The organism is Gordonia caeni, assembly GCF_039537105.1.
Lineage (GTDB): Bacteria > Actinomycetota > Actinomycetes > Mycobacteriales > Mycobacteriaceae > Gordonia > Gordonia caeni.
Window position 1 is genome coordinate 1 of the sequence record NZ_BAAAZW010000010.1, and the last position, 57,290, is coordinate 57,290.

Consider the following 57,290-nt stretch of genomic DNA (forward strand, 5'->3'; position numbering starts at 1 on the left):
GGGTGCCGCGCCGTCAAGAACGGGACCTCAAAACGAAACAGCCCGGATTCTCCCTTTGCTCTCGCCTATCGGCGGCTCTTCGTGCGGGGTGCCCCGTACCGATGCAGTGATCCCGGCCCCCGTGACGGGGACCGGGATCGGTCGGTCGGTCGGTACGGTCAGCTGACCTCGTCGAGCTGTTCGGGGGTCTTGCCGGTGGCCTGGAAGACCACCCGGCGGGCGATGGAGACGGCGTGATCGGCGAAGCGCTCGTAGTAGCGGCCCAGGAGGGTCACGTCGACGGCGGCGGCGACGCCGTGCTGCCATTCGCGGTCCATCATCACGGTGAACAGGTGGCGGTGCAGGTCGTCCATGGCGTCGTCGTCGTCCATCAGGGCGAGGGCATCCTGATAGCTCTGGCTCTCGAGCACGTTGTGCGCGCTCTGGGCCAGCTCCACCGCCAGGCGGCCCATCTCGACGAAGTAGCCGGCGACCTCTTCGGGGAGCACCTGGAACGGGTGGCGGCGACGGGCCACCTTGGCCACGTGCAGGGCCAGCGCCCCCATGCGGTCGACCTCGGCGACCAACTGGAAACCGCCGACCACGCTGCGCAGATCGCCGGCCACCGGCGCTTGCAGAGCGAGCAGCTCGAAGGCCATCTCCTCGGCCCGGGCCGATCGCTCGGTGAGCTGGTCGTGGTCGCTGATCACCTGCTCCGCGAGCTCCAGGTCGGCTTCGAGGAGGGCCTGCGTGGCCTGCTCCATCTCGTCGCCGACAATGTCACACATCTCGCCGAGCAGCGCATTGAGCGCGGCCATCTGCTCTTGATAGGCATCCCGCATGCGGCCAATCGTACGTGCGCCCCTCGCGGCCGGGCTGACCTGCGGGTGACGGCGGAATGAACACTGCCTGACGCCACCGCGACCAGTGGAGTGGCCCCGGTCAGGTGCAGGTGGTGTCGCCGGCGTTGGTGACCGACAGATCGTTCGGGAGGTCGCTCGAGTTGTCGACCTTCGGAAGCTGGCCGACCGACACCGTGCTGCCCGGATCGGGCGGCGAGGAGATGCTCGAGGTGCCTGCGAAGTCCGAGCCGAGGATGATCTCCACACCCGCCTTGACCGTCCGGTCCTCTTGGATTCGGGCGCCGGGGAACATCGCGGCGAGGGTGGCGGCCGAGTCCTTCTCACCCGCGCCGTAGCGCACGACGGTGTCGCTGCGCTTGTTGGAGGCGTCGGCCACGCCCGGGACGTTGAAGCCGGACGAGATCAGGGTGTTCATCACCGCGGTGGCCACCCCGGACTCGCCGGAGCCGTTGAGCACCCGGACCGAGACGTTGGTGGGGTACTGCGCGGTGGCCTCGGTCTTGCCGGTGCTGGCGGGCGCCTTCGCCGCCGACGTCGCCGGAGCCTCGGCGGTCGAGGACTCACCGGACTTCTCCGGCGAGGTCTCCTTCTTCTCACCGGGCAGCGGCTTGTCGTCGATGATGGCGTCGAAGATCGCGTCGATGTCGTCGGTGCGCGGGATCTCGTTGTTCTCGCCGTCTTCGGTGGTTCCCGACGTGGGGATGGTCAGGAAGGTGACCCGTCCGGCTTCCACACCCTGCATCGAGTCGGCGAGCTGGATCAGCGAATCGGTGTCGACTCGGTCGACGGTCGAATACGTGATGAAGGTCTTGACGATCTTGTTCAGCTTGTTCGGATTCGACAGCACGTCGCTGGACAGCGTGGACCGCAGCAGCGAGGACATGAACAACTGCTGGCGTTTGATCCGGCCGTAGTCACCGTTGCCTTCGGCGGAGATGTTGCGGGCCCGCACATAGTTCAGGGCGCGGCGCCCGGTGAGCTTCTTGGTGCCGGCCTTGCGCAGGATGTAGCCGAGTTCGTAGTCGTACAGCGGCACGGTGGAACACACGTTGACGCCGCCGATCTCGTTGACCACCTTCTCGAAGCCCTCGAAGTCCATCGCGATGAAGTGGTTGATGTTCAGGCCGCTCATCTGCGTCAGCGTCTTCACCAGGCAGGTGGGGCCGCCTTCGGCGTACACGCTGTTGATCTTCACCCCGGTGGCGGCGGGGAGGTCGGTGCCGTAGTCGCCGGTCTCGGGATCCCAGTCCTGGCATTCGGGGCGGTCGACCTGCAGGTCGCGCGGCCACGACACGGCGACCACGCGGCTGCGGTCGGCGGGGATGTTCACCAGCAGGATCGTGTCGGCGCGGATGCCCTCGATGGTGGTGGTGTCGCCGCCGCCGAGCTTGGCGTTCTTGCCGGAGCGCGAGTCGGTGCCGACGATCAGGTACGTCTCGTCGCCGTACTGAGCGTTCTTGTCGCGGATGTTCGGGTCGTTGCCGTCGACAGCGGCGACGTTGTTCCAGCTTCCGTTCCAGCCGCGCTTGAGGTTCCACATGTAGCCGGTGCCGACCAGGGTGAGCACGCACGCCAGGGCCACCAGTACGCGGCCGGTGCTCCGGACGGCGGCCTTCCGGCCCTTGCCGGGGGTCCGTGCGGTCCGGCTCTGCCGCCGGCGCTTGGCGCGGGCACGCTTGAAGGCATCGGTCAGATCCGGGGTGGGCTCCAGGGGACGGCGCGGCCGTCGCGGCGCGGCCGCGGCGGCCTCGGGCTCACCGGCCTCGGCGGGGCCCTCGGGCGCCTGCCCGGCCGCGGAATCGCCTGCGGGGACGGCGGGTTCGGCGGTCGGCTCGGCCGGGCCGCGCGCCGGCAGCGGCGGCGGTGACGGAACTTGACCGCGGGACTCGCGCTGGGCGCGTTCGGCGGTGGCCGCCTCGGACAGGTCGACCGGCGGGGGAGTGTCGGCGACCGGAGGCAGGGCCTGGGTGACGTCGGCAGGCGGCTGCTCGGGGGGACGCTGAGCGCGGGGCCCGGGCGCCGGCGGCCGCTGGCCGGGCGGCGGGCCCGGTCGAGGCGGCGGAGGCGACTGCGCCGGGGCTGATGGCGACGGGGGAGATTGCGGCGGGGCTGATTGCGGCGGCGTGGGCTGATTCTCGACGCCCATCTGCTCCATCAGCTCGCGGACCGTCAGCCGGTCGCGGCCGGGGACCCGGCGTTCCCGGCGGACGGGTTCGCGCAGACCTTCGCGCCGTTCGGTGGACTCCGGATCGCCGAAGCGCGCACGGAAGTCGTACGACTGCGACGTGCGACCGGCACGGCGTGATCGCCGTGCGGGCCCCGAGGGGCCGTCCGGCTGCTGCGAGCCGGGTTCGTCGTCTGAGGTCACTGCCGTTCCTTAGCTTCGGGCTGGGCACATACTAATGGCCATAACTGAGAAGTTCCTGCGGGGCGTGGGCGTCTCAGCCGCCCGAGTGCATGATCTCGGCGCCCTCGGGGACGATGTCCTCCTCGGGGTCGTCGAGCCAGCCCTCCGGCAGCACCACGTGGCCGGGCGAGCCCTGGCGCCCGCGCGGACCGTGTCCGTCGCTCGGGAACGGGGCGTCGGGGTCGAGGCCGTCGATCAGTTCCTGCAGGTCGTCGAGGGTCGAGACGAGGGCGAGCCGGGAGCGCAGGTCGCTGCCGGCGGGGAAGCCGCGCAGATACCACGCGATGTGCTTGCGGATCTCCCGCATGCCCTTGTCCTCGCCGTGGTGTGCGCTCAGCAGCTCGCCGTGGCGGTACATGATCTGCCCCACCTCGCCCAGGTTCGGGGCCGGGGGCAGGGGCTCACCGCGCAGCCGCGCCGACAGTTCGGCGAACAGCCACGGGCGGCCGAGGCAGCCGCGACCGATCACCACCCCGTCGCAGCCGGTCTGCTCCATCATGCGTACGGCGTCCTCGGCTTCGAAGATGTCGCCGTTGCCCAGGACCGGGACGGTGGTGACGTGTTCTTTGAGGCGCGCGATCTGATCCCAGTGCGCGGTGCCCGAGTAGCGCTGCGAGGCGGTCCGGGCGTGCAGGGCGACCGCCGCGGCGCCCTCCTCGGCGGCGATCCGCCCGGCGTCCAGGTGGGTGTGGTGGTCGTCGTCGATGCCGATGCGGAACTTGACGGTCACCGGGATGTCGGTGCCTTCGGTGGCCCGTACGGCCGCGGCGACGATGTTGCGGAACAGCCGCCGCTTGTAGGGGATGGCCGAGCCGCCGCCGCGTTTGGTCACCTTGGGGACCGGACAGCCGAAGTTCATGTCGATGTGATCGGCCAGATCCTCGTCGACGATCATCTTGGCCGCCCGGTAGGTGTACTCCGGATCCACGGTGTAGAGCTGCATCGACCGCGGCGTCTCGCTGGGATCGAAGGTGGTCATGTGCATGGTGACCGGGTGGCGTTCCACCAGGGCGCGGGCGGTCACCATCTCGCAGACGTACAGGCCCGAGACCGTGCCGGTGCGGGCCTGCTCCAGCTCGCGGCACAGCACGCGGAAGGCGACGTTGGTGACGCCGGCCATCGGTGCCAGCACCACCGGGCTGCCAAGCTTCATGGCGCCGATCGAGAGTGCGGCCGGCCCGCCGGCGGGATGCGTGACACCGGCGCCCTCGGTGTACGAGGGCGCCGGTGTCAGCGTGTCGATAGTCAGTGCGTCGGCTCCGGCTCAGGAGGCTCGCTTGGCCGCCTTGGCGGCTTCGCGGGCCAGGGAGCGGTCGCGCATCTCCTCGAAGCGGGTGGCGTCCTTCTCCAGCTGCTCCAGGAACGCGGCGAGCTCCTCGCGGGTCTTTTCGCCCTCCGGGCCGAAGTCGGTGCGGCCGAAGACGTCCCACTTGCGCAGGACCGGCATCACGACCTCTTCGAGGTGCTGGCGCAGGTCGTAGATGCCGTGCTTGGCCATCAGCACGCCGTGCCGACGGAAGTTCGGCATGCCGGCGCCCGGCATCTGGAAGTTGGTGACGATGTCGGTGACCGCCCGCAGTGTCTGGTCCGGAGCGAGGTCCATGCCGGCGCCGCAGATGTTGCGGTAGAAGATCATGTGCAGGTTCTCGTCGGCGGCGACGCGCTGCAGCATCCGGTCGGCGATCGGGTCGTTACACGCCTTGCCGGTGTTGCGGTGGCTGACACGGGTGGCCAGCTCCTGGAAGGTCACGTAGGCGACCGAGTGCAGGATGCCCAGGTCCTCGCCGTGCTTCTGCATCTCCTCGACGCGGTCGGCGCCGGCGGCCAGCTCGGGGGCGTAGCCGTTGGTCATGTGGATCATGCGCGCCTCTTCGAGGGCGACCGGGTCCACGCCGCGGGTCACCACCAGGTAGTCGCGCATCACGATGCCGTGGCGGTTCTCCTCGGCGGTCCAGCGGCCGACCCAGTGACCCCAGGCGGAGTCCATGGAGAAGTTGTCGGCGATCTCCCGGTGGTACGAGGGCAGGTTGTCCTCGGTCAGCAGGTTGGTGATCATCGCCGCCTTGGCGACATCGCTGAGCTCGGACCGCTCGGGGTCGTAGTCCTGACCGCCCAGGGCGGCGAAGTCCTCGCCGTCGGACCACGGGACGTAGTCGTGGGGGTTCCAGTCGCGCGCCACCTTGAGGTGCCGGTTGACGTTCTCTTCGGCCGTAGGCTCCAGCTCCCGCAGAAGCTCGAGTTGCGTGAGTTCACGTGCCATCGGTGATTCCTCTTGATCGGGGGACATCCCTGCCGGTGACGCGGATCGCCGTCAGGTCTTGCTCGTTCCAGGCTACGTCAACAGTTAGGTCGTCCCAAGTCTCTCAGCCAGGATGCGCGGCGATTCTCCGCTGTCGCCGCTGCCCGGACTGTCGCTCGCACCGACCGCAGATGTTACGCATCCGTAGGTTTGGTGCGCGGCGCGAACATCGCACCGTAGGTCTCCATCCAGTCGCGGGCCGGCTCGTCGAGCGTGCCGCACGCTGCGGCGCGCTCGCACCAGGCATAGGTCATCTGCCCGAACTCCATCGGGTTGTATACGTCCTCCTCGGCGCTCCAGAGGCCGTCGCCGGCGTAGGTGAGGATGGTGATGTTGGTGGCGTTGAACACAGTTCCGTCGCCCGGGTCGCGCATCGGATTGTCGACCTCGCAGATCACCCGTGCGGTCTCCGGGTCGCAGACATGCCACAGCGCCGGATACTCGGTCATGTGACTGCCCGGGAAGGAGGTCATCGTCTTGGTGACCCACGCCCGGATCGCCTCCCGTCCGGTGAACGTGCCGTAGGCGTGCTCGATGTAGTGGGCGTCCTCGGTGAACTGGTCGGCCCACCGGTCCCAGTCGCGGCTCACGGCCACCTCGGCGACGGTCTGCTGGAAGGCCGCGAAGGCCTCGGCGAGTTCGACAGAACTGAAACGTGTTCTCATACTGGACGAGGGTAGGGCGTTCGGCTTCTCAGCGGGCCGGTACGACACCCCCGGCGCGGGACTAGTGTTTATCTGTCGGGCTCGTGCGCGAGCGACGAAGACGAACGGGGAGAACTGAATGGAACGGCTCAGCGGCCTGGATGCTTCCTTCCTTTACCTGGAGACACCGTCGCAGGTGATGAGCGTGGCGGCGATCATGCAGGTCGATCCGGCGACCATTCCGGGGGGCTACACCTTCGAGAAGATGCGCGCCGAGATGGCCCGCCGCGTCAAGGGGCTGCCGATCTTCCGTCGCAAGGTGGCCAACTCGCTGGCCAACATCGACCACCCGGTGTGGGTGGAGGACGAGGACTTCGACATCGAGCGGCACGTGCATCGCATCGCGATTCCGTCGCCCGGCCGCCTGCAGGAGGTGGCGCAGATGTGCGCCCACCTGGTCGGTCAGGAGCTCGACCGCAAGAAGCCGCTCTGGGACCTGTGGGTGCTCGAGGGCATGGAGGAGGGCCGCCTGGCGCTGCTGATGCGGATGCATCACGCCTCGGTGGACGGTGCCACCGTCGCCGACATCCTGGGACAGCTGGCCACCGCGGACCCCGAGCCGCCGGAACTGGACCCCGAGGCGGTGGCCACCACCGCGGGGTCGGCCCCGCGCGCTGAGATCGCCATCGGCGGCGCGCTCAACTACTTCATCCAGCGGCCGATCGCGGCCATGAAGCTGATCCCGAAGACGCTGCCGGTGCCGGTGGAGTGGATCAAACGGGTGCGCTCGGGAGACGGCATGCCCGCCCCCTTCGAGGCGCCCCGGACCCGATTCAACGCACCGCTGACGCCGCGGCGCTCACTCGCGCTGACCCAGCTGCCGCTCGACGACATCAAGCGGATCAAGGACCACTACGGCGTCAAGATCAACGACGTGGTGCTGGCGGTGACCGGTGGTGCGCTGCGCACCTACCTGGCCGACCGCGGCGAACTGCCCGACGATCCGCTGGTCGGCCTGGTGCCGGTGTCGGTGCGCGGCGCCGAGGAGAAGGACCTGGTGGTCACCGGGACCAACAAGGTGACCGGCATGTTCACCCGGCTGCCCACCACCGTCGCCGACCCGGTCGAGCGCATCCGGGTGGCCCGGATCTTCGCCAACCAGGCCAAGGCGCACCACGAGGGCGTCGACCCGAACATGCTGCGGGCCTTCGCCGAGTTCGCTCCGGGCAACACGCTGGGCGCTCTGATGCGGCTGTACGCCGACCGTCGCCTGTCGGTGCTGCATCCGCCGGTGTTCAACACGGTGATCTCCAACGTGGCCGGCCCGCCGTTCGACATGTACTTTCTGGGCGCCAAGGTGGAGGCGGTCTATCCGCTGGCGCCGATCTTCCACGGCCTGGGTCTCAACATCACCGTCTTCTCGGTCGCCGGCAAGCTCAACGTCGGCTTCCTCACCTGCGCCGACCTGACCCCGGACATCTGGGATCTGTGCGAGGCCTTCGAAAGGCAGGTCGGCGAGCTCCTGGCCGTCGTGGACTCGGACGAACAGAGCGCCGAGGTGGCCGAGGCCATGGATGCGGCTGTGCGCGATGCGGCCGAAGCCGCGGTGATCGAGGAGATCCCGGTGATCGTGGACGTCATCGACGCGGACGACGATCCCGCCGACGGCTGACGTCCCGGCCGGGACCGGGGGCCGGACCGGAATGTGGCCGGCGCTAGTCCAGTGCCTGCAGCCACACCGTCGACGGGGCGTCGGACGGAGCCCGCCAGTCGCCGCGCGGCGACAGGGAGCCGCCCGAGCCGATCTTCGGCCCGTTCGGCATGGCGGTGCGCTTGAACTGGTTGGCCATGAAGCGCTTGAGGAAGATCTCGAGCCAGTGCCGGATGGTGGCGTCGTCGTACCGGTGGCGTTCGCCCTCGGTCATCATCGACGGCCACGGGCCGCGCTCGCGGTCGCCCCACGCCTGCCCGGCCAGGTAGGCGATCTTTGCCGGGCGGTAGCCGAAGCGGGTCAGGTAGTACAGGAAGAAGTCGTGCAGCTCGTACGGGCCCACCGTGTCTTCGGTGCTCTGCACCGTCCCGTCGGCGCCGGCGGGCACCAGCTCCGGGGTGATCACGTCGGCCAGGATCTCGCGCAGCGCCGCGACGGTCTCGGCGGAGAATGCCGCACCGGTGGTGTCCGTGGTGGAGGCGGCGTCGATCATCCACCGGATCTGGTGCTGGATCAGCGACTTGGGCACCGAGCCGTTCACGTTGTAATGCGACATCTGGTCGCCGACGCCGTAGGTGCACCAGCCGAGCGCGAGCTCGGACAGGTCGCCGGTGCCCAGCACGATCCCGCCGAGCAGGTTCGCGAAGCGGAACAGGTGGGAGGTGCGTTCGCCGGCCTGCACGTTCTCGAAGGTGACGTCGTAGACCGGCTCGCCGTCGGCGAACGGATGCCCCAGATCGGCCAGCATCTGCCGGCACGACGGCCGGATGTCGAGTTCGGTGCCGGTGACGCCCAGGCTGTCCATCAGCACGTGGCTGCGGGCCAGCGTCGCCTCGCCGGTGGCGAAGCCCGGCATGGTGTAGGCGTGGATGTCGGTGCGCGGCAGCCCGAGTCGGTCGAAGGTCTCCACCGCCACTAGCAGCGCCAGGGTGGAGTCCAGGCCCCCGGACACCCCGATGACGATCTTGCTCAGCCCGGTGGCGCGCAGCCGCTGCGCCAGCCCCTGCACCTGGATGTTCATCACCTCGCGGCAGCGCCGCTCCCGGTCGGCGTCCGAGGACGGGACGAACGGGAACCGTGGCACCACACGGGCCAGCTCGCCGGACGCCTGATCGAGGTCGCCGAGCGTGAATGAGATGCGGCGGAAGCCGCGCGCCTGCTCGGCGTAGTCGCCGACCTGGTCGCGCAGACTGATCATGCGGGCGCGCTCCTGCCGGAGACGGTCCAGGTCGATGTCGGCGGTGATCAGCTGCGAGGTCATGGCGAAGGCCTCGCTGCGCGCCAGCAGGGAACCGTTCTCGGCGATCAGCGCGTCACCGTCCCAGGCGAGATCGGTGGTGGATTCGCCGAACCCGGAGGCGACGTACACCTGCGCGGCCACGCACCGGGCGGACTGCCCGGTCACCAGGGCTTCGCGGTAGGTCTCCTTGCCGATCGTCACCGGGCTGCCCGACAGGTTCACCAGCACCGTCGCCCCGGCCAGGGACGCCCAGGTGCTGGGCGGGATCGGCACCCAGCCGTCCTCGCAGATCTCCGCGTGCACCCGGAAGCCGGGCAGGTCGGCGGCCTCGAAGATCAGGTCCGTGCCGAACGGGACGTCGCGGCCGCCGATCATCACCGAGTCGACGACGGCGTCGCGGGCGGCGGCGAAGTACCGCTGCTCGTAGAACTCGCGGTAGTTCGGCACGTACGACTTGGGGGTCACGCCCAGGATCTCGCCGTCCTGGATCAGGACCGCGCAGTTGAACAGCGCATCGTCCACGCGCAGGGGAGCGCCGATCGCGACCAGCGGCCGCAGACCGACGGTGGCGCCGGCGATCTGGTCGATCGCCACCATCACCGCGTCGAGGAGGGCGTCCTGCTGCACCAGATCGTCCACGCTGTAGCCGCACAGCCCCAGCTCGGGGAAGGCGACCAGGGCGGCGTCCGCGTCGTGGGCGTCGCGGATCAGTGCGATGGTGCGTTCGGCGTTGCGCTGCGGGTCCGCCAGAGCGAGCAGGGGCACCGCGGCGGAGAGGCGGGCGAAGCCGTGGGAGTAGACCGACACGGGCTCTACGGTAACCCGCGTGGCAGCATGGGGAGCATGTTCACCTCGGTCCTCGTTCCCGTTCGCCCGTCCCGTCGGTCTGCCAAGCGCCTGTCCGCGCTGAGCGCCGTCGTCGCGGCGCTGGCCCTGGTCGCGGCCCTGCTTGGCGCCGGTCCCGCCGCAGCGCATTCGGCGGCGGTGGGCTCGAGCCCGGAGAACGGTGCGCAACTGGATCGCTCACCCGGCGAGGTCTCGGTGACCTTCAACGAGGACCTGCGTCCGGAGTACGCGGTCCTCAAAGTGGTCGGGCCCGACAACCACTTCTGGCAGCAGGGCGAGCCCACGGTCAGCGGCCAGGTGATCTCGGTGCCGGTGAATGCGCTCGGCCCGGTGGGCGAGTACAAGGTCAACTTCCGGGTCACCTCCGCCGACGGCCATCCGGTCCAGGGGCAGCGAACGTTCACCCTGACCGTGGCCGGCGACGGCGAACCCGGCCCGCTGGCCGACGCCGAGGAGCTGGCGGTGACCGGTGACGACGGCGGTTTCCCGCTCTGGGGGATCGTGGTGCTGGTGGTCGTGGCGCTGGTAGTGATCGCGGGCGCGATCGTGCTGGTCCTGCGGCGCCGGGGAGCCTGATCTGACGGCGGCGACCGGCCCGGCGCGTGCCTGGGCGCCGCTCGGCGCGGGCACGCTGGGCGTGCTCGCCGGGCTGGTGCTGTGTGCCGTTCTGGCCGGTGTCGCCGGCCCGGAGGCCTCGGCGTGGCCCGGCGGTCTGGCACTCGGCGCCGCCTGCCTGCTGCTGGGGCTCGGAGCCCTCGGCTACGTCGACGCCGAACCCTCGCGCGCCCTGATCGCCGCGACCGCCGGCTTCTGGGGTGGCGCCTCGCTGATCGCGGCGTGGCTGCAGCTGGCCGAACGGTCCGGCCGGTCGCCGGCGGAGCTGCGCGTCGACGACCTGGTGATCGGGGTCGAGTCCGGGCTCGGCCTGCTGGTGTGCGTGGCCGGGGCGATCGTCGTGCTGGCCTGGGCCTACCGGCCGTTCGCCCCGGAGATCCTGGTGGCCGTGGTCGCCGCGGCCGGCGTAATGGCGATCGCCACCACCGGGCACGCCGCCACGGGGGTCTGGGCGCCGCTGCTGGTCGGCGCGCACGCGCTGGCCGCGGCCTGGTGGGCAGGCACGCTCGCCGCCCTCGCCCTGACCGTCCGCGGCCGCGGCGGCTGGGCCCGCTCGCTGCCCGGATTCTCCCGGTACGCGCTCGTCGCCGTCGCCGTGCTCACCGCCACCGGTGTGCTCGCCGCCCTCGGTGAGCTCGGCTTGAGCGCGGACTGGGTGCAGACCGGCTACGGCCGCGTGGTCCTGGCCAAGGCGGCGGTGCTGGTGGCGGCGGTGATGCTGGCCGCCCGGCATCGACGCACCTGGGTGCCCGGGGCCGCCCGGCATCGCACGCCCGAGGACGTCTCGCTGCGGCGCGCGGTGAGCGAGACGGCGCTGCTCGCGGTGGCGCTCGGATTGGCCGCCGGGCTGGCGGCCACCGCGCCCGGCGTGGGCTGAGCGGCGCGCGGCCGGGCCTCAGACGGTCGCGGCCTCCTGCGCCACAGCCCGAACAGCGGGGGCAGCGGGCCACGCCGACAGCAGCTGATCGATGATCTCCACCGACATGCCGAGGGTGCTCAGGTGGCTCTGCCCGGGAACGGTCACCAGGGTGGCGTTGGGCAGCAGCGTCGTCATGTGCACGCCGTGCGAATGCGGAATGATGTTGTCCTCGTCGCCGTGCCACCAGACCACCGGGGTGGTGACGTCACCGATCCGGAAACCCCAGTCCTTCACGAACAGGGACAGGTCGGCGAACGGCGCCTCCATGCGCCGGCTGCCGCCGTGTAGGAGGTCGTCGAGGAACATCGCCCGGAACTCGGGGCGCGACAGGAGTTCGCGGTCGGCGTCGGGGGACAGCCGGCCGTAGGCGGAGATGGCCGGTTCGGCGACGGGCCGGGCGACCGACAGCACCGCGCTGACCACCTTGCCCACCGGGCCGGCCATCTTGGTCAGCATCGGCTCCATCGCGCGGACGTTGTCCACTGCGCCGCCGGCGATCCCGTCCGGCCCGGTCACCGGTGCCACCCCGCCGACGACGGCCGCCGAGACCACCCGGTCGGGCAGGAAGCGGGAGACGGCGAGCGTGTAGGGGCCGCCGCCGGACAGCCCGATCACCGAGCAGCGCTCGATGCCGAGAGTGCTCAGGACGATCTGGAAGTCGCTGGTGAAGTCGCTGATCGAGGTGTAGCGGTGGGCGGTCGACGAGCCGACGCCGGGCCGGTCCAGTCCGATCAGCCGGAAGCCGCGCTCCTCGGCGTACTCGCGAGCCTCACAGGGGATCTGGCGGCGGGCGCCGGGGGTGCCGTGCAGCCACACCACCACCGGACCGCCCGGGGCACCGAATTCTGAGAAGCCGATGCGCCGGCGCCGCTGGTCGCCCACGGCGACGGAACCTTCGAGTTTGGGACGGTCGATCGCGATCACGGCCGTCAGTATCGCAGCAATACCAGGCTCAGGCGAGACGATTCACAGGATTTGTCTAAGCGGGGCGAGTACCGTCGAATCCGTGGGTATCAAGTCCAGTCCATTGGGTTCAGTCAAACGAGCGCTGGGCCATGTCGTGAGCCCGTATCCCGTGCGGGATCTGCCCGCCGGCGAGTACCTCGAATTGCCCGGCCGCGGCACCACCTTCATCACCGACGCCGGCCCGCGCGAGGCTCCGGTGCTGTTCCTACTGCACTCGGTGGCCACCACCGGGCTGCTCTGCTGGTACCCGGTGATCCCCGAACTGACGCGGGAGTTCCGCGTCATCACCATCGACCACCGCTGGCACGGCCGCGGGATCCGCTCGGCCGACTTCACCCTCGAAGCGTGCGCCGACGACGTCGTCGCTGTGGCCGATGCCCTGGGGGTCGGCCACTTCACCGCGGCCGGCTTCTCGATGGGCGGCGGCATCGCCCAGCTCGCCTGGCGCCGGCACTCCGACCGCGTCGACGGCCTGGTCCTGTGCTCCACCGGCCCGTACTTCTCCAGCCTCGATCCGGAGGCGCTGGCCCGCGACGTGAAGGTGGGGTCGATCGCCGCGCGGCTGGACCGGTTCCTGCCCGTGCCGTCCGATCAGCGGCTCGACGACTGGTCGCAGCACCCCGCCAAGTGGGGGATCAACCAGTTCCTGTCCACCCCGATCAGCAAGCTGGGCGCGTTCAGCGAGGCGATGGCGAGCTTCGACTCGCGGGACTGGCTCGGCGAGATCGACGTGCCGACCGCAGTGGTGATCTCGACCCGGGACAAGACCGTTCCGCCCGAGCGGCAGTCTCTCCTGTCGGAGGGCATCGTGGACACGCTGGACTTCCCGGTCGACGGCGGTCACGCGTGCTGCGTGATCGGCGCCGACAAGTTCGTGCCCGCCTTCGGCGACGCGGTGCGTTCGGTGCTCGCGCGCCGTCGTGCCCCGGCCGTGCTCCTGCCCTAGACCGGCGGTAAACTGCCTTTCGCGCACGCCCCTATAGCTCAGTTGGTAGAGCTACGGACTTTTAATCCGCAGGTCGTAGGTTCGAGCCCTACTGGGGGCACTCATCGGAACCCCCGTCTGGCCGTCAGGGCCGGGCGGGGGTTCTGCTGCTCACGAGCTCAGGCGCCGGCGCGGTGTGGGCCGCTGGCCGGCGGTGGATGTAAGAAGCCCCGACCACTCCTCTCGGGAATGGCCGGGACTTTCCCAGACTGGCGAGTCAGTGCAACTAGCCGACGTCTCCCGAGCACGAGGCGCTAGCGGCTGGGCCGCTCGCGGTATTGGTGTACTTGACTGCGCCGTCCACCAGGATCTCGCAGGTCACGGTGCTGCCTGTGGCGGCTTGGAAGTTGTTGGTCGCGGTCAGCGAGGCGGTTTTGCCGAGCCCGTCGATGGTGACTTCCTTCTCCCAGGGCAGGGGGACCTCGGTGTCTTGCGAGATGTTGAAGTTCGCGTCGCTGTAGGTCACCGACACCGGACCGCCGTCACCAGTGACCCTGTAGGTGACCTCCACGGTCCGCTTCGATTCCTTGTCGATCTCGTTGGCGACACCTCCGAAGAGAGCCATGCATCCCCCGATGAAGAGGATGAAGATCAGAATGACGCCACCGAGGATCCACGGCCACACCTTCTTCTTCTTGGGCGCCTGGTACTGGGGCGGAGGTCCGGCCGGGTAGGGCTGCTGCGGTCCGGGAGGAGGCATGGTCATGGTCAGGTCCTTCAACAGTGAGGGAGTGGGGTGTCTTGCTGTTGGGACGCTACGTGCCCGTCCTCACGGTGCCGTCATGTCGTCCGTTCGGGCTACGTCGTGCTCGATATCGCGAATGTCGCTGAGCGCCGGGCCTTTTCAAGGCCGACGGTCCGGTCAGTCGGACCCGTAGAGCTTGAGGAAGGCGTCGGTGGCGAAGCGGGCGCGCGCGGCGACGGTCTCGCGGTCCATCGGCGAATCCCCGAGCAGGGTGCGGATCTGATCGTCCTGCATCAGCAGGCCGTAGAAGATCTTGGCGCCGACGAGCGGGTCGTCGAGGTTCAGGTGTCCGGCGGCGGCCGCGCGGGCCATGTAGGCGGCCAGCGCGGGGCGTCCCCGGTCGCCGCCGCCGGCCAGCAGCGTCGGCCGCAGCGTGGGGTCGGACATCGCGGCGCGGGAGAGGGCCAGCGAAAGTTCGCTCTGCAGGACCGGCACCAGCTGTTCGGCGACGGCGATGAGAACCGTCCGTGGATCCGCCTCGTCCAGGAGGTCGGCGTGCAGGGGGGAGACGCCGTTGTCGTAGTTGCGCTCGATCACCGCGCGGAGTAGCCCATCGCGGTTGTCGAACCACGAGTAGACGGTGCTCTTGGAGGTGCCGGCGCGGGCGGCGACGGCACTGACGGTGAAGTCCTGGTAGCCGTTCTCCACCAGAATCGCGGCCGCGGCATCGAGCATCGCGGACCGTCGTGCGGCGAGCTCGTCCTGTCGGGGCCGACCGCGCCGCCGTTGACCGGGCGGGTCGTCGTCCATGAGACGATCCTACGCTGCGGTGTTAGACTCCAATCGGAACCGAGGGGTACGAATGCCGCCTTCGCCGGATTTCGCTCCGGAGATCGGTGTTCTTCACACGTTCCACCGTGCCCGGCGGCGACGAGCGCACCTCCTGCGAGCGGGGAGGAGTGCTCGCCCGCCGCTCCGGGCGCCAGTCGTCAAGTCCGCACGGACCAGGCGATTTGTAGTTTTCGGAGCCTGTGCCATACGCTGATCAAGCTCCCAACGAGGACACCTGGCCCCCTTCGTCTAGCGGCCTAGGACGCCGCCCTTTCAAGGCGGTAGCGCGGGTTCGAATCCCGTAGGGGGTACGCTTCGCGGCCGAAAGGCTGCGGGGATAACTGAACAAGGCCCTGTGGCGCAGTTGGTTAGCGCGCCGCCCTGTCACGGCGGAGGTCGCGGGTTCGAGTCCCGTCAGGGTCGCCAGGTTTGGCGTCGGCATGACCGTCAACCATCTGGCCAGGTAGCTCAGTTGGTACGAGCGTCCGCCTGAAAAGCGGAAGGTCGCCGGTTCGATCCCGGCCCTGGCCACGCGGACCCCCTAGTTCAGGGGGTCTTCTCGTGCGTCGAGCGCGAGCACAATTACACATGGCCCTGTGGCGCAGTTGGTTAGCGCGCCGCCCTGTCACGGCGGAGGTCGCGGGTTCGAGTCCCGTCAGGGTCGCCATGTGAGGAGTCGCGGCAGTGCGTTGAGCACTGCCGCGACTCTCGTGTTTCGGGGCCTGTTCCGGGGAGAATCCCGGTGTCTGAATAGCCTCTCGACGGGTTTCCACGCGGTCCGCACTGCTCAAGTACGCTGACCTGGCTACGATTCTTGATATCGGGCGTACCTCACACCACACTGGACACACCGTGGCGTGGGTCGATCTACCGTTTCACCGGGCCCGATGGGGTGCACGGAGGCTGGTACATAGGGAGGCATTGTGGCTAAGAACGACCGCAGGGATTCGGATCCGAGCCCGAAGGTCGTCGACAACGTCGTCGATCGCGAATTCACCGTCGAGAGACTCGTCGAGAATCCGGTGGAGCGTGTCGTCGACAAGCCCGTGACCATGGAGCGCGTGGTCGAGCGTCTGGTGGTCGACACGGTCGACATGGTGGTCGACAAGCCGACCACGGTCAGCCGGCTGGTCGAACGCCCCGTCGTCACCATCGTCGACTCGGTGGAGGACAAGCCCGTCGAGATCAGCCGCCTGGTGGAGCGTCCGGTCGTCAGCGTCCGCGACGACGTGCAGGACGTCCCCGTCGACGTCTCGCGCCTGGTGGAGAAGCCCGTCGTCACCATCGTCGACGATGTCACCGAAATGCCGGTCGACGTCTCGCGCCTGGTGGAGAAGCCGATCGTGAACATCGTCGACGACGTCGTCGACACCCCCGTCGACGTGTCCCGGCTGGTGGAGAAGCCGGTGGTCACCGTGCTCGACGACATCGTCGAGGTGCCCAAGCCGGTCTCACGGCTGGTGGAGAAGCCCATCGTCACCGTCGTCGACGAGGTGGTCGACAAGCCCGTCGACGTCTCACGGCTGGTGGAGAAGCCGGTCGTCTCGATCGTCGACGACGTGACCGACAAGCCCGTCAACATCCAGCGGCTGGTGGAGAAGCCGATCGTCTCGGTGGTCGATCAGGTCACCGAGCGCGAGGTGGACGTCCCCCGCCTGGTGGAGAAGCTGGTGGTGTCCTTGGTCGACGAGATCGTCGAGCGCGAGGTGGACGTGCCGCGGCTGGTGGAGAAGCTGGTCGTCACCGTGGTCGACGAGGTGGTCGACGCCCCGGTCGAGGTGGACCGTCTGGTGGAGAAGCTGATCGTCGACATCCACGACCAGATCGTGGAGAAGGACGTCACCATCGAGCGGCGCGTGGAGAAGCCGCTGGTCACCATCGTCGACCGCGAGGTGGAGGTCCCGGTCGAGAAGATCGTCGAGAAGGTGATCGAGAAGCCGGTCGAGAAGATCGTCGAGGTGATCGTCGAGAAGCCGGTCGAGAAGATCGTCGAGAAGATCGTCGAGGTCCCGGTCGAGAAGATCGTCTACAAGATGGTCGAGAAAGAGGTCGAGAAGATCGTCGAGGTCGTCGTCGAGAAGCCCGTGGTCAAGGTGGTCGAGGTCCCGCGCGAGGTGGTCGTCGAGCAGATCGTCGAAACCCCGGTGGAGAAGATCGTCGACCACGTGGTCGAGCGGGTGGTCGAGCAGCCGAACGTGATCGAGAAGGTGATCGAGCAGCCCGTCGACCGCATCGTCGAGCGCGTGGTGGAAAGGCCCAACATCATCGAGCAGGTGGTGGAGAAGCCGGTCGACCGGGTGGTCGAGCGGGTGGTGGAGCAGCCGAACGTCATCGAGGAAGTGGTCGAGAAGCCGGTCGACCGGACCGTCGAGCGGACCGTCGAGACGCCGAACGTGATCGAGAAGGTGATCGAGAAGCCCGTCGATCGCATCGTCGAGCGGGTGGTGGAGCAGCCGAACATCATCGAGAAGGTGATCGAGACGCCGGTCGACCGTGAGGTGGAACGGATCGTCGAGGTCGTGAACATCGTCGAGAAGGTCACCGACCAGGAGGTCGACCGCGAGGTCGAGAAGGTCGTCGAGAAGCTCAACATCATCGAGAAGGTGATCGAGAAGCCCGTCGATCGCATCGTCGAGCGCGTGGTGGAGCAGCCGAACGTGGTGGAGAAGATCGTCGAGACACCCGTCGATCGGGTGGTCGAGCGGGTGGTGGAGCAGCCCAACATCATCGAGAAGGTGATCGACAAGCCCGTCGACCGGATCGTCGAGCGCATCGTCGAGAAGCCGAACGTGGTGGAGAAGATCGTCGAGAAGCCGGTCGACCGTGAGGTGGAGCGGATCGTCGAGAAGCCCAACGTGGTGGAGAAGGTGGTCGACAAGCCGGTTCAGCACGTGGTCGACAAGGTGGTCGAGCGCCCCGAGATCGTGGAGAACCTGGTCGAGAAGAAGGTGACCCGCGAGTTCGACAAGATCGTGGAGAACCCGGTCCTGGTCGAGAACCTGGTGGAGAAGAAGATCAACCAGGTGGTCGAGCGGGTCGTGGAGAAGCCGGTCTTCGTCGACGTGGAGAAGGTCGTGGAGCGCCCGGTCTACGTCGAGGTGGAGAAGATCGTCGAGAAGCCGATCGAAAAGATCGTCGAAGTGGTCGTGGAGAAGCCCGTCTTCGTCCGCAGGGTGGTGGAGAAGGAAGTGGAGCGGGTCATCGAGGATTCGGAGACCACGCGCACCGTCACCCATGAGGCCCGCGGCGGCGACGAGGTGCGAGCGCACTTCCTGGAACGTGACGAGGTGACCGACTCCGATTGGCTCGACGCCCGCACCGGTGCACACCCGACCGACGGCTACGCCGGATCCACGTCGCCCGCACTGGACGACCAGGGGCCGCTGGATCCCAAGTACGCCGTGCCGAACGACGACGCCGAGGACGGCGACGAGTCGCGGGGCCGTCACTCCTGATGAGCAGCGTCGGGGGGCGGCTGGTCCGCCCGAGCATCGTGGTGATCGCCGTCGTGTCGCTCCTGCTTGCCGCGCTGGCGGGGGCACCGGCAACACGTGCCGATGCGCGCACGGACGCCGCTGCGGCGATCGACGCCTACGCGGCGCAGCCGCAGCACAGCGCGGATCTGGGTGCGCCGACCGGCGAGGTCAGGTCGGTCGCCGGCGGCGGTGCCCAGACCTTCGAGAACGGCACCGTCTACTACTCGGCGGAGACCGGGGCGCACGCCGTCCTCGGCCGGATCGCCGTGCGCTACCGCGCCGTCGGCGGGCCCGCTGCCATCGGTTTCCCGACCGGTGACGAGCAGGCCGTCGGCGAGGGCCGATACAGCGAGTTCAGCGCCCCCGGTGGAGCGGCGATCTACTGGAGCCCGCAGACTCGGGCTTCGCTGCTGACCGGCGCCGTTCTGCGCGCCTGGCAGGCCTCCGGCGGTGTCGAGGGGCCGTTCGGCTACCCGACCTCGGACACCTCGTACACGGGCCGCTTCGACGAGGCGAGCTTCGCCGGGTCGGAAGGGACGCAGATCGAGTGGTCGTCGACGGCCGGGCTGACCACGGTCCCCGCCGAACTGGCCGACACCATGCCGCAGATGGCGCAGGCCGCGCGGGAAACGGTTGCGCCGAGCCCGGTGGCCGACCGGACGCGATCGGGCGACGACGACCAGTGGTGGCAGCCCTGGTGGCAGTGGCTGATCGTGGCCGCGGCGCTGCTGATCCTGCTGATCGCTTTGGGTCTGATCCTCCGCCTGGGTAGCAAGCGGAAGGCTGCACGCGCGCACGGCACCGACGTGCGCTCCGGGGGAGCGGCACCGGGCAAGGCCGCTGTTCCGGCGGCCGCCGCATCCGCCACGGGCGCCCGGACCAAGACCAAGGCGACGACCAAGACCAAGGCCAAGACCAAGACCAAGACCAAGGCCAAGACCAAGGCGAAGGGCGAGACCGAGATCAAAGACAAGACCGAGACCACGGACGCCGACCACGAGGTGGTCGCCGCCGCTGCCGCCGAGGCCGAACCAGAGCCCGCGCCGGAACCCGAGCCGGTCGCTCTGCTCAGCGACGAGACCGCGCTGGCCTCGGAGATCGTGGTGGCCTACTCCTCCGACAGCGACGCCGGCCTTCAGGTGGCCTACGAGAACAACGCTCTCGGCGGGGACCGGTCGAGCAGCGACGATGCGACGCACGCCTGGCTGCACGGTGCCGAGGAGCGGGAGGACGGGGAGACCGAAGACGAAGAGTCCGCCGAGGCCGAGGAGCACCCGGCCGAGGACGTCACCCCCGAGGACGACAGCGCAGAGGACGACAGCGCTGCGGCCGAGCGTGAGTGAGCAGATGAAAGCTGCGGTCTGCCGCGAAGGCGAGTTCACGGTGCGCGAGCTCCCGCAGCCGGCGCCGGGGCCGCAGCAGGTCTTGCTGCGGGTGTTGCGGGCCGGTATCTGCGGCTCGGACCTGCACGCCCGGGTGCACTGCAACGACGCTGCCGATCTGGGGCGAGAGGTGGGCTACGACCACTTCATGCGCGCGGACCAGGACGTGGTGATGGGGCACGAGTTCGTCGGCGAGGTGGTGTCGTACGGCCCGGACTGCCGCAAGCGCTGGAAGCCGGGCGCGCGGGTGGTCTCGCTGCCGATCCGCCGTGACGGCGACGAGGTGCAGATGACCGGCCTGTCGGCCAAGGCGCCCGGAGCGTTTGCCGAGTACCTGCTGGTGGACGAGAACGTCACCATGCCGGTGCCCGACGGACTGGATCCGGAGTCGGCGGCGCTGACCGAGCCCCTGGCCGTCGGGCTGCACGCCGTGGAGCGCAGCGACATCGGCCGCGGGGAGGTCGCCGTCGTCGTCGGCTGCGGCCCGATCGGGCTGGCGGTGATACTTATGCTCAAGGCCCGCGGGGTCAAGACCGTGGTGGCCAGCGACCTGACGCCGGAGCGACGGCGGCTGGCGCGGGTGTGCGGCGCCGACATCGTGGTGGATCCGGGCCGCGACGATCTCGCCGATGCTGTCCCGGCCCGCCGCACCCACTTCTCCAGCGGACCGGCTCTGCTCGACTTCGCCCTGGACTCGATGCGCAAGCTCCAGGTGATTCCCGGGGTGCCCTGGTGGCACCTGATGTCGCTGGGCGAGCGCCTCGGGCAGGTCCCCAAGGGACCGGTGGTCTTCGAATGCGTCGGTGTCCCCGGCATTCTCGACGGCCTGGCCGCGCAGATGCCGTACCGGTCCCGGATCGTGGTGGTCGGCGTCTGCATGGAGCCGGACACCATCCGGCCGGCGCTCATGTCGAACAAAGAGATCGATCTACGGTTCGCGTTCGCCTACGAGCCGGACGAGTTCCGGGCGACGCTCCACCTGCTCGCGGACGGCAAGATCGACGCCCGCCCGCTCCTGACCGGGACCGTCGGACTCGACGGTCTCGCGGCAGCCTTCGACGCCCTCGGTGACCCCGAAAGCCACGCGAAGATCCTGATCGATCCAGGCTCGGCCGTCGCCGAGCTCTGACGATCCGCCCGGGGAAGGTGTGATACCAGTCATAGTCGACGCCTGGGGGAATTAATCGGACCGAGGTCCGGTTATGCTCGGTGTGGGTCGATGATCCGCTGAACCTGACACCGATCGCTATACGAGGAGTTCCCCATGACCACTGCAGTCAACGCCCTGCCCCTGATTTCCGCCGGCACCTGGACCATCGATCCGACCCATTCGACCGTCGGATTCTCCGTCCGTCACCTCATGGTCTCCAAGGTCCGCGGGGAGTTCACCGAGTTCACCGGCGCCATCGAGATCGCCGAAGACGGCACCCCGTCGGTGCGCGCCGAGATCGACGTCGAATCCATCAACACCAAGAACGAGCAGCGTGACGGCCATATCCGCTCCGCCGACTTCTTCGACGCCGAGAAGTTTCCGAAGGCCACCTTCGTCTCCACCTCGGTCGACCCCGACGGCGACGACTACGTGGTGCACGGCGACTTCACCCTCAAGGGTGTGACCCGCCCGGTGGACCTGAAGCTCGAGTTCAACGGGGTCAACCCGGGCATGGGCCACGGCCCCGTCGCCGGTTTCGAGGCCACCACCGTGATCAACCGCAAGGACTTCGGCATCGACATCGAGATGCCGCTGGAGACCGGCGGCACCGTCGTCGGCGACAAGATCACCATCACCCTGGAGATCGAGGCCGGCAACCCCGCCGCTGCCTGATCGCACCGCACACGCACACCTCCCGCGCTTGGGTACGCTCGATCCATTGCCCATAGCCGCGGGAGGTGTGCGTGCTTTTCCAGCGATCACGCGACGCCGCGCACGCCGTGGCGAACCGCATCGAATCGTGGGGCATGCGCCAGTGGGTGGCCGCCGTCCAGCACGACGCCCGCCGGGCCACGGGGCCGCACGGCGAGCTGACCGTCGACTGGCAGTCATTCGACGTCGACCTGCGTCGCCGCGTGTTGCGGCGTGCCGCCTCACTCATCCTCATCATCGGGATCTTCTCCCGATTCCTGATCGGCCTGGAGACCTTCGCGCTGGTCCTGCTGGCCTTCAACGGCGGAAGGTTCTCGCTCCAGGCGGAGGTGGACCACCCCAGCTTCTTCCACATGTTCATCGCCGTGGTGGGCGGCACCGTGGTGAGCACCTTCGTCGCCGTGCTGGTGCTGCGCCCCCAGTTCGACTGGTTCGCCTCCGGAGAACCCGCCGATGCCGTACGCCGGCGGGCGGTGGGCCGGATCCCGATGCAGCAGGTCGGTGCGGACCTGATCGGCTGGGGTTCCAGCTTCGCCGTCTACGCGCTGATCGCCGACGTCAGTCCGCTCTTCCTGGCGACGGTGGGCGGCGCCTTCTCGCTCGCCGCGGTCACCTCGTGCAGCCTCACCTATCTGTTCGCCGAATCCTCGGCACGACCACTCACCGTGCTCGCCCTGCGGGGTACCTCCGAGCCGCGGGTGGTGCACGGCGTCCGCGAACGGATGGTCGTGGTCTGGCTCGTCTCGTCGGCGGTCCCCATGGTGGGTCTGATCACCATCAACATCGGCCGCTGGTTCGGCTGGCTGCCGCCGGCGGCCGGGCCGCTGGACTGGGCCTCGGCGTTCCTCGCCATCGTGGCGTTGTCGTCCGGGCTGACGGTGATGCTGCTGGTCGGCCGCGCGATCGCCGATCCGCTCACCGAGATGCGCACGGTGATCGAGAGTGCGGCCGTCGGGGACTTCGAGCAGCGGGTCGCCGTCTACGACTCCTCCGAGCTCGGCATTCTGCAGAACGGCCTCAACGACATGCTCGACGGCCTCGCCGAACGTGAACGCATCCGCGCACTTTTCTCCAAACACGTGGGCGACCGCGTGGCCGAACTCGCGATCTCTCACGACGACGGCGAGATGGTCGGCACCAACACCGACGTCGCCGTCATCTTCGTCGATCTCACCGGATCGACGGCCTTCGCCGCCCAGCGCGATCCCCGCGAGACGGCCATGGTGCTCAACGTCTTCTTCTCGGCGGTCGCCGAGGTCGTCGAAGCTCACGACGGGCTGATCAACAAGTTCGAGGGCGATGCGGCGCTGGTGATCTTCGGGGCGCCGACACCGCTGGACGACCCGGCCGGTGCCGCCCTGTGCGCGGCACGCGAACTGGGGGAGGCGCTGAGTGAGAAGGTCCCGCTGGAATGGGGCATGGGGGTGGGCTACGGCCGCGTCTTCGCCGGCAACATCGGTGCGGCCAGCCGCTACGAGTACACCGTCATCGGCGATCCGGTGAACGAGGCCGCACGGCTGTCGGACCGGGCCAAGGACGGCGGTTCCCCGGTGTACGCCAGCAGCGACGCCGTGGAGGCCGCCGACCCGGAGGAGGCCGAGCACTGGCAGCCGTTCGATCGGATCAGCCTGCGCGGGCGCACCGAGAACACCCATGTCTTCATTCCGACCGCCCTGGCCAGGCGCGCCGAACCGCCGACATTGGGTACCGTTCTTGCCGAACTGATGAAGCTACCGACGCGACGTGCGCGGTAGAGAGGAGTGAACCGATGAGTGGCTGGTCGATCACCGACATGCCGGACCAGACGGGGCGTCGTGTCGTCGTCACCGGAGCCAACAGCGGGCTGGGCGAACAGATGGCACTGGCCCTGGGGAGTGCCGGGGCCGAGGTGACACTGGCCTGCCGCAACGTCGACAAGGCCCAGCAGGTGGCCGAGAAGATCGGCGACAACGCGCGAGTCGCCCCGCTGGACCTAGCCGACCTGGCTTCGGTACGCGCCTTCGCCGATTCCTTCGACGGTGCCGACGTGCTGATCAACAACGCCGGGGTGATGGCGATCCCGCTGCGCCGGACCGCCGACGGCTACGAGATGCAGATCGGCACCAACTTCCTCGGGCATTTCGCGCTGACCGGACTGATCCTGGACCGGATCGACGACCGCGTGGTCACCATGTCGTCGCTGATGCACAAGAGTGCACGGCTCGACGTGGACGACCTGAACTGGGAGCGGCGCAAGTACAACCGCTGGACCGCCTACGGCGACTCCAAGCTCGCCGACCTGATGCTCGCCCTCGAGCTGGCCGACCGCCTGGCCGGCGCGGGTTCGGACAAGACCTCCCTCGCCGCGCACCCGGGGTATGCGGCCACCGAACTGCAGCTGCACACCGAATCCCCGGTCGACTGGGTGATGAAGCTGGGCAACATGACGCCGATCGCCCAGTCCGCCGCCGAGGGCGCGCTGCCGGCCTTGTTCGCCGCGACCTCGCCGCACGCCGCCAACGGGGAGTACTACGGCCCCAAGAACTTCGGCGGCATGCGTGGGGCGCCGGCCGTGGCGGGCTATCGCCGCGCGGCCGACGACGCCGAACTGCGGCAGAAGCTGTGGTCGGCGGCCGAAAAGCTGACCGGAGTCACCGTCGAGGTCTAAGGGGCGTCTCGCGGGCAGTCACAGCACGCCCGGCGGCCGGAACTGGATGGACATCCGGGGGCCGGCTCCGCGCGCCTTGGGGACGGCGTGATCCCAGGTGCGCTGGCAACTGCCGCCCATCACCAGTAGATCGCCGCTGCCCAGAGTGAAGCGCAGGGCCGTGCCGCCGCCGCGCGGGCGCAGCGCCAGCACCCGGGGAGCGCCGAGCGAGACGATCGCGACCAGGGTGTCGCGGTAGGCGCCGCGGCCGATCCGGTCGCCGTGCCAGGCGACGCTGTCGCGGCCGTCGCGATACAGGCACAGGCCGGCGCTGACGAAGCCTTCGCCGTGGCCGGGGCCATAGTGAGCGTTCAGCTTCTCGCGGAGCCGGTCCAGCACCGGATCGGGCAGTCGGGCATCGGCCGGATAGGCGGCCGTCAGACGCGGGACCGCGAGGGTGGACTCGTACATGCGGACTCGCTCGGCCCGCCACGGGACCCCCGCTGCCAGCCGCTCGAACAGCGGCGTCGCGCCGGTCAGCCAACCCGGCCGCAGGTCCACCCATGCGCCGTGCGCCAGTTCCCGCCGCTGCATCCCCGAAGTCAGCGGCGCGATCTCCGGATCCGCGTCCGGGGCCGTCGCGGGAGAGTCGAAGAGCGATTCGGAGAAGCCGGCGAGCATGGACCCAGCCTACGCCGCACATCGAACAGACGTGCGAACATGTGTGGCGTGTGTCGAGGTGCCGGGTTCCGTCTCAGCCCAGGGTGCGCAGCCGGCGCGCGGCCTCGGCGAGCACCGCGTCCTCCTTGCAGAAGGCGAAGCGCACCAGATGATCCCAGTCGTTCGACACTGTGAACGCCCCGACCGGCACGGCCGCCACACCGATCTGTTCGGGGAGGCTGCGGCAGAAGGCGAGACCGTCGTGATAGCCCAGCGGTCGCGGGTCGGCGAGCACGAAGTACGTGCCGTCGGTGCGGTGCACCCCGAAGCCGGCATCGCGCAGCGTCGCGGACAGGTCGGTCTGCTTGCGTTCCAGTTCGCGGGCGTTGGCCGCCACCCACTCGGCCTCGGTCCGCAGGGCGAGTGCGACGGCGGGCTGGAACGGCCCCCCGGCCACGAAGCTGAGGTACTGCTTGGCGCCGCGCGCGGCCGCGACCAGATCGGCCGGGCCGCTGATCCAGCCGATCTTCCAGCCGGTGACGTTGAAGGTCTTGGCGGCGCTGGAGATCCGCAGGGTGCGTTCGGCCATGCCGTCGAAGCCGGCCAGCGGGTGGTGGGCGAGGTCGCCGAAGATCAGGTGCTCGTAGACCTCGTCGGTGATGGCGATGACGTCGTTGGCGATGCACAGCCGGGCGATCTCGGAGAGTTCGTCGTCGGTGAGCACCGTGCCGGTCGGATTGTGCGGGGTGTTGATCAGCACCGCAGCGGTGTCCGGGCCGATGGCGGCGCGCAGGGCGTCCAGGTCGAGCCGGAAGCCGTCGCCGTCGGGCACCAGCGGGACGGTGCGGCGGATCGCGCCGGCCAGCGCCACTGTCGCCGCGTAGGAGTCGTAGTACGGCTCGATCATCACCACCTCGCGGCCGGGCTCTACCAGGCCGAGCACGGCGCCGGCGATCGCCTCGGTGGCGCCGACCGTCACCAGCACCTGTGTGTCCGGGTCGTAGTCGAGGCCGTAATCGCGCGACTGCTGCTCGCTGATCGCGTGCCGCAGTTCCGGGACCCCGGGCCCGGGCGGGTACTGGTTGTGGCCGTCGGCGATGGCCTGCTGCGCCGCAGCCAGCATGGCGGGCGGACCGTCGGTGTCCGGGAAGCCCTGTCCCAGATTGATCGCTCCGTGGGTGGTCGCCAACGCGGAGATCTCGGCGAAGATGGTGGAGGCGAACGGCTGCATCCGCCGCACCAGCGGGTTGGCCCGCTCAGTCATCTCCCGCCGTCTCACTGGTCCCGGCGGCGGGGAGGTCGCCGGCGTCGACGATCCGGTAGGCGTATCCCTGCTCGGCCAGGAAGCGCTGCCGGTGGGCCGCGTAGTCGGCGTCCAGGCTGTCGCGCGAGACCACCGAGTAGAAGTGCGCCTGCCCGCCGTCGGCCTTCGGGCGCAACAGCCGGCCAAGGCGCTGGGCCTCCTCCTGGCGCGAGCCGAAGGTGCCCGAGACCTGCACCGCCACTGACGCTTCGGGCAGGTCGATGGAGAAGTTGGCGACCTTGGAGACCACCAGGGTGCCGATCTCGCCGCGCCGGAAGGCGTCGAACAGCTTCTCTCGTTCCGCGTTGCGCGTGGAGCCCTGGATCACCGGGGCGTCCAGTTCGCGCCCGAGTTCTTCGAGTTGGTCGATGTAGGCGCCGATCACCAGGGTGGGGGCGCCGCGGTGCTGCTCCAGGATCGACCGCACCACCCGCAGCTTCGAGTGCGCGGTGGAGCACAGCTTGTACTTGGCGTCGGCCTCGGCGACGGCGTACTGCAGGCGCTCGTCGTCGGACATGGTGACGCGCACCTCGATGCAGTCGGCCGGGGCGATCCAGCCCTGCGCCTCGATGTCCTTCCATGGGGCGTCGTAGCGCTTGGGCCCGATCAGGCTGAAGACGTCACCTTCGCGACCGTCCTCGCGCACCAGCGTCGCCGTCAGGCCGAGCCGGCGCCGGGACTGCAGATCGGCGGTCATCCGGAAGACGGGGGCGGGCAGCAGGTGCACCTCGTCGTAGATGATCAGGCCCCAGTCGCGCGAGTCGAACAGGTCCAGGTTGCGGTACTCGCCCTTGCTCTTGCGCGTCATCACCTGATACGTCGCGATGGTGACCGGCCGGATCTCCTTGCGTTCACCCGAGTACTCGCCGATCTCCTCCTCGGTCAGCGTGGTCCGGGCGATCAGCTCGCGCTTCCACTGCCGGCCCGCCACGGTGTTGGTCACCAGGATCAGCGTGGTGGCCCCCGCGCGGGCCATGGCGGCCGCACCGACCATGGTCTTACCGGCACCGCATGGCAAAACGACGACGCCTGAGCCGCCGGCCCAGAACGAGTCCGCGGCCAGCTGCTGGTAGTCGCGCAGCTCCCAGTCGTCCTGCTGCAGGTCGATCGCGTGGGCCTCGCCGTCGACGTACCCGGCGAGGTCCTCGGCCGGCCAGCCGATCTTGAGCAGCGCCTGCTTCAGGCGACCGCGTTCGGACGGGTGCACCACCACGGTGTCATCGTCGACCCGGGCCCCGAGCATCGGCGCGATCTTCTTGTTGCGCAGCACCTCTTCGAGCACGGCGCGGTCCAGGGAGACCAGGCTCAGCCCGTGGGCGGGGTTCTTGACCAGCTGCAGTCGGCCGAAGCGGCCCATGACGTCGACGATGTCGACCAGCAGCGGCTGCGGCACCGGGTAGCGGGAGAAGGTGACGAAGGCGTCGACCACCTGCTCGGCGTCGTGCCCGGCGGCGCCGGCGTTCCACAGCGCCAGCGGGGTCACCCGGTAGGTGTGCACGTGCTCGGGGGCGCGTTCGAGCTCGGCGAAGGGGGCGATCGCCGCTCGCGCGGCGGCCGCCTGCGGGTGGTCGATCTCCAGCAGCACGGTCTTGTCCGATTGCACGATCAGGGGTCCGTCAGTCACCCGTCCCATTGTCCAGGTCGCGGGCCGAACTGTCAGGTCGGGGCGGGTCTAGAGCAGTTCCAGGCTGGTGATGCGGTGCAGGGAGAAGCGTGCGTCGGGGGTGTCCTCGGAGGTGCCGAGGAACTGTCCGGCCTGCAGCGCCCGCGGGGTGACGACGTGCCGGCTGGCGGCGCCGTGCGCGTCGACGTAGCCCAGGCGGACCGGCCGGCCGGTCCGCAGGGCCAGCTGGATGAGCGCCGAGGTGCTCTCGCCGCCGCCGGTCACGCGCACCGCCCCGCGCGGGGGCTCGTCGGCGCGATCGGCCGCACGTAGTCGAGCGACCACGGTCTGGGCCTGGCCGGGGGCGATGCGGGCCCGCCGCTGCGACGCCCGGGGTGCCGGCGGACGCGAGGGCACGCGCGCGCCGCGGCTGCGCAGGTCGATCAGGGCGCCGCTGGAGTCCTCGCCGGCCGGGGCGAAGCCGCCGCGGCGCAGCGCCTCCACCACGTCGCGCACCGGTGCCGGGGAGACCGCCACGGTGGCGGCCAGTGCGCGCAAGGCCACCTCGCCGGCCACGTCGCTGCTGAGCACGGCGGCCAGCAGCGCCGGATCCTCGCACCGCACGAACGCCGACGCGACCCCGACCCGGAGGCTGCCGTGCCGGCGGGCGACGTCCTCCACCAGATAGGTCAGCGACTGCGGCACCGGGGTGCGGGACCGATTCGTCAGCAGCGCGGTGATCTCCGAGCCCGAGCGACCAGAATCCAGGGCGCGCCGCAGGCTGTCCTCGCTGATGCGGTAGACCGAGGCCGCGCCGCCGGACTCCAGGTCGGCGATCGCCTCCACTTGCTCGGCCAGCTCGGCGGTCATCGGTCCGGGCACCATCAGGGTCAGATCGGCCTGTACCAGGAAGTGGTCGACGGGGGTCGGCAGCGCGGTGTCCATCGCCGCCAGCGCGGCGGCGGTCGCCGCGTCGTCGTCGGGGGCGGCGGTCAGCAGCGCGCGTCCCGGCCCGGTGAGCGAGCCGTGTGCCACCAGCCCCAGCTCGCGCGCCTCGCGGAGCGTTTCGCCGGCGAATCGGCGCGTCCAGCGGCGCAGTTGTCGCGGGTGCCGCCAGGTGAGGGCGGCCACCAGGGCGTCCACCTCCACCGGGGCGGCGGGCGGTGCATCGAGCAGCGGTGCGAGCACCTGCCGTCGGGTGAGCGCGGCGGCCGCGTCGAACAGTTCGCTGGACAGGGCGGCGATGGTGTTGCCGTCCCGGTCGGTGTCGCCGATCTGCCAGGGGCGGCGGGGCAGGTCCAGCCAGGCGCTCGCCGCCGCATGCCACCGGCGTTCGGGCATGGTGTGCAGCCAGGTGTCCACGGCCACGGTGGGCGCGAAGGCCTCGTCGCCGCTCCATTCGGCCGGCTCGGGTTCGGGCAGTCCGGAATCGATCAGGCGCTGGGCTGCGAGTACCTCCACCAGCAGGCCGATCCGCCCGACCGACAGTCCGGTGGCTTTGGCCAGCCGCCGCAGTTCGCGGATCCCGAGGCCGCCCGACTTGAGCACGGCGGCCGGTGTGTTGCCGAGCACGTCGAGGAGGGCATCGGCGTGGCGGAGAAACTCGAGCGCCTCTCCGGCGCCCGCCGCGTCGACGGCGTCGGGGCCGAACCGGCCGGGGCCTTCGCTCAGGACCGGGGGCGCCAGGATCGCGGTGGTCAGCGGCGGCTCGCCGCGCAGCAGCTGACCGGCCATCGGTACCAGTTCGACGGTCTGCTCGTCGATGCGGGCCAGCAGGCCGGCGGCGATCAGCCGGGGGACCGGGGCGGCCGGATCGGCGTCCGGGGCCGCGTCCCGGCTGCGACCCAATGACGGACCGGAGGAGAGGGTGGCGATCAACTCGCGCGGGCGCTCGTCCAGACCGTCGAGCAGCGCGCGGATCTCGCCGGGATCGGTGGTGGCCAGCGGACCGAGGAGGTGGTGCCCGCGCCAGGGGAGGGCGGCGCCCAGATGGATGCCGGCCACCCACGCCGGCTTGCGGGCGGTGCCGGCGCCGGAATCCCAGATCAGTCCCTGCGCCGCCAGATCGGCCAGCCGCGCGTCGAGTTCGGCGCGCTTGAGCCGCCGGCCGAGGCGGGCGACCAGGTCGTCGCGGGTGACCGGTCCGACCAGGTCGTGCCGGCCGGTGTCGGCACCGCAGTCGAGAAAGGCTTCGAGGACCGCGACGGCCGCGAGGTCGAGGCTGTCGCCGGCCAGTGCGATGGAGGCGGCGGAGAGTGCCCGCTGGGCGAGGACGCCGGTACCGCGTGGCGGCGGTGAGGCCAGGTCCGGGCGCCGGATCAACAGGGCGGCCAGATCCTCGTCGGAGCGGTCGGCCAGCGCTTCGGCCAACCCGCGCAGGGGGCGGTCCGTGGTCATCCGGACGAGTCTACCGAGCCAGCCGCCGGCGGGGTGGGTCTCGTCCGCCGGGAGCCCGGCCGTTGCTCTCCGACCCCCGCCTTCTCAGGTCCCTGCCACCGGCTGCGGAGCGTCATGGCACAATGAGGCCGTGGCTAAGAAGAATCATTACGTCGACAATGGCTGGCCGGATGTCTCGGTCGAGGATCACGCCGTCACCGAGTTCACCGCGCATCTCGCCGGTGCGCTCTCGCCGTTCGGCAATGAGAATCCGTTCCCGGTGCCGGCGAGCGAGCTTCCCTTCATTCAATCGAAGACCGTCGTCAACCGCTGACGCTCGTTCTGTTGAAGAACCCCGCACCGATTCGGTGCGGGGTTCTTCAGTCTTTCCGGCCGGTCGGCAGTCTGTCCGGCAGGGCCTCGTCGTAAATGCAGAGAACGCCGCACCGAAGCGGTGCGGCGTTCTTGCGCGAGTACCTCGGTACTCCAGGGCTGGGCTCAGTTGATGCCGAGCGCCTGCTTGTTGTCGTTGAAGAGCTTCAGCTGGCTCTGGTCCAGCTGGTAGCCCGACTTCTCGAGAGCCTCGACGGCGCTGCGGAGCTCGGGGGTGCTGGTCTTCTTCGCCTGCGAGATGGCCTCGTCGGTGGTCTTGGCGTCGTCGGCCTTAGGGGCGTTGTTCTGCCGGTCCTGGACCTGGGGCAGCGACGGGGTCGACGGCTTGGCCGGGGCCTGACGCGGGGTGTGGCCCGAGAGCACGGTGCCGCAGGTGGGCCATGCGCCCTTGCCCTGGGACGCCAGGACGCGCTCGGCGACAGCGATCTGCTGCTCCTTGCTGGCCTGGTGTGCGCTCGGTGCGTACTGGGTGCCGCCGTGGCCGGCCCAGGTGCCCTGGCTGAACTGCAGGCCGCCGTAGTAGCCGTTGCCGGTGTTGATGGACCAGTTGCCGCCGGACTCGCACTGTGCGACCTGGTTCCACTCGGCGTCGGTCGCCGCCGAGGCGGTGCCGGCTCCGACGAGGGCGGCGCCGCCGCCGAGCACGGCGGTGGTCAGCGCAACCTTTGCGACGGTCTTGGTGGTGGTCGACCGCTTAGCGTGACGTGCCATGAAAGTCTTTTCCTCTCTCCACGCGCCTGCGAAGTAAGCTGTCGGGTTCGAGCGAGAGGTGCTCGGTCCGTTCCGGACGTCGTCCGGTGCGGACTTAACCCCAAGGCGTTCCGTCTCACGACGTTCCGCCGGTATCCGGTGGGATGGTGGGTCCCCCGCCCTCGTTCCTGAACTGTGTTGTTCGGTGATCTCGGCGGCGGAACGAGGCTGGGCGCGACCGCCGAGAAATGTTGTGTTTTCGGTGCCCGAGGGCGACCGGGATGAACACTACGTAATCCGTTCGGGGGAAGTCACCCCATCGCGAAAGCGGGGTTACGGCCCCGAAATCGGGCCTTTCGGCCTCGAATGGCCATTGCCGCTGATCACCGTGCTGATGGTCGTCTCGTGTCCGGTTCGTTATCCAACCGTGATGTGACTAAGGTCACAGAGCGATTGAGACTCAGACCACTCACCGTTACCCGTCGAGTGCGCGCCGGGCTTCCAGTGCGCGAAAGGTGCTGGCGTGGAACACAAGGGGCTCCACGCCGGGGTCGCTGCGGAGCTCGGCGATCCGCAGCAGCACCACCGTGTGATCGCCGGCCGGGATCTCGGCGGCGACGGTGCACAGCAGGTGCGCGGCGGCCTCCGGGAGGAACATCGCGCCGCCAGGGCGCACCAGCGGCTCCACCCCGTCGAACCGGGCGTCCGGCGGCCCGGCCAGCTGCCGGCACAGCTCGCCCTGGTGGGCGGCGAAGACGCTCACGCCGAGCTCGCCGGCTTCGCGCAGCAGCGGCCAGGTGGACGACTCCTGGCGCACGCACACCGACACCAGCGGCGGGTCCAGGGAGACGGTGCTGAACGCGCTGGCGGACATGCCGACCGGGGTGGGTGAGCTCTGGTGCACGGTGGCCGGCGCCTGCCGGCAGACCGCGACCACGCCCGAGGGGAAGCAACTGTAGGCGCGCTTGAGTGCGCCGGGGTCGTCGGCGGGGGAGAGCGGGGCGGTGTCCTGCTTCACCGGCTGCGCCGTCCCGACAGCAGCGCGAAGACGACCGCCAGGAACAGTCCGACGGGGGCGCAGAGGGCCAGCAGATAGACGGTCACCACGATGGCCTGAGTGGAATCTCGCACCGCCGGGATGAGCAGAGCGATGCTGGCCACGAAGCCGATGACGACCAGGATCACGGCCGCCGGGAGCAGCGACGAAGACTTCTGGGTCTGCATGGCCACCACGGTAGCCGTACGCGTAACATCGGATGCAGTGCGCCTCGGGTCTTTTCCGCGTGTGATCGCGGGCGGCGGCCGGGGCGCTTTCCCATGGGCAGTTCCGATCAGTTTGAGGGTGAGCACAGTGCCGACCGGCCGGGTGAAGTGGTACGACTCCGCGAAGGGTTTCGGATTCCTCTCGCAGGAAGAGGGCGACGACGTCTACGTGCGCGCCTCGGCGCTGCCGGCGGCGGTGGACGAACTCAAAGCCGGCCAGCGTGTCGAGTTCGACATGGCCGCCGGCCGGCAGGGCCCGCAGGCGCTGCGGGTGACCGTCCTGGAGGCCGCGCCGAGCGTGGCCCGCAATGTGCGGGAGAACCAGCGCGCGGCCACCAAACGGCACACGCCCGACGAACTGCACGGCCTGATCGCCGATCTGATCACCCTGCTCGAGGGCAAGGTGCAGCCGGATCTGCGCAACGGCCGCTACCCGGACCGCAAGACCGCGCGCCGCATCTCCGAAGTGGTGCGCGCGGTCACCCGCGAACTCGACCGCTGATCAGCCGCGTACCGCGGGCAGTTCGGTCTCGTTGCCGACGGTGAACCCGTCCGGCGCGGTCGAGATCGCGTAATGGCCGCGGAACAGGATGTCGCCCTGCCCCGACTCGAGTCCGTCCGGGGCGTCTTCGAGCACGGTGGAGAAGGGCTTGATCTCGACGCCGAGCAGGACCCTGTCCGGGGTGGACTCCAGGACCTGGGTGTAGGTGGTGCCGGACCGGTGGATCCAGGTCACCGGTTGCACGCCTTCCGGCGTCGCGTACGCGGCCACCAGCATCCACGGCGCCGTGGCGATCTCCGAGGGCACCGACAGGCTCAATGATCCGCCGGCCGGCACCGGGAACTGCGTGACCGGCAGTGCGGCGATCTCCTCGATGCTCAGGGCACGCGGGTGGCACTGCGTCATGTCCAGGTCGCACCAGAAGGTGGGCTCCACCCGCTCCAGGCTGCGTCCGGTGGCCACGGAGACCTGCGGATCGGATTCGGGCGTCCCCCGCACCAGCAGCGTGGTGGCGACGGCGACGATCGCCACCGCGACCACGACCACCGCGGTCAGGACGGCCAGATGCTTCTTGTCGGCGGGCTGCAGGGACACGATCAGACCTCGTTGTCGGGTTCGGGGCTCGTCAGTTTCGGGGCGGGGCTGTTCAAGTGCGGGGCTGCCGCGTCCGGGAGGGACGGGTGGCACCGGCGGAAGGGCGGGCGGCGGTCGGCCGCTCCGACGGCGAGTCGGCCGCAGACGGACGGGGCCGCGGGCTCGGCGTCGGCCGCGTCGGATGGACGGTGGTGAGCGGGGACGTCGGCGCCGGGTCGTCCGGCCGGCGGCCGCCGATCCCCGGGAGCAGGGTGGAGCCCCGGCTGGTCAGCACCGTCTGCACCAGTCCACCGGCCATCAGCACAGCGACCACGGTGAACCCGATCCACAGCGTCGTCGGCAGGACCACGCCGAGGCTCGCGCCGAGCACCCAGGACAGCTGCAGGACCGTCTCCGACCGCCCGAAGCCCGAAGCCCGGGAGGCATCGGGCAGATCGTCCTGGATGGTCGAGTCGAGGCAGACCTTGGCGATCGCGCTGACGCCGCCGGCGACGAAGGCGGCGATCACCACCATCAGCAGGGTGCCGACCACGGCGGCCAGGATCGCGGCCGCGGTCGCTGCGACGGTGGACATCACCACGATGCGCGGTGGCCGTTTCAGTTCCAGCCGGGTGCCGATGCCGTTGCCGAGCCCGTTGCCGACACCGGCGGCGGCGCCGACGGCGCCCAGCATCATCAATTGCCCCCAGCCCCCGGTGTCGGGCTGCGCCTTGGCATAGAAGGCGATGTAAAGAGTCAGGAAGCCGGTGAGGATGCGGATGGTGCCGTTGCCCCACAGACCGGTCACCACCGTGCGCCCGAGGGGCTGGCGAATGGTGGCCGCCAGGCGCGTCGACAAGCCGCGCGCCCCGCGCGCCTGCGCTTCGGGTTCCTCGTCGTTCGGATCGCCGCGGTAGGTGAACGTGGTGGGGACCTCGCCCTCGGTCACCTCCACCCACGACGGGATCTTCATGCAGAAGTAGGCGCCGGCCACCGCCAGCAGGCACAGGAAGAGCATGGCGCCGGGGATGTGGACGGGCAGCCACTTGCCCAGCACCATCTCCACGAATGCGGACAGCCCGCCGGCGACGATGGTGCCGAACACCAGGCCGAACATGGTCAGGCGCGAGTTGACGCGCGGCAGGTCGATCGACGGCGGCAGCACGCGCGGGGCCACGGCCGACTTGAGCACGCCGAACGATTTCGACAGCACCATCAGGCCCAGGGCGCACGGATAGAGGATCCACGGCTTGTACTGGAGCTGGTGGGTCGCCGGATCCCACGAGGAGTTCACGATGATGAGCAGCGCCAGGACCGCGCGAAGCCCGAACGTGGCGGCCATCGCCAGCCGGCGCCCGTGCTGCAGCCGGTCCAGAAGCGGACCGATCAGCGGGGCGATGAGCGCGAACGGCGCGATGGTCAGCGCCAGGTACAGACCGACGTTCACCTTGGAGTCGCCGGTCGCGGCGGCGAAGAACAGGGTGTTGGCCAGTGCGACGGCCATTGCGGCGTCGACGGCGTTGTTCAGGATGACCGGCATGGTGAGCGCGGTCAGCCCGGAACGGTCGGCCCCGTCGGCGGTGGCGGCGCGATGCACCATGTCGACGCCGCGGCCGGCGAAGTAGCGGGAGCGGCGCGCCATCACGCGCACCACGGTCACCTTCTCCGGCGCCACGAATCCGGTGTCGCGGCCGTCGCCGTTGCCTCCGACGCCGTCGCCGTTGCCGCCGTCGCCGTTGCCGCCGACGCCGTTCCCGTCGCCGAACTGCCGGGTGCCGGACTGCTCGAGCGGCGGCAGATGCGGATTGTGGGTGCGCGCACGACTGGCGGCCTCGAAACGCCGGGTGCGGGCTTCCGCCGGGTAGTTGGAGTGTCCCGGGTGCGTGCCGTGGAACCGGGGTTCGGGTCGACGGGGATGCGACGGGTCCCCGGAGGACCGGGAATCGTCGTGCGGAGATCGGGAAGCCACGACATCGATTGTTCCCTATCTGCCGACTTGCATGGCGGATGGGAGGCCCGGGTGTTGGTGAGGGTCGTCTCAAGGTGCATCTCTGCACGGTGCTGTTGCACACTGGAGAGGTGAGCGTGGCACAGACGGACCTGCTGGAGCAGGCGGAGCAGATGGCGCGGGACGTGCTGGTGGCCGACGGGGAGAACCCCGGCGAGCACCTGGGAGCGCGTGCCGAGGGGGACTGGGCGGTAGCCCACCACTTCGCGGCCCAGGTCCCCGGCTACGACGGCTGGCAGTGGTGTGTCGTGCTGGCGGGTGCACCGGGGGCGAGCGAGGTGACCGTTTCCGAGGTGGTGCTGCTGCCCGGCGACGGTGCGCTGCTGGCACCGGCCTGGGTGCCGTGGAACGAGCGGATCTCCGCCGGCGACCTGGGGCCCGGCGACCTGCTGGCCGCCCCGCCGGACGATCCGCGGCTGGTCCCCGGACAGATCGACACCCTCGACGTCGACCCGATCGACCGCGACCAGGTCGGTCAGGTCTTCGGTGAGATCGGCCTGGGCCGCGACCGGCTCCTGTCGTACGAAGGGCGCGCCGAGGCCGCTCAGCGCTGGCACGACGGCGAGTACGGCCCCGAATCACCGATGGCCCGCGGCGCGCGGCACACCTGCGCCACCTGTGGCTTCTACCTGCCGCTGGCCGGGGCCCTGCACGGCGCCTTCGGCGTGTGCGCCAACCAATTCGCGGCCGATGGGCACGTGGTCGCCGCCGATTACGGTTGCGGCGCCCACGCGGACACGCCGGTGCCGCCCGGTGGGCAGGGCAGCCCGGCCTACGACGCCTACGACGACGGTGCGGTGGAGATCGTGAGTCGCGATGACGCCGACACCGGCGCCCGCTGACCTGTCCGACCCCTTCGACACCGCCGGCCTGCGCGCCGCCACCCTGGCGGCCTGGCGGGATTCGCCGACGCGGCTGGCCGAGGACGCGGCCGCCGAGTCCGATCTGCGGCAGATCGGTTACCGCGATCGCTGGTTCACCGAGCTCGCCGCCAACGCCGCGGATGCGGCCACCGTCACCGGCGAGGCGGGACGGCTGCGGGTGTGGACCGACGGCGCCACCGTGCACGTGGCCAACACCGGCGCCCCGCTGACGATCGACGGCGTCCGGGCCCTCACCGCCCTACGCGTCTCCCCGAAACGGGCCGCGCCCGATCAGCCCGGCCGCGCCGAGGTCGGCCGGTTCGGCGTCGGATTCCGGGCCACCTCGTTCGCCGACCGCGTCGACGTGCTGTCGTCGTCGGGGTCGATCACCTTCGACCGCGCCCGCACCGCCGGCGCCGTCGGCGATCCGGACCGGCCGGTTCCCGCCCAGCGGCTGGCGTGGCCGGTCGCCGGGGCTCCGGCGCCCGGTTACGCCACCGAGGTGGTGGTGCACTGCGCCGATGCCGCCGCCGCGCAGGCCCTTGCCGACCGCGCCCGCGGCGAGGCTCCCGATCTGCTGCTGGAACTGCCCGCGCTCACCGAGATCGCCGTGGACGGGGAGGTACTGACCCGCCGGACCACCGCCGGCCGGGTCGTGATCGAGACCGACGGCGCGGCGAGTGCCGAATGGCTGCGCAGCAGCGCCGGCGGCACGCACTGGCTGGTGCCGGTGGACGGCGACGCCCTGCGGCCGCTGGACGGCGACGTCCTGCGCAGCCCCACCCCCACGCAGATCCCGCTGTCGCTGCCGGCCCGGCTGATCACCGATCTGCTCCTGACCCCCGACCGGCGGGGACTGCATCCCGGCGCCGACCTGGCCGGCGCCGCCGCCGGCTACGCCGACCTGGTGGCCCTGGCACCCGACGACCAGCGGCACCTGCTGGTCCCGGCGCCCGCCTTCGGGGCCGGCACCGAGGACGCCGTGCTGCGGGAGGCCGTCCTGGCGGTCCTCACCGATGCGCCCTGGGTTCCGGCCGCCTCCGGACCTCCGCGCGCCCCCACGCGGACCTGGGTGGTGCGCGGGCTCACCGAACCGCTCGCCGAACTGCTCGCCGAGGTGATCGAACCGCTGGCGCATCCCGCGGTGAGCGACGGTGCGCCCGCCCGCACCCTGCTGCGTCTCGGCGCCCGCGAACTCTCCCTGGCCGAGGTGGCCGACCTGCTCTCCGGTCTCGACCGGGAGGCGTCGTGGTGGGCGCGCCTGTACGCCGCCCTCGACGGTGTCGTCACCGGCCGGGAGGCCGCCGACGAACTCGGCGCCCTCACCGTTCCGCGGAACGACGGCCGCCTGCAGCGCGGCGCCCGCGGACTGTTCCTCGTCGACCTTCCGCCCGGCGTGGACGTGCACCTGGACTGGATCCCGGTGATCGACCCGGCGGCCTACCACCCGCTGCTCGAGCGCCTCGGACTGGAACACCTGACCGTCTCGCAGGTGCTCGACCATCCGGCGCTGCGGCAGCGGATCGACGATGCCGCCGACCCGGACGAGCTCGAGGAGATCGCCGACGCCGTCCTCCAGCTGGTGATGGCCGGCGAGAGCGCCCCGGCCGTCCCGGGCTGGCTGGGCGCCCTGGCGGTGCGCGCCGACGACGGCGTCGACCGGCCGGTCGACGAACTGTTGCTGCCGGCCGGCCCGCTGCGCGCGGTGCTGTACGACGACGCGCCGCTGCACACCGTGGACCCCGCCGTCGTCGACGCCTACGGCGAGACTGCGTTGCGCCGGCTCGGTGCGGGCTGGGGGTTCACTCTGCTGCGCGAGAATCTGCCCACCGCACCCGACCACGACCTCGACGGCGAAGCCCAATGGTGGGACGGGTTGGAGCAGCCGCCGGAGACCCTGGTCGCGGTGCGGGACCTGGATCTGGTGGATCCGCAGCACTGGCCGGCCGCGCTGGACCTGCTCGCCGGTGATCCCGACCTCGCGGCGGCGCTCGCCGACCCCGACGGATACACCACCTGGTGGCTGCGGCGCTTCGTCGAACTCGAGGGCACCCCGCTGCGCGGGTACCGGGCCCCCGACGACCACACCTGGCGCTCCCTCTTCCCGCCGCTGGAGCACCCGGCCGCGGCGGTGCTGGCGCCCCTGCTGGCCGGTGCCGGTCCCGACGACGCACAGGACGCCGAGCGGTGGCTCGACGCGCTCGCCGACCCCGGCCGTGCGGTGGCACCGGGGGTGGCCGCCCGGGCCCACGCGGCCCTGGTCGCGGCGTATCGGGCCGGGAGGTTCCGGCTCGACCACGTCGAGCCGCCCGCGCAGCTGCGGACCCTGTCCGGCGATCTCAGCCCGGAGGCGCTGGTGGTCGACGAACCGTGGTGGACCCCGGTGGTGCCGCCGTCGGTGGCGGTGCTGGTCGGCACGCATCCGCGGGCCCGCGACGCCGCCGACTTCGCGGCCCTGGCCGACGTGCCGCTGGCTTCCGAAGAGCTGTCGGCGCAGGTGGTCTCGTCCGGCCGACCGCTGGACTCCGGAGGCGCCTTCGCGACGGCTCTGGCGGCGGCCACCGGCTGGGACCTGACCGGACCGCTGGTGGCGCACGACGAGCTCGTGGTCGCCGTCTTCGACGGCGACCACGAGCGCCGCCACCGCGTGCCTCGCTGGCGCGAGCGCTCCGGGGTCGTTCATCTCGACACTGAAGTACCGTGGACTCGACCCTGAACGCCGCTCGCCAGGAGGCACCGCACCAGTGAATCTGTCGCCGTTCGCCTTCGACCAGAGCGTCACCGCGTGGGTGGTGTCCATCCGGTCCGAGCCGTGGAACTCGCTGTGGCAGATGGCGACGGTCCTGGGGGACACCCTCACCTTGACCCTGGTGGTGATCGGCGTCTTCGTTCTGGCCTGGCTCTCCGAGCGAATCGACCTGGCCGCGTTGATCGTCTTCGGCGGCCTCTCCGTCTACATTCTGATGACGCTGCTCAAGCATCTGTTCGGCCGGGACCGGCCCCCCGTGGCCGACCGGCTGATCGACGTGGACGGGCTGTCCTTCCCGTCCGGTCACGCGATGTGCTCGACGGTGATCCTCGGACTCACCGCGGTGATCTGTTACCGGCTGTTCTCGGCGGTGCGCGAACGGCCCGCGGTGCTGCTGGTGGCGCCGGTCCTGGTCCTGGTGATCGGGATGTCGCGGGTGTACCTCGGTGCCCACTGGGCGTCGGACGTACTGGTCGGATGGGCCCTCGGCCTGATCTGGCTGGCGGTGTGCCTGGTGGCCCACCAGCAGATCACCAAGTGGCTGCGCCTGCGCACGCAGCCGGCGCCGCGCGCGCCGGCACAGCGGAACTGAGCTACTCCAGGCCCTCCTGGGCGCCCTTGCTGCCGCGCCGCACGGCGGCCTGCTGCACCAGCACGATCACCGTGCCGAGCACACCGACGGCCAGCCCCACCCAGCAGACCGCCAGGGCACGATCCGGGCCGATCCCGGTCACCCCGACGACGACGGTCGCGACCAGCCACGCGAGCATGCCGGCGACGATCACCGGCGCGGGTGCGCGCAGCCGCGCGGGCAACTCGGGGACTCCGGTCTGCTCGGACATGATCTCTACGGTAGCTTCTCCCGGGTAGGAACCCGGTTTCCCCTCGGCTTCGCAGCCAGGCGAGCAGCAAGGACTTCACGTCGAATGAGCGACACCAACGAGCCGGCGACCACCGCGGAGGAACCGGCGGCCCAGCCGCCGACCGGGGAGAGCACCCCCGGTTCCGGGCGGATCGCCCGATACTTCAAGGTCGCCGAGCGCGGCTCCACGTACAGCCGCGAGGTCCGTGGCGGCCTGGTCACCTTCTTCACGATGGCCTACATCGTGGTGCTGAACCCGATCATCATCGGCGGTATCGCGGGCCAGTCCCGTAACGCCGACATCAACGGCGACGTGCTGCCGATGGCGGCGGTGGCGGCGGTGACGGCGCTGGTGGCCGGTGTGATGACGCTGCTGATGGGCCTGGTGGCGAACTTCCCGTTCGCCATCGCCGCGGGCCTGGGCATCAACAGCCTGCTGGCGGTGACGATCGCCCCGGAGATGAGCTGGCCGGCGGCGATGGGGCTGGTGGTGATCGACGGCATCATCATCGTGATCCTCGGTCTCACCGGTTTCCGGACGGCGGTGTTCAACGCGGTTCCACCCGAACTGAAATCGGCGATCGCGGCCGGTATCGGCGCCTTCATCGCGTTCATCGGCCTGGTCGATGCCGGCTTCGTCTCCCGCACCGAGGGCGGGCCTCCCGTACAGCTGGGCGTCGACGGTTCGGTGGCGACCGTGCCCACCCTGCTGTTCGCGGTGGGCGTGCTGCTGATGGGCGTGCTCACCGTCCGCAAGGTGCCCGGTGCTCTGCTGATCGGCATCGTGGCGATGACGATCGTCTCGCTGATCGTGGAGGCGATCTGGCACCTCGGCGCGGCCGACGACAACCCCGACGGCTGGGCGATGAACACCCCGGGCATGCCGGACAGCCTGTTCGGCGTCCCCGACCTCTCCCTGGTGGGGCAGGTGGACCTGTTCGGGGCCCTGGAGCACGTCGGCGTGCTGATCGCCTGCGTCTTCGTCTTCACCCTGGTGCTGTCGAACTTCTTCGACGCCATGGGCACCATGACCGGTGTCGGCAAGGAAGCCGGCCTGACCGATGCGAAGGGCAATCTGCCCGGCATCGGCAAGGGCCTGGTGGTCGAAGGTGCCGGTGCGGTGGTCGGCGGCGGCGCTTCGGCGTCGTCGAACACGGTCTTCGTCGAATCGGCCGCCGGTGTGGCCGAGGGCGCGCGGACCGGCCTGTCGAACGTGGTGACCGGTCTGCTGTTCCTGGTCGCGATGTTCTTCACGCCGCTGTACGAGATCGTGCCGATGGAGGCGGTCACCCCGGCGCTGGTGGTGGTCGGCGCGCTGATGATGGCGCAGATCCGCGACATCGACTTCTCGCGCTTCGACTACGCTCTCCCGGCGTTCCTGACCATCGTGATCATGCCGTTCACCTACTCGATCGCCAACGGTATCGGCGTCGGCTTCATCGCCTGGGTGGTGCTGGCGTCCGCGCGCGGCAAATGGCGTTCGGTCCATCCGCTGCTGTGGGTGGTGGCGCTGCTGTTCGTCGTCTACTTCGCCCGCGGCCCGATCTCGGCCTGGATCGGCTGACCCGGCCGCCGGCCGGCACTCAGAAGTAGGTGCCGGAGAACGGCGCGCGGCGAGTGGCCAGCAGTGCGTCGACCAGGTCGAGCGTGGCCGCCGAGTCCGTGTCGAGACGGCCGGCCGCGGCGAAGTCGCGCGCGGAGATCCCGCCGGTGTACATCGACGACAGCACCGAGATGCCGAGCGTCGCCCGCGGGATCCCTTCCGTGCTCGCCGATTCCGGATCTCGCTGCACCGTGGCGCGCCCGTCGGAGACCTCCAGCAGGTAGTTGCCCTCGCGGCCGTCCCAGCCGTCGGTCACCGACAGCAGCACGGTGCCGTCGACGTCGTAGGTGCGTGCCTGCAGGGCGGCCACCACGTCCAGGATCGACACCCAGAGTTCGTCGGTGCGTGCCGTCGACTGCACGGCGCGGGCGTCGTACAGCGACAGCGGCAGGGTCTCGTCGACGGGCACCTTCGCGGTGATGGAGCTGACCAGGTCCAAACCGGTCAGCACCCGCCACAGGTCGGTGTGCGCCTGCTGCGTCACGGTGCAGAGCTCCTCGACGGTGGCCGACGATTCGCGGGCGTCCATCCGGTACGCGGCGTAGCCGTCGGCGTGCAGCAGGTAGTACAGGCCCGAGGTTTGCGAGTTACGCCGGAAACCGCGGTCGGCCAGGATCGACGACCACCACTCTTCCGGCCGGTGGACGGCGCCGGGGCGGGTCAGCGCCCAGCGGGCGTGCAGCCGGGGGACCGCCGCCGCGATCTGGTCGGGGGTGCCGTACCGCACGCGGGAATCCTCCGGGGCCTCGGTGCGCCAGTGCACGGCGCCCGGATCGACTGTGATGCTCTGCGCGTAGCAGGCGGGTCCGAACCCGAAGCGCTCGTAGATGCCGCCCTCGGACGCGGTGAGGATCGCCAGCGGCAGCCCGGCCTCGTGCCACGACCTGAACTGCTCGGTCAGCATCCGGCGCAGCAGGCCGCGACGGCGGTGAGTGGCCGTCACCGACACCCATGACAGGCCCGCGCTGGTCACCGCGGTGCCGCCGGGCACGGTCAGCGGCAGCTGGTGGTACAGGGAGACGGCCACCAGCGGGTCGCCGTCGCTGCTCTCATCGCGGACCACGATGGCCTCGGCCACCTTAGTCCGGAACTCGGCGATCTCGGCCTCCGGCAGCGGCGCCGGCAGCGCGAAGCTGCGGGCATCGAGGGTGATGATCTCCTGCCAGTCCTCGTGACGGGCAGGGCGCAGGTGCAGGGTGGAATGGTCGCTGCTCACCGGTACGAGTCTGCCAAACCGCTTTGGCCGCCACACACCGGATGTGTCACCGTGTACCCCGTGCAGCAGTCAGCGGGCGTCGACGTCATCGATATCACCGACCCCGGCGACCCGCGCGTCGACGACTTCCGGGACCTCAACTCCGTGGACCGGCGCCCGGATCTGCCGGCGCTGCCCGGCGGACGCAAAGGCAAGGGGCTCGTCATCGCCGAGGGCGTCACGGTGGTGCAACGGATGATCGCGTCCCGGTTCGCCCCGCACGCCTTCCTGGGCGTCGACAAGCGGCGGCGGGAACTGGGCGCCGATCTCGAGACGCCCGCGCTGGCTGGGGTGCCGTTCTACCGTGCCGAGGCCGACGTGATGGCCGAGATCGTCGGCTTCCACCTGAACCGGGGCGTGCTGGGCGCCGCCCGCCGTCCCGAACCGCTCTCGGTGGCGCAGGTGCTGACCGGTCCGGACGGATCCGGCGACCGCGGTCCCGAGACCATCGCGGTGCTCGAGGGCGTCAACGACCACGAGAACATCGGCAGCATTTTCCGCAACGCCGCCGGACTCGGCGTAGATGCGGTGATCTTCGGTGAAGGCTGCGCAGATCCCCTGTACCGCAGGAGTATTCGCGTCTCGATGGGACATGCGCTGCTGGTGCCGTTCGCCAAGTACGACAGCTGGCCGCACGACCTGGAAGCCGTCGGCGACGCCGGCTTCACCCTGGTGGCGTTGACCCCGGGGGAGGGCGCGGTGCCGCTCACCGAGGCGGTCGGTGCGGCGAAGACGGCCTTCCTGGTCGGCGCGGAGGGACCCGGCCTGGCCGAGCACACGATGCGGCGGTGCGATGTGCGCGCGGTGATCCCGATGAGTCGCGGCACCGACTCGCTCAACGTCGCCACCGCGGCGGCGATCGCCTTCTACGAGCGCGCCCGCCGCTGATCCGACCCGGGTTCCTGCGCACTGACCTCGGCCGCCCGCACACCCACTTCGGACACGCGCACTCTGCCGAATGGGCATATCCGAAGTCAGTGTGGATGGACTCCGAATGTCAGTCGTCGGGGTGGCTGCGGACGCCGAGAAGCACGTCCTCCCACGCCGGGACGGCGGGCTTGGCGCGCTTGGCCCGATGCCGGGTGACCGGCCGGGCGGGCTCCTCCGCGGAGCCGGGCTCGGCGGGGTCGTCGGCCTCGTGTGCGCCGTGCTGCGCGGCGGACGGTGCGTCCCCGGGCTCGGGGACGGTCGGTTCGGCGGCAGGCGGTTCGGCGGCGGTGGGGCCGGCGGCGGCGGGGGTGGTGGAGTACTGCAGGTCCAGCACGTCGGCTAGTGGCGGCTGGGCGCGCCGCGGCTGCGCCTGCTGCGCGCCGATCAGCGAATCGGCGTCGACGGTCACCTCTTCGTAGCCGTCCGGACGAACCTCGCGCCGCGGCTCGGCGCGCCGGGTGGGCACCGCGGCCAGTCGGGTCCGGCGGGCGGCGCGCGCCGTCTCGGGATCGGTCAGCTCCACGGCGAGTTGGTCGATCGGGTCGGTGGTGCCCCCGTGCGTGCCGGGCTGGAATCGCCAGTGCGCGAAGTTCTCGGTGCTGCCCTCGTAGTACGACAGCTGGACCATCCAGTGGCCGTCGTCGCCCTTCCACGAGTCCCAGCGCGCGTCGGCGGGGACCCCGCCGCGCAGGACCAGGCATTCGGCGACCAGTTCGCCCAGCGTCGACAGGCTGGGGCCGTCCATACCCAGGGGGTGGGAGGCGCGGGCCAGTTCGGCGGCGCGGGACCGTTCCAGCAGGACCGGGTGCGCGTAGCGCTCGATGCGCGAGGTGGACACCCCGGCGATCTCGGCGAGCTCGTCCACCGAGGCGCCGGCCCGGATACGGGCCTGGATCTCACGGGGACGCAGGGCGGCATCTCCGGCGACCGGCATCTGCCCGAGTTCGGTGGTGTCCGCACGCGCCGCGGCGCGCAGGTCGTCGTCGGCGCGGATCCGGAAGTGCTCGTCGGTCTCCCGGTCGATACAGACCACGTACCGGCCATCGGATTCGACGCGAAGCACTTCGAGCTCCCGCATTCGATACCTCCTCCGGTGGCCGGGCCGCTGAGCGGGGACGGTTGCGGTCCACCCTAACCGAACGAGCGGCGGCTCCGGGGTGGACACGCGGCAAAAGCACTGATCAGCCGCCCCGGAGAGGGGAACGGCTGATCAGTGGATGGGGCTGGGGAACCAGGTCAGAGACGTTCGACGATGTAGTCGATCGCCGCGGTGAGCGTGGTGACGTCCTCGGGTTCGATGGCCGGGAACATGCCGATGCGGAGCTGGTTGCGGCCCAGCTTGCGGTACGGCTCGGTGTCGACGATTCCGTTGGCGCGCAGCGTCTTCGCGACGGCGGCGGCGTCCACGTCGTCGTTGAAGTCGATGGTGCCCACCACCTGGCTGCGGTGCTCCGGGTCGGCGAACGGGGTGGCGAAGGCACTGGCTTCGGCCCAGTCGTACAGGCGCGAGCTGGAGTCGGCGGTGCGGGCGACGCACCAGTCCAGGCCGCCGTTGTCGTTCATCCAGCGGATCTGATCGGCCAGTAGGAGCAGCGAGGCCACCGCCGGGGTGTTGTAGGTCTGGTTCTTGCTGCTGTTGTCGACGGCGGTCGGCAGCGACAGGAACTCGGGGCACCAGCGGTCGCTCGCGCCGATCTCGGCGACGCGCTCCAGCGCGGCCGGGCTCATGATCGCGATCCAGAGGCCGCCGTCGGAGGCGAAGCTCTTCTGCGGCGCGAAGTAGTAGACGTCGGTGGCGCTGATGTCGACGGGCAGGCCGCCGGCGCCGGAGGTGGCGTCGATGGCGACCAGGGCGTCACCGGCGGCCGCGGGGCGCAGCACCGGCACAGCCACGCCGGTCGAGGTCTCGTTCTGCGCCCAGCCGACCAGGTCCACGCCGGCGAAGTCGTCGGCGGTCAGCGCGGCCGGATCCGGGGCGGTGCCCGGATCGGTGGAGATCACCGCCGGGTCGGCCAGGAACGGAGCCTTCTTGGTGACGGTGGCGAACTTCGACGAGAACTCGCCGTAGGTCAGGTTCAGGGCGCGCTCGCGGACCAGGCCGAAGGCGGCGGCATCCCAGAAGGCGGTGGTGCCGCCGTTGGACAGGACCACCTCGTACCCGTCGGGTAGCGAGAACAGGTCGCTCAGGCCCGACCGGATGTCGCCGACCACGTTCTTCACCGCGGGCTGGCGGTGGCTGGTACCCATGATCGAGGTCCCGGCCTCGACCACCGCCTGCAGCTGCGCGGGGCGGACCTTGGACGGACCGCAGCCGAAGCGGCCGTCGGTGGGCAGGAGTTCGGCGGGCAGCGTGATCTGCGAATCGGTCATGGCGACCAGTTTAAGGCGTGATCTGTGCCGCACCCGGCGTGGGTCAGGCGGCGGGCGCGGGCACCACCGATGCCCAGCCGACCACGTCCTCCGGGGTCCGCGGGCGCGGGCCGGTGTAGATCGCAGCGGGCCGGACCAGCCGGTTCAGCTTCTTCTGCTCCAGGATGTGGGCGCTCCAGCCGGCGGTGCGGCCGCAGGTGAACATCGCCGGCATCATCGGTGCGGGCACCTGGGCGAAGTCGAGTATCACCGCGGCCCAGAATTCGACGTTGGTCTCGATGGCCCGATCCGGGCGGCGCTCCCGCAGTTCGGTGAGGGCGGCCTGCTCCAGGGCCGCGGCCACCTCGTAGCGGGGCACGTTCAGTTCGGCGGCGGTGCGGCGCAGGACGCGGGCGCGCGGATCTTCGGCGCGGTAGACGCGGTGCCCGAAGCCCATCATCTTCTCTTTGCGATCCAGGATGCCCTTGACCAGGGCGCGGGCGTCGCCGGTGCGCTCGACCTCTTCGATCATCGGCAGCACGCGGGCGGGGGCGCCGCCGTGCAGCGGCCCGGACATCGCGCCCACGGCGCCGGACATCGCCGCGCCGGCGTCGGCGCCGGTGGAGGCGATCACCCGGCCGGTGAAGGTGGAGGCGTTCATGCCGTGCTCGGCGGCACTGACCCAATAGGCGTCGATCGCGCGCACGTGGCGCGGATCGGGCTCGCCCTGCCAGCGGGTCATGAAGCGTTCGGTGATCGTCGCGCATTCGTCGATCCGCGCCTGCGGCACCGGAGGCTGATCGCCGCGCGCCGACTGCGCCACGTACGACAGCGCCTGCGCGGTCGCCTTGGCCAGGTCGTCACGGACCTGGCCTTCCTCGATGTCGAGCATCGGCTGGAATCCCCAGGACGGCGCCATCAGTGCGAGTCCGGCCTGCACGTCCACGCGCACGTCGCCCGAGCGGATGGGCAGCTCGATCGGTTCGGCGGGGGACAGGCCCGCGCCGAACTCCCCGTCCACCAGCAGAGCCCAGACGTCGCCGAAACTGACGCGCTGTTCCACCAGGTCCTCGATGTCGACGCCGCGGTAGCGGAGGTTGCCGCCGTCCTTGTCCGGCTCGGCGATCTCGGTGGTGAACGCGACGACGCCTTCCAATCCGGGAACGAAGTCGGCGGGAATGTTCTGCGACACGGTTTCTCCTCTTCCTGCAGCGGGCGCGACGCCCGGGGTCGACTCTAACCGGGCAGGTGCCGCCCCGTCGTGTTCAATGCGAACGCCCTCATCCACAGTCGATGAGCGGTCAGTAGCATCCGATGAGTGAGCGAAGATCTCGATCTGGCGAATATGCGCGTCGGTTACGGGCAGGCCGCCACCGCGGGGGCGGACGGAGTGGCGCAGCACCTGGATCCGGCGTGGCTGACCGGCGACCCGCCGTGGCTGGCGCTGTTCCAGCGCTGGCTGGCCGAGGCGGTCGCCGCGCGGATCCCCGAACCCAACGCCATGGTGCTGGGCACCGTCGATGAGCACGGACATCCGGCTACCCGCACCGTGCTGTGCAAGGGCGCCGACCCCGGCGGGGTGGTCTTCTTCACCGACTACGAATCGGCCAAGGGGCGCGATCTGGCCGTCAATCCGATCGGTGCGGTGACCTTCCCGTGGATCGCACTGGAACGGCAGGTCCACTTCCGGGGACGGGTGGCCAAGGTGGACCCGGCCGAGACCGCCCGGTACTGGACGGCGCGTCCCCGTGGCTCGCAGCTGTCTGCCCGCGCGTCTGCGCAGTCGCAGCCGATCGCCTCGCGTGCCGCGCTGGAGGCCGCGGCCCAGCTGTCGGCCACCGAGCTCGGCGGGGTCGACGGCACGGTGCCGGTTCCGGTTCCGCCGCACTGGGGCGGCTACCGGCTGGAGCCGGTCAGCGTGGAGTTCTGGCAGGGCCGGGCCGACCGGCTGCACAACCGCGCAGTCGCGGTGCGCGAGGGCGACCGCTGGGTCACCAGGCGACTGCAGCCCTGAGTCTGCTGCAGTCTCCAGTGGTGGTCCGGGCGCTCCGCTCCGTGATGCCTCGACACTGCAGATCCGCAATTCCGATCATCGTGGTACGGAGTCGCCGAGCGGCCGGATCGGCTAATCCGGCATGTGAATGGCGGCGACCATGACGTCGTCGCTCGATACCACCCGACTTCGATGTCCCGGGCCGCTGGCGTCGGTGAACCTCACGATGCCTCCCGGTGTGAAGGTCGATGTCGATCCGTCACTAGTCGTCACTTCTAGCGCGCCGCTCAGAAATATCATCCATGTCGGAACGGGTGTGTTATGGAAGTCGTTCTCGAAGCCGGAGGGGAACTGGTAGAGGATCATTTCGCCCCGTCCGGCGGCCGCAGCGAGCAGCGTTCCAGCCCCAGTCGTCCCAGGGACCGTCTCTAGATTCACGAACTCATTGACCAGAGTCGACTCGTCGTCGGGTCCTTGAACGACGATTGCACCGTGTTCGATTTTCAGTTCTCGATCGGAGTGCATCATCGCGGTCCCATCAGTTTCAAGGGGGTCGAATAGGTGTTCTCCGGACCGTCCTTGGTGATGATGTACACGTTCTCCATGTGGCACGGACCCAACTCTCCTCCGTAATAGAGGCAGTCGAGGCTGATCACCATGTTCTCCTCCAGCTGGAATCCCTGAGCCCTGGCCCGCCCCTGCGCTGGAAAGTCGAACGGGAACTCCAGAGTCATGTGTCCGATTCCGTGAGCCAGCACCAGAAGCTTCTCCGGTACCGGAATTCCATTGTCCCGTAGGTGATCATGGGCGATCTTCGGGAGTCCGCCGGTCCACGCGCCCGGCTGAAGCTCCGCGACCATCAGCTCGAAAGCATCGCGAAGCACATCGTGAAGACGCTGGTACTCGGCGGTTGGCTCCCCAATCACCGCGGTTCGATTGATATCGATCCAGAATCCTTCGCAGACGCCCTGGGTCTCCAGGATGACGACCTGGCCCGTATCCAACGGACGATCGTCACGGGTACGGAAAAGCTCTGGTATGAATGCATCCCGGAACGTTCCGCCGAACAGCATCGCACCTTCGTCGACTGGAACCGCCTCCAGGCGAACCATCGTGTCGGCGACGGCGTTCTGAACCTCATTCCACGAAACCCCGGGCCTCAGGGCATCTGCCGCTGCGGCGAGCGATTTATCGGCAACTCTTCCGACGCGCCGAAATGCCTCCAATTCGGGTTCGGTCTTGACGATCCGTGAGCGGATGAGTGTTTCCAGGGCATCGACACCGTTGAAATTCAAGCCGGAACGGCCCAAGTGTGCCATTACCCGCAAGTCATCGAAACCTATGGTGCCGGAATCTAGCTGGTGGTCGATCAATGCGGTCCGAATCGACTCGATTATGTCCGGTTCGCAATTACCTCGAACGCGCTCGCCGTAGACTTTCACCGACTCTTGTCCGATCAAGCTTGCTGCGGCAGCGGGATCGTCCGAGCGCATGACTTCGCAGAAGTTGATCATGTCGAAGACCCGGATCTCATCAGCTCGGTCAGGATTGCCGGCCTCCTCCTGGACCATCAGCAACGCCAAGTTCGCTTCCGGGAGGAAGAGCATCACGGGCTTTTCCGGGTCCAGGGGAACCACGGCTGCAGCGAGCGGTTCATGGAGTTGCCACTTCTCCAGAACTGAGGTGTATCCGGTCGAATAGAGCACGTTGTGGGGTGTCGTGAGGACGACCGCGTCCATGTGGTCGTCGGCCATGAGGCCGCGAAGGCGTTCGATTCTTTGCACGTTGGTTCTCCGTTTTCAGGTTGCGCATACGAGTGGGTCGTGCCCGTGTGGGTGCGGTGTTCTCTTCGATTTCTCCGCTTGAGGCAGGGCGACCCCCGCGGTTGATCCGACTCAGGCACTGAAGGCTCGATGACGCACGGCGCCAGTGCCGTGTACCACAATCAGGACTATCTATGCTGTTAGTCACATTGATGATCATGATAGGCACGACTATGACATATCGGACACACGACGGCAAGGTTTCGCACGCGACGAATCTCGAAAGACGGGCACTGGAATCTGCTGCGTCCGGGTGGGACACAGGGTCGGAGCGGGCGTTGTAGAGTAGCCGTCCGCCGGACGATTACCTGTGCACCACCCTCGGTCGGAGCGCTCGTTCAGGACCGGCGGCGGTGCGATCGTCATCAGTCCAATGAAGCCGGGGGGTTAGATGGCCAGGATCTTCGCCGACACCCGACCGCTCGCCGTCGCCAACTTCCGGCGATTGTGGTGGGCCAACATCGTCACGGTCATTGGGGCGCAGCTGACCGTCGTCGCCGTACCGGCGCAGCTGTACGCCATCACCGGCAGCTCCGCCTATGTCGGGCTCGCCGGCCTGTTCGGGCTGGTGCCGCTGGTGGTCTTCGGACTCTGGGGCGGCTCCCTGGCCGACGTCTTCGACCGCCGCAAGATCCTCATCATCACCACGCTGGGGCTGATCGGGACGGCAGCGCTGTTCTGGCTGCAGGCCTTCGCCGAGTGGAACAACGTGTGGCTGCTGCTCAGTCTGTTCGCGGTGCAGCAGGCCTTCTTCGCGGTGAACCAGCCGACCCGCACCGCCGTGTTGCCGCGAATCCTGGACGACGAGCTCCTGCCGGCGGCGAACTCGCTGAACATGACGGTGATGCAGGCCGGCGCGATCGCCGGGCCGCTGGTGGGCGCGTCGCTGATCCCGGTACTCGGGTTCTCGCTGCTCTACATGTTCGACGCGATCTGCTTGCTGGCGACACTGTGGGCGGTGGTGGCGCTGCCGTCGCTGCGCCCCGAACGCGACGGCGAGCGGCCCGGCACCCCCGGCCTGAAATCGGTGATCGACGGGCTGGTCTATCTGCGTCACCACCCGGTGCTGCTGGCCTCGTTCGTCGTCGACCTGATCGCCATGATCTTCGGGATGCCCCGCGCTCTGTTCCCGCAGATGGCGCACGAGAGCTTCGGCGGCCCCAACGAGGGCGGCATCGCCTTCGCGTTGCTGTTCATCGCGATCCCGCTGGGTGCGGTGCTCGGCGGCGTCTTCTCCGGCTGGGTCTCCCGCGTGGAACGGCAGGGCCGCGCGGTGGTGATCGCGATCCTGATCTGGGGGCTGTCGATCGTCGTGGCGGGGGGAGCGCTGTTCTTCGCACACGGCACCGCGCTGCCGGTGCTGCCGATCGTGGTGGTCGCGCTGATGGTCGGCGGTGCCGCCGACATGGCCTCGGCGGCCTTCCGGCAGACCATGCTGCAGGCCGCGGCCAGCGACGACGTGCGCGGCCGCCTGCAGGGCGTGTTCATCGTGGTGGTGGCCGGCGGCCCGCGGATCGCCGACGTGGCCCACGGGGCGTCGGCGGCGATGGTCGGCACCGCCGTCACCTTCGCCGGCGGCGGCGTGCTGACGGTGATCCTGACGGTGGTGGCCTCGCTGGCCTTCCCGCTGTTCTGGCGCTACCGCGTCACCCGGCGGGGCGAGCCCGTCACCGAGGTGTAGTCCCGCCGGTGGCGGGAGGGATCAGTCGTTGACGTCGTTGCTCTGCCACGGCAGTTGCGCGCGGCGTGCGGCGTGCGCGGGGCAGTAGTGGATCGGGTTGTCGCGCTCGGCGCCCGACGGCAGGTTGCGCACCGGGGTCTCCAGCAGCGGTGCGTCCACCGGAACGCGGCCGGTCAGCCGGTCGTTGGCGTCGCGCGGACGCGGGTGATCGCGATAGCGGCGGGGGAGCAGCCGCATGCCCAGGTCCACGGCCCTGCCGAACCGGCGGAGTCGCTTCTCGTCGGCGTCGGTCCACGTCAGGCCCATCATCTGCCGGACCGGCTCGTCGTACAGGCCGGTGGTGATCCACATGAACAGGCGCTGGACCACCTTCACCTGGCGGCGCCACAGCCACAGCGGCATCCACGACGACATCCACGGCGGCGGCGGGAGCTGGGTGATGTCCAGGACGGTGCGCACCGCCTCGTGGTCGGCCAGCACGCGGCGGCACATGTCATCCCAGTAGGCGAGGAAGTCTTCGTAGGTATCGGGGCACGGCCGCATGCTGACCCCGTACATCGCGTACCAGGTGCGGGACTCGTCGAACAGTCTGCGCTTGTCCTCCTCGGAGATCGGCGGTCCGAAGACCTCCGCGCAGCGGATGTTGCCGTACCAGAAGGTGGCGTGCGCCCAATAGAAGACGTCCGGGTCCAGCGCGTGATAGCGGGAGCCGTCGCGCATGGTGCCTTTGATGGTGAGGTGATAATCGCGCACCTGCTTGCCGGTCTCCGGCGTGCGGTCGAAGACGACGCCGCTGATCGGATACAGCGACCGCTGCAGGCGTTCCCAGCGCTCCCCGAAGAAGTCGGAGTGGTCCCACACGCCGGCGGCCAGCTTGGGGTGCATGTTCTGCATGGAGCCCGACCACAGGCCCATCAGCATGCCGCGCCAGCTGCCGAAGTACTTCCAGGTGACCGAGTCGGGGCCGAGCATGTCCGTCGGCTCGACGCCGGTGACGGCCCGGTGCGCCGTCGGCGGGGAGGAGAGGAGCGCTGGGACGGGTGCCACCTGAGTCATGACACAGAATCGTACATCTGTCTCAACAGAAGAGCCAGGCCCATGCCCGGCGGGCTACCGGGGAATCGCGTTCGAGGCGATGTGGAAGCCGATCAGCAGCATCGGCAGGGCGGGGACGATGGTGAACAGAATCAGCGCGCCGGTCGCCCAGGGCCGGCTCCCGGCCTGGGACTTGACGACGAGGCAGGTGAGCGTGATCCCGGTGATCACCAGGATCACCGAGAGCGCGGCGGCGATCAGGGTCGGGGCCACCGATTCCGATCCCTCGCTGAGTTCGAGCTGGACCGACAGAACGGTGAGGAAGGCGACCACGGTGGCGATCTCGGCGAGCAGTGCGGCGACGTTGACCGCCCAGGCGGCGTAGAGCAGCCCTCGCGGGCGTGGGGAGCGATCGTCCGGGATGAAGGACGACGGGGCGGGCAGTGGCGCAGCAGACATTCGGCGAGTCCTTTCCGCTTCGGGTGTCTTTCACTGTCGCAGCGGGCCGCCGCACCGCACATCGGTAGAACTACGCGGATGTCAGGTGAGAAGCAGCCGGACGACGTCCCCGGCGATCAGTTGTGCGGCCCGGTCCACCGATTCGGCGGTGAGCACGGCCGCCACCGGGTAGCCGCCGGTCACCGGGTGGTCGGCCAGGAAGAGCACGGGCTGGCCGCTCGGCGGCACCTGTACCGCACCCAGCGGTACGCCTTCGGAAGCCTGCTCGCCGCGGCCGGGCCGCAGCGCCGGTCCGGTGCCGCCGGTGGGATCCAGGCGCACGCCGATCCGGTTGCTGGCCGGATTGACCGTCCACTCCCGGCGGGTGAGGTCGCCGGGGACGGCGAGGTCGTCCAGGCGCGGGCCGGGTCGGGCGATCAGATCGTGGCGGTGCGGGGCCGGCGGCGGTCCGGGAGCGAAGGTGCTCGGCGGCCATTCGCCGCCGCCGTCGCCGACGGTGAGGCGATCACCCGGGCGCAGCGGCTCGGGCCCCAGCCCGGACAGGGTGTCGGTGGAGGCCGAACCGAGGACCGTCGGCACCGCGAAGCCGCCGCGTACCGCGATGTAGTTGCGGCAGCCGCGCGGTGGGGGCAGCACTTCGACCGTCTGGCCGTCGTGCACGCCGATCACCGCGTGGCTGCCGGCACCCCGGCCGTCCACCAGGACCCGGGTGACCGGGCCGGTCACGGCCAGTACCACCAGACCGTGGGCGCGGGCCGCCCAGCCGCCCATCGTCGTCTCGATCGCCACCGCCGATTCGGGGTTGCCGACCAGTCGGTTGGCCTGCCGCAGCGCACCGCGGTCGGCGGCGCCCGAATGTGGCACCCCAAGGTGTGCATACCCTGGTCGGCCGAAATCCTGGAAGCTCGCCAGCGGGCCCGTCGCGGTGACCGTCAGTCCACGCATGTGAACCTCACGACGTCGCCCGCCGACAACCGTGCGGGCGGCTCGTCGGCAACATTCCACATCTCGATGTCGGTGTGCCCCAACAGAAACCAGCCTCCAGGACTGGTGCGCGGGTAGACGGCGCTGTATCCGGCGGCCGCGGCCACCGCCCCCGGCGGCACCGCCGGCCGCGACTGTGCGCGGCGGCCCAGGGCGGTGAAGACGGCGCGCGCCTGCGCCGGTCCGGACTCGGGGACCAGATAGCCGAAACCCGGTGCGAAACCCATGAACTGCACCCGCCAGGAGACCGCGGTGTGGGCGTCGATCACGTCCTGCGGCGTCAGGCCCGCGTGGTCGGCCACCGCGCGCAGATCGGCGCCGTCGTAGTGCACGGGGATCTGCGTCTCCCGGCCGTCGCCGGCACCGGTGCCGACCGGGGCGGGGTGCGGCCGATGCAGGACGCGGCGGACCGCCAGCACGTCCAGTCCCGTCCCCGGCTCGGCCTGAACCAGGACCGCGTGGGCGGTGGGCACCACGTCGCCGACGGCCAGCTCACCCGCGGCTGCGGCCGCCCGCAGGCGATGGGCGGCCGTGAGCGCGGCGGCCGCCGGATCGGAGGTCGCCGAGAAGTCCAGCACGACCGCGTCGTCGCCCGCGGGCAGCTCTCGCATGACACCAAGTTACCGGCTGTGGGTAAGCTGAGCGGACGGCGAGAACCGTCTGCGGACCAGCCTGAGGGACCCTCAGTTGGAACGTCCGAGCGTCAGCCGACTAGCTTGTAACCCAGCAACTGGTCAGACCGCGAGTTTAAGGGGTTTGTGTGTCCGCGGAGAAAGCAACGACCGACGATCAGGTGAGCGGTACCTTCACCTACCCCGGCGGGTCGATCGACCTGCCGATCCTGAGGGCCACCGACGGCAGCGATTCGGTCGCGCTGGGTCCCTTCCTGTCGGAGACGGGGCTGACCACTTTCGACAGCGGCTTCGTCAACACGGCGGCCACCAAGTCGGACATCACCTACATCGACGGTGACGCCGGCATCCTGCGCTACCGCGGGATCCCGATCGACCAACTCGCCTCGAAGTCGACGTTCATCGAGGTCAGCTACCTGTTGATCTACGGTGAGCTGCCGAGTCCGGCCGAGCTCGAGACCTTCACCGACCGGATCCGCCGGCACACCCTGCTGCACGAGGACCTCAAGCGGTTCTTCGACGGCTTCCCCCGCAACGCGCACCCGATGCCGGTGGTGTCCAGCGCCGCGAACGCGCTGTCGGCCTACTACCCGGATTCGCTCGACCCCAAGGATCCCGAGCAGGTCGAGCTGTCGACCATCCGTCTGCTCGCCAAGCTGCCGACCATCGCGGCTTACGCCTACAAGAAGTCGGTGGGCCAGCCGTTCCTGTACCCGGACAACTCGCTGGGGCTGGTGGAGAACTTCCTGCGCCTGACCTTCGGTTTCCCGGCCGAGCCGTACGAGGTGGACCCGGAGATCGCCAAGGCGCTCGACATGCTGTTCATCCTGCACGCCGATCACGAGCAGAACTGCTCCACCTCCACGGTGCGGCTGGTGGGGTCGTCGCAGGCCAACCTGTTCACCTCGGTCTCGGCCGGTATCAACGCCCTGTGGGGGCCGCTGCACGGCGGTGCCAACCAGGCGGTCCTGGAGATGCTCGAGGGCATCCGGGAGTCCGGCGGCGACACCAAGGACTTCATGCGCAGGGTGAAGGACAAGGAAGACGGCGTCAAGCTCATGGGCTTCGGGCACCGCGTCTACAAGAACTACGACCCGCGTGCGGCCATCGTGAAGCAGACCGCCGACCAGATCCTCACCTCCCTGGGCGTCCAGGACGAGCTCCTGGACATCGCCAAGGGCCTGGAAGACGTCGCCCTGAACGACGACTACTTCATCGAGCGCCGCCTGTACCCGAACGTCGACTTCTACACCGGCGTGATCTACCGGGCCATGGGCTTCCCGACCCGCATGTTCACCGTGCTGTTCGCGCTCGGCCGCCTGCCCGGGTGGATCGCGCACTGGCGCGAGATGCACGCCGACCCGGCCACCAAGATCGGTCGGCCGCGTCAGCTGTACACCGGATACACCGAACGGGACTACGTCCCGATGGAGGATCGCTGAATGAGTTCCAAGCCCGAAGTCGAATTCCCCGAGGGCCCGGCACCGACCGAGCTGGAGATCACCGACCTGATCATCGGTGACGGCGAGGAGGAAGCCGTCGCCGGCGGCATGGTGGACGTCCACTACGTCGGCGTCGAGTACGACACCGGTGAGGAGTTCGACTCGTCGTGGGACCGCGGTCAGTCGGCCAACTTCCCGCTGGGCGCACTGATCCAGGGCTGGCAGGAAGGCATTCCGGGAATGAAGGTCGGCGGTCGCCGCCGCCTCGTGGTGCCGCCGGAGCTGGCCTACGGACCCGCCGGAGGCGGTCACCGGCTCTCGGGCAAGACGCTGATCTTCATCATCGATCTGCTCGGCGCCTGACGCCACCGCACAGCCGACGACGGCGGCGCACCGGACATCCGGTGCGCCGCCGTCGTTTCTGTGCTGCGATCGCTTCTGCGTCGGGCCGGAGTCAGCGCCCGGTGAGCATGCCGCCCACCTCGGACCAGCTGGTCCGGCTGCCGGTGCGCAGGACCGACCGGCTGTAGATCCGCGCCGAGGCCCAGACCACCAGTGCGCAGGCGGCGATCATCACCACGAAGCTCAGGGCCACCGTCGCCGAGGAGGCGTCGCCGACGGCGATCCGGATCGGCATCAGGACCGCGCTGAAGGGCGGGATCCAGCTGAGCACCTGCAGCCAGGTGGCGTCGATCGCCTGAACACCGAAGATCCCGGAGTACAGCACGGCCAGCGCCAGCATGGTCAGGGGGGTGGAGGCGCCGTTGAGCTCCTCCTGCCGGCTGACCATCGCGCCGGTCGCCGCGTAGAGGGCGGCGAAGAACAGGAACCCGAGGATGAACCAGGCCACCACCGCAGCGAACATCATGCCGGCGGTGCCGGCGATGGTGAGCAGCCCGGTGGCCGAACCGGCGATCAGGG

51 protein-coding genes, 5 tRNA genes and 1 riboswitch (1 of these 57 running past the window's edge) are annotated in these 57,290 nt (G+C 69.8%); of the genes, 26 read left to right on the forward strand and 30 right to left on the reverse strand.

The genetic code is table 11. From position 1 onward, the window contains the following. Positions 1–158: 158 nt before the first annotated feature. The 5 genes from phoU to ABD732_RS15720 form a co-directional block, all read right to left on the reverse strand. Positions 159–821 carry a phosphate signaling complex protein PhoU gene (phoU, locus tag ABD732_RS15700; RefSeq protein WP_344785428.1) on the reverse strand — a complete coding sequence of 221 codons (663 nt, stop codon included), beginning with the start codon at positions 819–821 and terminating at the stop codon, positions 159–161. A 100-nt stretch (positions 822–921) separates the two neighbouring features. Further along, a complete protein-coding gene (locus ABD732_RS15705) occupies positions 922–3,210 on the reverse strand; it encodes an LCP family protein (RefSeq protein ID WP_344785429.1) in 2,289 nt (762 codons plus the stop codon). Positions 3,211–3,283: 73 nt separating this feature from the next. Further along, a complete protein-coding gene (gene dusB, locus ABD732_RS15710) occupies positions 3,284–4,402 on the reverse strand; it encodes a tRNA dihydrouridine synthase DusB (protein WP_344785430.1) in 1,119 nt (372 codons plus the stop codon). Positions 4,403–4,513: 111 nt separating this feature from the next. Further along, complete coding sequence (locus ABD732_RS15715) at positions 4,514–5,509, reverse strand: acyl-ACP desaturase (protein ID WP_344785431.1); 996 nt, start codon at positions 5,507–5,509, stop codon at positions 4,514–4,516. Between the two features lie 173 nt (positions 5,510–5,682). After that, positions 5,683–6,213, reverse strand: coding sequence for a nuclear transport factor 2 family protein (locus tag ABD732_RS15720; RefSeq protein ID WP_344785432.1), 531 nt, complete (start codon positions 6,211–6,213; stop codon positions 5,683–5,685). Between the two features lie 118 nt (positions 6,214–6,331). Here ABD732_RS15720 and ABD732_RS15725 point away from each other — a divergent pair, with 118 nt between their 5' ends. Next, entirely contained in the window at positions 6,332–7,864 is a 1,533-nt protein-coding gene (locus ABD732_RS15725) for a WS/DGAT/MGAT family O-acyltransferase (RefSeq protein ID WP_344785433.1), read from the forward strand. 43 nt (positions 7,865–7,907) lie between these two features. Here ABD732_RS15725 and ABD732_RS15730 read toward each other — a convergent pair whose 3' ends face one another. Beyond that, a complete protein-coding gene (locus ABD732_RS15730; RefSeq protein ID WP_344785434.1) occupies positions 7,908–9,950 on the reverse strand; it encodes an NAD(+) synthase in 2,043 nt (680 codons plus the stop codon). Between the two features lie 36 nt (positions 9,951–9,986). On the opposite strand from ABD732_RS15730, the gene ABD732_RS15735 reads away from it, so the two are divergent. Then, positions 9,987–10,565 (forward strand): copper resistance CopC family protein, encoded by a 579-nt coding sequence (locus ABD732_RS15735; RefSeq protein WP_344785435.1) that lies wholly within the window; start codon positions 9,987–9,989, stop codon positions 10,563–10,565. A 61-nt stretch (positions 10,566–10,626) separates the two neighbouring features. Beyond that, entirely contained in the window at positions 10,627–11,481 is an 855-nt protein-coding gene (locus ABD732_RS15740) for a CopD family protein (RefSeq protein ID WP_344785436.1), read from the forward strand. Positions 11,482–11,499: 18 nt separating this feature from the next. Here the strand turns inward: ABD732_RS15740 and ABD732_RS15745 are convergent, their stop codons facing one another. Continuing rightward, entirely contained in the window at positions 11,500–12,447 is a 948-nt protein-coding gene (locus tag ABD732_RS15745; protein WP_344785437.1) for an alpha/beta fold hydrolase, read from the reverse strand. 88 nt (positions 12,448–12,535) lie between these two features. Here ABD732_RS15745 and ABD732_RS15750 point away from each other — a divergent pair, with 88 nt between their 5' ends. Both ABD732_RS15750 and ABD732_RS15755 read left to right on the forward strand, forming a co-directional pair. Further along, a complete protein-coding gene (locus ABD732_RS15750; RefSeq protein WP_344785519.1) occupies positions 12,536–13,435 on the forward strand; it encodes an alpha/beta fold hydrolase in 900 nt (299 codons plus the stop codon). A 27-nt stretch (positions 13,436–13,462) separates the two neighbouring features. After that, positions 13,463–13,535: transfer RNA gene (locus ABD732_RS15755), tRNA-Lys, on the forward strand. 165 nt (positions 13,536–13,700) lie between these two features. Here the strand turns inward: ABD732_RS15755 and ABD732_RS15760 are convergent. After that, on the reverse strand, positions 13,701–14,180 hold the full coding sequence (locus ABD732_RS15760; protein ID WP_344785438.1) for an MmpS family transport accessory protein: 480 nt from the start codon (positions 14,178–14,180) through the stop codon (positions 13,701–13,703). Positions 14,181–14,336: 156 nt separating this feature from the next. After that, positions 14,337–14,969, reverse strand: a complete 633-nt coding sequence (locus tag ABD732_RS15765; protein WP_344785439.1) for a TetR/AcrR family transcriptional regulator — start codon at positions 14,967–14,969, stop codon at positions 14,337–14,339. 259 nt (positions 14,970–15,228) lie between these two features. Between ABD732_RS15765 and ABD732_RS15770 the strand changes: the two genes are divergently transcribed. From ABD732_RS15770 to ABD732_RS15815, 10 genes are all read left to right on the forward strand, one after another. Further along, a tRNA-Glu gene (locus ABD732_RS15770) sits at positions 15,229–15,301 on the forward strand. Between the two features lie 38 nt (positions 15,302–15,339). Further along, positions 15,340–15,416, forward strand: a tRNA-Asp gene (locus tag ABD732_RS15775). A 31-nt stretch (positions 15,417–15,447) separates the two neighbouring features. Continuing rightward, positions 15,448–15,521, forward strand: a tRNA-Phe gene (locus ABD732_RS15780). A 59-nt stretch (positions 15,522–15,580) separates the two neighbouring features. Next, positions 15,581–15,657 (forward strand) — tRNA-Asp (locus tag ABD732_RS15785). A 256-nt stretch (positions 15,658–15,913) separates the two neighbouring features. After that, positions 15,914–18,445 carry a ring-infected erythrocyte surface antigen domain-containing protein gene (locus ABD732_RS15790; protein WP_344785440.1) on the forward strand — a complete coding sequence of 844 codons (2,532 nt, stop codon included), beginning with the start codon at positions 15,914–15,916 and terminating at the stop codon, positions 18,443–18,445. After that, positions 18,445–19,809, forward strand: coding sequence for an LGFP repeat-containing protein (locus ABD732_RS15795; RefSeq protein ID WP_344785441.1), 1,365 nt, complete (start codon positions 18,445–18,447; stop codon positions 19,807–19,809). Before ABD732_RS15790 ends, ABD732_RS15795 begins: the two co-directional genes overlap by 1 nt. A gap of 4 nt (positions 19,810–19,813) precedes the next feature. After that, a complete protein-coding gene (locus ABD732_RS15800; RefSeq protein ID WP_344785520.1) occupies positions 19,814–20,977 on the forward strand; it encodes a zinc-binding dehydrogenase in 1,164 nt (387 codons plus the stop codon). A gap of 135 nt (positions 20,978–21,112) precedes the next feature. Beyond that, on the forward strand, positions 21,113–21,673 hold the full coding sequence (locus ABD732_RS15805; RefSeq protein WP_344785442.1) for a YceI family protein: 561 nt from the start codon (positions 21,113–21,115) through the stop codon (positions 21,671–21,673). Between the two features lie 71 nt (positions 21,674–21,744). Beyond that, positions 21,745–23,466, forward strand: a complete 1,722-nt coding sequence (locus ABD732_RS15810; protein ID WP_344785443.1) for an adenylate/guanylate cyclase domain-containing protein — start codon at positions 21,745–21,747, stop codon at positions 23,464–23,466. Between the two features lie 14 nt (positions 23,467–23,480). Next, complete coding sequence (locus ABD732_RS15815; RefSeq protein ID WP_344785444.1) at positions 23,481–24,359, forward strand: oxidoreductase; 879 nt, start codon at positions 23,481–23,483, stop codon at positions 24,357–24,359. An 18-nt stretch (positions 24,360–24,377) separates the two neighbouring features. On the opposite strand, the gene ABD732_RS15820 is transcribed toward ABD732_RS15815, so the two are convergent. From ABD732_RS15820 to ABD732_RS15835, 4 genes are all read right to left on the reverse strand, one after another. After that, on the reverse strand, positions 24,378–25,019 hold the full coding sequence (locus ABD732_RS15820) for an alpha-ketoglutarate-dependent dioxygenase AlkB (protein WP_344785445.1): 642 nt from the start codon (positions 25,017–25,019) through the stop codon (positions 24,378–24,380). Between the two features lie 73 nt (positions 25,020–25,092). Continuing rightward, positions 25,093–26,262, reverse strand: a complete 1,170-nt coding sequence (locus ABD732_RS15825; protein WP_344785446.1) for a pyridoxal phosphate-dependent aminotransferase — start codon at positions 26,260–26,262, stop codon at positions 25,093–25,095. Next, on the reverse strand, positions 26,255–27,925 hold the full coding sequence (locus tag ABD732_RS15830) for a DNA repair helicase XPB (protein ID WP_344785447.1): 1,671 nt from the start codon (positions 27,923–27,925) through the stop codon (positions 26,255–26,257). Before ABD732_RS15830 ends, ABD732_RS15825 begins: the two co-directional genes overlap by 8 nt. Before the next feature lie 48 nt (positions 27,926–27,973). Further along, positions 27,974–30,301: a helicase-associated domain-containing protein gene (locus tag ABD732_RS15835; RefSeq protein ID WP_344785448.1), complete on the reverse strand. Its 2,328-nt coding sequence runs from the start codon at positions 30,299–30,301 to the stop codon at positions 27,974–27,976. A gap of 130 nt (positions 30,302–30,431) precedes the next feature. On the opposite strand from ABD732_RS15835, the gene ABD732_RS15840 reads away from it, so the two are divergent. Then, positions 30,432–30,614, forward strand: coding sequence for a hypothetical protein (locus tag ABD732_RS15840; RefSeq protein WP_344785449.1), 183 nt, complete (start codon positions 30,432–30,434; stop codon positions 30,612–30,614). A 164-nt stretch (positions 30,615–30,778) separates the two neighbouring features. Here the strand turns inward: ABD732_RS15840 and ABD732_RS15845 are convergent, their stop codons facing one another. The 3 genes from ABD732_RS15845 to ABD732_RS15855 form a co-directional block, all read right to left on the reverse strand. Beyond that, positions 30,779–31,384 carry a transglycosylase family protein gene (locus tag ABD732_RS15845; RefSeq protein ID WP_344785450.1) on the reverse strand — a complete coding sequence of 202 codons (606 nt, stop codon included), beginning with the start codon at positions 31,382–31,384 and terminating at the stop codon, positions 30,779–30,781. A 7-nt stretch (positions 31,385–31,391) separates the two neighbouring features. Further along, a riboswitch (cyclic di-AMP (ydaO/yuaA leader) is annotated at positions 31,392–31,590 on the reverse strand. A 248-nt stretch (positions 31,591–31,838) separates the two neighbouring features. Continuing rightward, positions 31,839–32,381 carry a flavin reductase family protein gene (locus ABD732_RS15850; RefSeq protein WP_344785451.1) on the reverse strand — a complete coding sequence of 181 codons (543 nt, stop codon included), beginning with the start codon at positions 32,379–32,381 and terminating at the stop codon, positions 31,839–31,841. Further along, positions 32,378–32,587 carry a hypothetical protein gene (locus tag ABD732_RS15855; protein ID WP_344785452.1) on the reverse strand — a complete coding sequence of 70 codons (210 nt, stop codon included), beginning with the start codon at positions 32,585–32,587 and terminating at the stop codon, positions 32,378–32,380. Before ABD732_RS15855 ends, ABD732_RS15850 begins: the two co-directional genes overlap by 4 nt. Before the next feature lie 127 nt (positions 32,588–32,714). Between ABD732_RS15855 and ABD732_RS15860 the strand changes: the two genes are divergently transcribed. Then, the gene (locus tag ABD732_RS15860; protein ID WP_344785521.1) at positions 32,715–33,128 is read left to right on the forward strand and encodes a cold-shock protein; all 414 of its coding nucleotides are present in this window, start codon (positions 32,715–32,717) and stop codon (positions 33,126–33,128) included. On the opposite strand, the gene ABD732_RS15865 is transcribed toward ABD732_RS15860, so the two are convergent. Next, positions 33,129–33,722, reverse strand: a complete 594-nt coding sequence (locus ABD732_RS15865) for a DUF2771 family protein (RefSeq protein WP_344785453.1) — start codon at positions 33,720–33,722, stop codon at positions 33,129–33,131. It abuts the gene before it with no gap. A 52-nt stretch (positions 33,723–33,774) separates the two neighbouring features. Next, positions 33,775–35,670 (reverse strand): MFS transporter, encoded by a 1,896-nt coding sequence (locus tag ABD732_RS15870; RefSeq protein WP_344785454.1) that lies wholly within the window; start codon positions 35,668–35,670, stop codon positions 33,775–33,777. 152 nt (positions 35,671–35,822) lie between these two features. Between ABD732_RS15870 and ABD732_RS15875 the strand changes: the two genes are divergently transcribed. The 3 genes from ABD732_RS15875 to ABD732_RS15885 are packed head-to-tail and all read left to right on the forward strand — an operon-like array spanning position 35,823 to position 39,913. After that, positions 35,823–36,551: a DUF3027 domain-containing protein gene (locus tag ABD732_RS15875; RefSeq protein ID WP_344785522.1), complete on the forward strand. Its 729-nt coding sequence runs from the start codon at positions 35,823–35,825 to the stop codon at positions 36,549–36,551. After that, a complete protein-coding gene (locus ABD732_RS15880; protein ID WP_344785455.1) occupies positions 36,526–39,288 on the forward strand; it encodes a sacsin N-terminal ATP-binding-like domain-containing protein in 2,763 nt (920 codons plus the stop codon). The genes ABD732_RS15875 and ABD732_RS15880 overlap by 26 nt, the downstream gene beginning before the upstream one ends. 28 nt (positions 39,289–39,316) lie before the next feature. After that, positions 39,317–39,913, forward strand: a complete 597-nt coding sequence (locus ABD732_RS15885) for a phosphatase PAP2 family protein (protein WP_344785456.1) — start codon at positions 39,317–39,319, stop codon at positions 39,911–39,913. A 1-nt stretch (position 39,914) separates the two neighbouring features. Here ABD732_RS15885 and ABD732_RS15890 read toward each other — a convergent pair whose 3' ends face one another. After that, on the reverse strand, positions 39,915–40,163 hold the full coding sequence (locus ABD732_RS15890) for a DUF2530 domain-containing protein (RefSeq protein WP_344785457.1): 249 nt from the start codon (positions 40,161–40,163) through the stop codon (positions 39,915–39,917). A gap of 84 nt (positions 40,164–40,247) precedes the next feature. Between ABD732_RS15890 and ABD732_RS15895 the strand changes: the two genes are divergently transcribed. Continuing rightward, a complete protein-coding gene (locus tag ABD732_RS15895; RefSeq protein ID WP_344785458.1) occupies positions 40,248–41,747 on the forward strand; it encodes an NCS2 family permease in 1,500 nt (499 codons plus the stop codon). Positions 41,748–41,766: 19 nt separating this feature from the next. Here the strand turns inward: ABD732_RS15895 and ABD732_RS15900 are convergent, their stop codons facing one another. Continuing rightward, positions 41,767–43,002: a GNAT family N-acetyltransferase gene (locus ABD732_RS15900; RefSeq protein WP_344785459.1), complete on the reverse strand. Its 1,236-nt coding sequence runs from the start codon at positions 43,000–43,002 to the stop codon at positions 41,767–41,769. A gap of 60 nt (positions 43,003–43,062) precedes the next feature. Between ABD732_RS15900 and ABD732_RS15905 the strand changes: the two genes are divergently transcribed. Continuing rightward, positions 43,063–43,929: a TrmH family RNA methyltransferase gene (locus ABD732_RS15905; protein WP_344785460.1), complete on the forward strand. Its 867-nt coding sequence runs from the start codon at positions 43,063–43,065 to the stop codon at positions 43,927–43,929. 109 nt (positions 43,930–44,038) lie between these two features. Here ABD732_RS15905 and sepH read toward each other — a convergent pair whose 3' ends face one another. From sepH to ABD732_RS15920, 3 genes are all read right to left on the reverse strand, one after another. Then, positions 44,039–45,049: a septation protein SepH gene (gene sepH, locus ABD732_RS15910; RefSeq protein WP_344785461.1), complete on the reverse strand. Its 1,011-nt coding sequence runs from the start codon at positions 45,047–45,049 to the stop codon at positions 44,039–44,041. Positions 45,050–45,207: 158 nt separating this feature from the next. Continuing rightward, positions 45,208–46,341 (reverse strand): phosphoserine transaminase, encoded by a 1,134-nt coding sequence (serC, locus tag ABD732_RS15915; RefSeq protein WP_344785462.1) that lies wholly within the window; start codon positions 46,339–46,341, stop codon positions 45,208–45,210. Between the two features lie 43 nt (positions 46,342–46,384). Then, positions 46,385–47,512: a citrate synthase 2 gene (locus tag ABD732_RS15920; protein ID WP_344785463.1), complete on the reverse strand. Its 1,128-nt coding sequence runs from the start codon at positions 47,510–47,512 to the stop codon at positions 46,385–46,387. Between the two features lie 153 nt (positions 47,513–47,665). Here ABD732_RS15920 and pdxH point away from each other — a divergent pair, with 153 nt between their 5' ends. Beyond that, entirely contained in the window at positions 47,666–48,334 is a 669-nt protein-coding gene (gene pdxH / locus ABD732_RS15925) for a pyridoxamine 5'-phosphate oxidase (RefSeq protein WP_344785523.1), read from the forward strand. Between the two features lie 111 nt (positions 48,335–48,445). On the opposite strand, the gene ABD732_RS15930 is transcribed toward pdxH, so the two are convergent. Both ABD732_RS15930 and ABD732_RS15935 read right to left on the reverse strand, forming a co-directional pair. Next, entirely contained in the window at positions 48,446–48,841 is a 396-nt protein-coding gene (locus tag ABD732_RS15930; protein ID WP_344785464.1) for a cupin domain-containing protein, read from the reverse strand. Further along, a complete protein-coding gene (locus ABD732_RS15935; protein WP_344785465.1) occupies positions 48,838–50,097 on the reverse strand; it encodes a M24 family metallopeptidase in 1,260 nt (419 codons plus the stop codon). Before ABD732_RS15935 ends, ABD732_RS15930 begins: the two co-directional genes overlap by 4 nt. A 430-nt stretch (positions 50,098–50,527) precedes the next feature. Between ABD732_RS15935 and ABD732_RS15940 the strand changes: the two genes are divergently transcribed. Beyond that, positions 50,528–51,817, forward strand: coding sequence for an MFS transporter (locus ABD732_RS15940; RefSeq protein WP_344785466.1), 1,290 nt, complete (start codon positions 50,528–50,530; stop codon positions 51,815–51,817). Positions 51,818–51,838: 21 nt separating this feature from the next. On the opposite strand, the gene ABD732_RS15945 is transcribed toward ABD732_RS15940, so the two are convergent. The 4 genes from ABD732_RS15945 to ABD732_RS15960 all read right to left on the reverse strand — a co-directional run bounded on the left by ABD732_RS15945 (position 51,839) and on the right by ABD732_RS15960 (position 54,906). Beyond that, positions 51,839–52,873 carry an oxygenase MpaB family protein gene (locus tag ABD732_RS15945; protein WP_425553069.1) on the reverse strand — a complete coding sequence of 345 codons (1,035 nt, stop codon included), beginning with the start codon at positions 52,871–52,873 and terminating at the stop codon, positions 51,839–51,841. A 54-nt stretch (positions 52,874–52,927) separates the two neighbouring features. Then, a complete protein-coding gene (locus ABD732_RS15950) occupies positions 52,928–53,311 on the reverse strand; it encodes a hypothetical protein (protein ID WP_344785467.1) in 384 nt (127 codons plus the stop codon). Between the two features lie 81 nt (positions 53,312–53,392). Then, positions 53,393–54,256, reverse strand: coding sequence for a 5-oxoprolinase subunit C family protein (locus tag ABD732_RS15955; RefSeq protein ID WP_344785468.1), 864 nt, complete (start codon positions 54,254–54,256; stop codon positions 53,393–53,395). Continuing rightward, positions 54,244–54,906, reverse strand: coding sequence for a carboxyltransferase domain-containing protein (locus tag ABD732_RS15960; protein ID WP_344785469.1), 663 nt, complete (start codon positions 54,904–54,906; stop codon positions 54,244–54,246). Before ABD732_RS15960 ends, ABD732_RS15955 begins: the two co-directional genes overlap by 13 nt. A 149-nt stretch (positions 54,907–55,055) precedes the next feature. Here ABD732_RS15960 and ABD732_RS15965 point away from each other — a divergent pair, with 149 nt between their 5' ends. Further along, positions 55,056–56,369 carry a citrate synthase gene (locus ABD732_RS15965; RefSeq protein ID WP_344785470.1) on the forward strand — a complete coding sequence of 438 codons (1,314 nt, stop codon included), beginning with the start codon at positions 55,056–55,058 and terminating at the stop codon, positions 56,367–56,369. After that, a complete protein-coding gene (locus ABD732_RS15970) occupies positions 56,370–56,732 on the forward strand; it encodes an FKBP-type peptidyl-prolyl cis-trans isomerase (protein ID WP_344785471.1) in 363 nt (120 codons plus the stop codon). A 91-nt stretch (positions 56,733–56,823) separates the two neighbouring features. On the opposite strand, the gene ABD732_RS15975 is transcribed toward ABD732_RS15970, so the two are convergent. Continuing rightward, positions 56,824–57,290: the end of an ABC transporter permease gene (locus ABD732_RS15975; RefSeq protein WP_344785472.1), read on the reverse strand. The gene runs 706 nt beyond the window's last position; the window shows 467 of its 1,173 coding nt (coding positions 707–1,173); its start codon lies beyond the right edge, outside the window — the gene reads right to left on this strand; it ends in the stop codon at positions 56,824–56,826.

Coding starts and splice junctions, on each gene's coding strand:
- phoU (WP_344785428.1), bottom strand. CDS start 821: ATGCGGGATGCCTATCAAGAGCAGATGGCCGCGCTCAATGCGCTGCTC.
- dusB (WP_344785430.1), bottom strand. CDS start 4,402: ATGAAGCTTGGCAGCCCGGTGGTGCTGGCACCGATGGCCGGCGTCACC.
- ABD732_RS15715 (WP_344785431.1), bottom strand. CDS start 5,509: ATGGCACGTGAACTCACGCAACTCGAGCTTCTGCGGGAGCTGGAGCCT.
- ABD732_RS15720 (WP_344785432.1), bottom strand. CDS start 6,213: ATGAGAACACGTTTCAGTTCTGTCGAACTCGCCGAGGCCTTCGCGGCC.
- ABD732_RS15725 (WP_344785433.1), top strand. CDS start 6,332: ATGGAACGGCTCAGCGGCCTGGATGCTTCCTTCCTTTACCTGGAGACA.
- ABD732_RS15735 (WP_344785435.1), top strand. CDS start 9,987: ATGTTCACCTCGGTCCTCGTTCCCGTTCGCCCGTCCCGTCGGTCTGCC.
- ABD732_RS15760 (WP_344785438.1), bottom strand. CDS start 14,180: ATGACCATGCCTCCTCCCGGACCGCAGCAGCCCTACCCGGCCGGACCT.
- ABD732_RS15765 (WP_344785439.1), bottom strand. CDS start 14,969: ATGGACGACGACCCGCCCGGTCAACGGCGGCGCGGTCGGCCCCGACAG.
- ABD732_RS15795 (WP_344785441.1), top strand. CDS start 18,445: ATGAGCAGCGTCGGGGGGCGGCTGGTCCGCCCGAGCATCGTGGTGATC.
- ABD732_RS15800 (WP_344785520.1), top strand. CDS start 19,814: ATGAAAGCTGCGGTCTGCCGCGAAGGCGAGTTCACGGTGCGCGAGCTC.
- ABD732_RS15805 (WP_344785442.1), top strand. CDS start 21,113: ATGACCACTGCAGTCAACGCCCTGCCCCTGATTTCCGCCGGCACCTGG.
- ABD732_RS15815 (WP_344785444.1), top strand. CDS start 23,481: ATGAGTGGCTGGTCGATCACCGACATGCCGGACCAGACGGGGCGTCGT.
- ABD732_RS15820 (WP_344785445.1), bottom strand. CDS start 25,019: ATGCTCGCCGGCTTCTCCGAATCGCTCTTCGACTCTCCCGCGACGGCC.
- ABD732_RS15825 (WP_344785446.1), bottom strand. CDS start 26,262: ATGACTGAGCGGGCCAACCCGCTGGTGCGGCGGATGCAGCCGTTCGCC.
- ABD732_RS15835 (WP_344785448.1), bottom strand. CDS start 30,301: ATGACCACGGACCGCCCCCTGCGCGGGTTGGCCGAAGCGCTGGCCGAC.
- ABD732_RS15845 (WP_344785450.1), bottom strand. CDS start 31,384: ATGGCACGTCACGCTAAGCGGTCGACCACCACCAAGACCGTCGCAAAG.
- ABD732_RS15855 (WP_344785452.1), bottom strand. CDS start 32,587: ATGCAGACCCAGAAGTCTTCGTCGCTGCTCCCGGCGGCCGTGATCCTG.
- ABD732_RS15875 (WP_344785522.1), top strand. CDS start 35,823: ATGGCGCGGGACGTGCTGGTGGCCGACGGGGAGAACCCCGGCGAGCAC.
- ABD732_RS15880 (WP_344785455.1), top strand. CDS start 36,526: ATGACGCCGACACCGGCGCCCGCTGACCTGTCCGACCCCTTCGACACC.
- ABD732_RS15890 (WP_344785457.1), bottom strand. CDS start 40,163: ATGTCCGAGCAGACCGGAGTCCCCGAGTTGCCCGCGCGGCTGCGCGCA.
- ABD732_RS15895 (WP_344785458.1), top strand. CDS start 40,248: ATGAGCGACACCAACGAGCCGGCGACCACCGCGGAGGAACCGGCGGCC.
- sepH (WP_344785461.1), bottom strand. CDS start 45,049: ATGCGGGAGCTCGAAGTGCTTCGCGTCGAATCCGATGGCCGGTACGTG.
- serC (WP_344785462.1), bottom strand. CDS start 46,341: ATGACCGATTCGCAGATCACGCTGCCCGCCGAACTCCTGCCCACCGAC.
- pdxH (WP_344785523.1), top strand. CDS start 47,666: ATGCGCGTCGGTTACGGGCAGGCCGCCACCGCGGGGGCGGACGGAGTG.
- ABD732_RS15930 (WP_344785464.1), bottom strand. CDS start 48,841: ATGATGCACTCCGATCGAGAACTGAAAATCGAACACGGTGCAATCGTC.
- ABD732_RS15940 (WP_344785466.1), top strand. CDS start 50,528: ATGGCCAGGATCTTCGCCGACACCCGACCGCTCGCCGTCGCCAACTTC.
- ABD732_RS15945 (WP_425553069.1), bottom strand. CDS start 52,873: ATGACTCAGGTGGCACCCGTCCCAGCGCTCCTCTCCTCCCCGCCGACG.
- ABD732_RS15950 (WP_344785467.1), bottom strand. CDS start 53,311: ATGTCTGCTGCGCCACTGCCCGCCCCGTCGTCCTTCATCCCGGACGAT.
- ABD732_RS15955 (WP_344785468.1), bottom strand. CDS start 54,256: ATGCGTGGACTGACGGTCACCGCGACGGGCCCGCTGGCGAGCTTCCAG.
- ABD732_RS15960 (WP_344785469.1), bottom strand. CDS start 54,906: ATGCGAGAGCTGCCCGCGGGCGACGACGCGGTCGTGCTGGACTTCTCG.
- ABD732_RS15970 (WP_344785471.1), top strand. CDS start 56,370: ATGAGTTCCAAGCCCGAAGTCGAATTCCCCGAGGGCCCGGCACCGACC.